Annotated in this window: 61 protein-coding genes (2 of these 61 only partly in view); 32 read left to right on the top strand and 29 right to left on the bottom strand. The window is 59.7% G+C overall.

The annotated features are described in order from the left end of the window. The 3 genes from V7Z56_RS00760 to V7Z56_RS00750 form a co-directional block, all read right to left on the bottom strand. Positions 1-517 carry the start of a propionyl-CoA synthetase gene (locus V7Z56_RS00760; RefSeq protein WP_334127427.1) on the bottom strand. It extends 1,388 nt beyond the left edge of the window, so only the first 517 of its 1,905 coding nucleotides appear in the window; the start codon lies at positions 515-517; its stop codon lies off the left edge, out of view. 126 nt (positions 518-643) lie between these two features. After that, on the bottom strand, positions 644-1,414 hold the full coding sequence (locus tag V7Z56_RS00755; protein ID WP_334127426.1) for a DUF1013 domain-containing protein: 771 nt from the start codon (positions 1,412-1,414) through the stop codon (positions 644-646). Positions 1,415-1,500: 86 nt separating this feature from the next. Beyond that, on the bottom strand, positions 1,501-2,505 hold the full coding sequence (locus V7Z56_RS00750; RefSeq protein ID WP_334127425.1) for an NAD(P)H-quinone oxidoreductase: 1,005 nt from the start codon (positions 2,503-2,505) through the stop codon (positions 1,501-1,503). A 109-nt stretch (positions 2,506-2,614) separates the two neighbouring features. On the opposite strand from V7Z56_RS00750, the gene V7Z56_RS00745 reads away from it, so the two are divergent. Continuing rightward, positions 2,615-2,800 (top strand): DUF1192 domain-containing protein, encoded by a 186-nt coding sequence (locus V7Z56_RS00745; protein WP_334127424.1) that lies wholly within the window; start codon positions 2,615-2,617, stop codon positions 2,798-2,800. Between the two features lie 377 nt (positions 2,801-3,177). On the opposite strand, the gene V7Z56_RS00740 is transcribed toward V7Z56_RS00745, so the two are convergent. Together V7Z56_RS00740 and V7Z56_RS00735 are read right to left on the bottom strand one after the other, a co-directional pair. Beyond that, positions 3,178-3,456 carry a hypothetical protein gene (locus tag V7Z56_RS00740; RefSeq protein ID WP_334127423.1) on the bottom strand — a complete coding sequence of 93 codons (279 nt, stop codon included), beginning with the start codon at positions 3,454-3,456 and terminating at the stop codon, positions 3,178-3,180. 80 nt (positions 3,457-3,536) lie between these two features. Then, positions 3,537-4,031, bottom strand: a complete 495-nt coding sequence (locus V7Z56_RS00735) for an Lrp/AsnC family transcriptional regulator (RefSeq protein WP_334127422.1) — start codon at positions 4,029-4,031, stop codon at positions 3,537-3,539. Between the two features lie 144 nt (positions 4,032-4,175). Here V7Z56_RS00735 and V7Z56_RS00730 point away from each other — a divergent pair, with 144 nt between their 5' ends. The 3 genes from V7Z56_RS00730 (at position 4,176) to V7Z56_RS00720 (ending at position 7,197) form a co-directional block, all read left to right on the top strand. Then, a complete protein-coding gene (locus V7Z56_RS00730) occupies positions 4,176-5,174 on the top strand; it encodes a mitochondrial fission ELM1 family protein (RefSeq protein ID WP_334127421.1) in 999 nt (332 codons plus the stop codon). Positions 5,175-5,284: 110 nt separating this feature from the next. Next, the gene (gene trxB / locus V7Z56_RS00725; RefSeq protein WP_334127420.1) at positions 5,285-6,253 is read left to right on the top strand and encodes a thioredoxin-disulfide reductase; all 969 of its coding nucleotides are present in this window, start codon (positions 5,285-5,287) and stop codon (positions 6,251-6,253) included. Between the two features lie 53 nt (positions 6,254-6,306). Continuing rightward, positions 6,307-7,197 (top strand): LysR family transcriptional regulator, encoded by an 891-nt coding sequence (locus tag V7Z56_RS00720; protein WP_334127419.1) that lies wholly within the window; start codon positions 6,307-6,309, stop codon positions 7,195-7,197. Between the two features lie 764 nt (positions 7,198-7,961). Here V7Z56_RS00720 and V7Z56_RS00715 read toward each other — a convergent pair. From V7Z56_RS00715 to V7Z56_RS00695, 5 genes are all read right to left on the bottom strand, one after another. Continuing rightward, on the bottom strand, positions 7,962-8,255 hold the full coding sequence (locus tag V7Z56_RS00715; RefSeq protein ID WP_334127418.1) for a ferritin-like domain-containing protein: 294 nt from the start codon (positions 8,253-8,255) through the stop codon (positions 7,962-7,964). Positions 8,256-8,373: 118 nt separating this feature from the next. Continuing rightward, positions 8,374-9,345: a protein-methionine-sulfoxide reductase catalytic subunit MsrP gene (gene msrP, locus V7Z56_RS00710; protein ID WP_334127417.1), complete on the bottom strand. Its 972-nt coding sequence runs from the start codon at positions 9,343-9,345 to the stop codon at positions 8,374-8,376. 95 nt (positions 9,346-9,440) lie between these two features. Next, the gene (locus V7Z56_RS00705) at positions 9,441-11,456 is read right to left on the bottom strand and encodes an elongation factor G (protein WP_334127416.1); all 2,016 of its coding nucleotides are present in this window, start codon (positions 11,454-11,456) and stop codon (positions 9,441-9,443) included. Positions 11,457-11,643: 187 nt separating this feature from the next. Next, on the bottom strand, positions 11,644-12,846 hold the full coding sequence (locus V7Z56_RS00700; protein ID WP_334127415.1) for a pyridoxal phosphate-dependent aminotransferase: 1,203 nt from the start codon (positions 12,844-12,846) through the stop codon (positions 11,644-11,646). Positions 12,847-13,034: 188 nt separating this feature from the next. Next, positions 13,035-13,964, bottom strand: coding sequence for a transcriptional regulator GcvA (locus V7Z56_RS00695; protein ID WP_334127414.1), 930 nt, complete (start codon positions 13,962-13,964; stop codon positions 13,035-13,037). 141 nt (positions 13,965-14,105) lie between these two features. Here V7Z56_RS00695 and V7Z56_RS00690 point away from each other — a divergent pair, with 141 nt between their 5' ends. After that, the gene (locus tag V7Z56_RS00690; RefSeq protein ID WP_334127413.1) at positions 14,106-14,336 is read left to right on the top strand and encodes a DUF1127 domain-containing protein; all 231 of its coding nucleotides are present in this window, start codon (positions 14,106-14,108) and stop codon (positions 14,334-14,336) included. Positions 14,337-14,492: 156 nt separating this feature from the next. After that, on the top strand, positions 14,493-16,661 hold the full coding sequence (gene uvrB / locus V7Z56_RS00685; protein WP_334127412.1) for an excinuclease ABC subunit UvrB: 2,169 nt from the start codon (positions 14,493-14,495) through the stop codon (positions 16,659-16,661). A gap of 14 nt (positions 16,662-16,675) precedes the next feature. On the opposite strand, the gene modA is transcribed toward uvrB, so the two are convergent. Next, positions 16,676-17,467 carry a molybdate ABC transporter substrate-binding protein gene (gene modA, locus V7Z56_RS00680; protein WP_334127411.1) on the bottom strand — a complete coding sequence of 264 codons (792 nt, stop codon included), beginning with the start codon at positions 17,465-17,467 and terminating at the stop codon, positions 16,676-16,678. Between the two features lie 87 nt (positions 17,468-17,554). Here modA and V7Z56_RS00675 point away from each other — a divergent pair, with 87 nt between their 5' ends. The 8 genes from V7Z56_RS00675 to V7Z56_RS00640 all read left to right on the top strand — a co-directional run bounded on the left by V7Z56_RS00675 (position 17,555) and on the right by V7Z56_RS00640 (position 25,223). Beyond that, a complete protein-coding gene (locus V7Z56_RS00675) occupies positions 17,555-18,481 on the top strand; it encodes a TraB/GumN family protein (protein WP_334127410.1) in 927 nt (308 codons plus the stop codon). Positions 18,482-18,589: 108 nt separating this feature from the next. Further along, on the top strand, positions 18,590-19,360 hold the full coding sequence (locus V7Z56_RS00670; protein ID WP_334127409.1) for an SDR family oxidoreductase: 771 nt from the start codon (positions 18,590-18,592) through the stop codon (positions 19,358-19,360). Continuing rightward, on the top strand, positions 19,353-19,769 hold the full coding sequence (locus tag V7Z56_RS00665) for a dihydroneopterin aldolase (protein ID WP_334127408.1): 417 nt from the start codon (positions 19,353-19,355) through the stop codon (positions 19,767-19,769). The genes V7Z56_RS00670 and V7Z56_RS00665 overlap by 8 nt, the downstream gene beginning before the upstream one ends. A 429-nt stretch (positions 19,770-20,198) precedes the next feature. After that, positions 20,199-22,106 (top strand): excinuclease ABC subunit UvrC, encoded by a 1,908-nt coding sequence (uvrC, locus tag V7Z56_RS00660; protein ID WP_334127407.1) that lies wholly within the window; start codon positions 20,199-20,201, stop codon positions 22,104-22,106. Between the two features lie 72 nt (positions 22,107-22,178). After that, positions 22,179-22,754 carry a CDP-diacylglycerol--glycerol-3-phosphate 3-phosphatidyltransferase gene (pgsA, locus tag V7Z56_RS00655; RefSeq protein WP_334127406.1) on the top strand — a complete coding sequence of 192 codons (576 nt, stop codon included), beginning with the start codon at positions 22,179-22,181 and terminating at the stop codon, positions 22,752-22,754. Positions 22,755-22,766: 12 nt separating this feature from the next. Next, positions 22,767-24,524: a bifunctional molybdopterin-guanine dinucleotide biosynthesis adaptor protein MobB/molybdopterin molybdotransferase MoeA gene (locus tag V7Z56_RS00650; RefSeq protein ID WP_334127405.1), complete on the top strand. Its 1,758-nt coding sequence runs from the start codon at positions 22,767-22,769 to the stop codon at positions 24,522-24,524. Next, complete coding sequence (gene moaD, locus V7Z56_RS00645) at positions 24,521-24,772, top strand: molybdopterin converting factor subunit 1 (RefSeq protein WP_334127404.1); 252 nt, start codon at positions 24,521-24,523, stop codon at positions 24,770-24,772. Before V7Z56_RS00650 ends, moaD begins: the two co-directional genes overlap by 4 nt. Position 24,773: 1 nt before the next feature. After that, the gene (locus V7Z56_RS00640) at positions 24,774-25,223 is read left to right on the top strand and encodes a molybdenum cofactor biosynthesis protein MoaE (protein WP_334127403.1); all 450 of its coding nucleotides are present in this window, start codon (positions 24,774-24,776) and stop codon (positions 25,221-25,223) included. Between the two features lie 28 nt (positions 25,224-25,251). Here V7Z56_RS00640 and V7Z56_RS00635 read toward each other — a convergent pair whose 3' ends face one another. Continuing rightward, positions 25,252-26,604, bottom strand: coding sequence for a hypothetical protein (locus V7Z56_RS00635; RefSeq protein WP_334127402.1), 1,353 nt, complete (start codon positions 26,602-26,604; stop codon positions 25,252-25,254). Between the two features lie 139 nt (positions 26,605-26,743). Continuing rightward, the gene (locus V7Z56_RS00630) at positions 26,744-27,628 is read right to left on the bottom strand and encodes a branched-chain amino acid aminotransferase (protein ID WP_334127401.1); all 885 of its coding nucleotides are present in this window, start codon (positions 27,626-27,628) and stop codon (positions 26,744-26,746) included. A gap of 104 nt (positions 27,629-27,732) precedes the next feature. On the opposite strand from V7Z56_RS00630, the gene V7Z56_RS00625 reads away from it, so the two are divergent. The 3 genes from V7Z56_RS00625 to V7Z56_RS00615 are packed head-to-tail and all read left to right on the top strand — an operon-like array spanning position 27,733 to position 30,290. After that, positions 27,733-28,227 carry a MarR family winged helix-turn-helix transcriptional regulator gene (locus V7Z56_RS00625; RefSeq protein WP_334127400.1) on the top strand — a complete coding sequence of 165 codons (495 nt, stop codon included), beginning with the start codon at positions 27,733-27,735 and terminating at the stop codon, positions 28,225-28,227. 24 nt (positions 28,228-28,251) lie between these two features. Further along, positions 28,252-28,935, top strand: a complete 684-nt coding sequence (locus V7Z56_RS00620) for a response regulator (protein ID WP_334127399.1) — start codon at positions 28,252-28,254, stop codon at positions 28,933-28,935. Then, a complete protein-coding gene (locus V7Z56_RS00615) occupies positions 28,923-30,290 on the top strand; it encodes an ATP-binding protein (protein ID WP_334127398.1) in 1,368 nt (455 codons plus the stop codon). The genes V7Z56_RS00620 and V7Z56_RS00615 overlap by 13 nt, the downstream gene beginning before the upstream one ends. 18 nt (positions 30,291-30,308) lie before the next feature. Here V7Z56_RS00615 and V7Z56_RS00610 read toward each other — a convergent pair whose 3' ends face one another. The 6 genes from V7Z56_RS00610 to V7Z56_RS00585 form a co-directional block, all read right to left on the bottom strand. Then, positions 30,309-30,671 carry a hypothetical protein gene (locus tag V7Z56_RS00610; RefSeq protein ID WP_334127397.1) on the bottom strand — a complete coding sequence of 121 codons (363 nt, stop codon included), beginning with the start codon at positions 30,669-30,671 and terminating at the stop codon, positions 30,309-30,311. Positions 30,672-30,687: 16 nt separating this feature from the next. Further along, positions 30,688-31,029, bottom strand: coding sequence for a tRNA-binding protein (locus V7Z56_RS00605; protein WP_334127396.1), 342 nt, complete (start codon positions 31,027-31,029; stop codon positions 30,688-30,690). A gap of 53 nt (positions 31,030-31,082) precedes the next feature. Then, positions 31,083-31,532, bottom strand: a complete 450-nt coding sequence (locus V7Z56_RS00600) for a hypothetical protein (protein ID WP_334127395.1) — start codon at positions 31,530-31,532, stop codon at positions 31,083-31,085. 78 nt (positions 31,533-31,610) lie between these two features. Then, on the bottom strand, positions 31,611-32,423 hold the full coding sequence (gene proC, locus V7Z56_RS00595) for a pyrroline-5-carboxylate reductase (protein WP_334127394.1): 813 nt from the start codon (positions 32,421-32,423) through the stop codon (positions 31,611-31,613). A gap of 3 nt (positions 32,424-32,426) precedes the next feature. Beyond that, positions 32,427-32,933, bottom strand: a complete 507-nt coding sequence (locus V7Z56_RS00590; RefSeq protein ID WP_334127393.1) for a YbjN domain-containing protein — start codon at positions 32,931-32,933, stop codon at positions 32,427-32,429. A 230-nt stretch (positions 32,934-33,163) separates the two neighbouring features. Next, on the bottom strand, positions 33,164-33,505 hold the full coding sequence (locus V7Z56_RS00585; protein WP_334127392.1) for an accessory factor UbiK family protein: 342 nt from the start codon (positions 33,503-33,505) through the stop codon (positions 33,164-33,166). Between the two features lie 114 nt (positions 33,506-33,619). Here V7Z56_RS00585 and lgt point away from each other — a divergent pair, with 114 nt between their 5' ends. The 13 genes from lgt (at position 33,620) to V7Z56_RS00520 (ending at position 43,922) form a co-directional block, all read left to right on the top strand. Further along, entirely contained in the window at positions 33,620-34,429 is an 810-nt protein-coding gene (gene lgt, locus V7Z56_RS00580; RefSeq protein WP_334127391.1) for a prolipoprotein diacylglyceryl transferase, read from the top strand. Then, positions 34,426-35,490, top strand: coding sequence for a class I SAM-dependent methyltransferase (locus tag V7Z56_RS00575; protein ID WP_334127390.1), 1,065 nt, complete (start codon positions 34,426-34,428; stop codon positions 35,488-35,490). Before lgt ends, V7Z56_RS00575 begins: the two co-directional genes overlap by 4 nt. Before the next feature lies 1 nt (position 35,491). Beyond that, positions 35,492-36,268 carry a peptidoglycan editing factor PgeF gene (gene pgeF / locus V7Z56_RS00570; protein ID WP_334127389.1) on the top strand — a complete coding sequence of 259 codons (777 nt, stop codon included), beginning with the start codon at positions 35,492-35,494 and terminating at the stop codon, positions 36,266-36,268. Positions 36,269-36,348: 80 nt separating this feature from the next. Continuing rightward, complete coding sequence (locus V7Z56_RS00565) at positions 36,349-37,200, top strand: hypothetical protein (protein WP_334127388.1); 852 nt, start codon at positions 36,349-36,351, stop codon at positions 37,198-37,200. 160 nt (positions 37,201-37,360) lie between these two features. Then, a complete protein-coding gene (locus V7Z56_RS00560; RefSeq protein ID WP_334127387.1) occupies positions 37,361-38,296 on the top strand; it encodes a ribose-phosphate pyrophosphokinase in 936 nt (311 codons plus the stop codon). 94 nt (positions 38,297-38,390) lie between these two features. Continuing rightward, positions 38,391-39,029, top strand: coding sequence for a 50S ribosomal protein L25/general stress protein Ctc (locus V7Z56_RS00555; protein WP_334127386.1), 639 nt, complete (start codon positions 38,391-38,393; stop codon positions 39,027-39,029). Between the two features lie 11 nt (positions 39,030-39,040). Next, positions 39,041-39,646, top strand: coding sequence for an aminoacyl-tRNA hydrolase (pth, locus tag V7Z56_RS00550; protein ID WP_334127385.1), 606 nt, complete (start codon positions 39,041-39,043; stop codon positions 39,644-39,646). A 2-nt stretch (positions 39,647-39,648) separates the two neighbouring features. Beyond that, complete coding sequence (gene ychF / locus V7Z56_RS00545; RefSeq protein ID WP_334127384.1) at positions 39,649-40,746, top strand: redox-regulated ATPase YchF; 1,098 nt, start codon at positions 39,649-39,651, stop codon at positions 40,744-40,746. A gap of 54 nt (positions 40,747-40,800) precedes the next feature. Next, complete coding sequence (locus V7Z56_RS00540; RefSeq protein ID WP_334127383.1) at positions 40,801-41,268, top strand: MaoC family dehydratase; 468 nt, start codon at positions 40,801-40,803, stop codon at positions 41,266-41,268. Further along, positions 41,265-41,714 (top strand): MaoC family dehydratase, encoded by a 450-nt coding sequence (locus tag V7Z56_RS00535; protein ID WP_334127382.1) that lies wholly within the window; start codon positions 41,265-41,267, stop codon positions 41,712-41,714. The genes V7Z56_RS00540 and V7Z56_RS00535 overlap by 4 nt, the downstream gene beginning before the upstream one ends. Before the next feature lie 106 nt (positions 41,715-41,820). Then, complete coding sequence (locus V7Z56_RS00530) at positions 41,821-42,786, top strand: SPFH domain-containing protein (protein ID WP_443023728.1); 966 nt, start codon at positions 41,821-41,823, stop codon at positions 42,784-42,786. Between the two features lie 6 nt (positions 42,787-42,792). Beyond that, positions 42,793-43,251 (top strand): NfeD family protein, encoded by a 459-nt coding sequence (locus V7Z56_RS00525; RefSeq protein WP_334127380.1) that lies wholly within the window; start codon positions 42,793-42,795, stop codon positions 43,249-43,251. Between the two features lie 14 nt (positions 43,252-43,265). Further along, the gene (locus tag V7Z56_RS00520) at positions 43,266-43,922 is read left to right on the top strand and encodes a dienelactone hydrolase family protein (RefSeq protein ID WP_334127379.1); all 657 of its coding nucleotides are present in this window, start codon (positions 43,266-43,268) and stop codon (positions 43,920-43,922) included. A 4-nt stretch (positions 43,923-43,926) separates the two neighbouring features. Here the strand turns inward: V7Z56_RS00520 and V7Z56_RS00515 are convergent, their stop codons facing one another. The 7 genes from V7Z56_RS00515 to petA all read right to left on the bottom strand — a co-directional run bounded on the left by V7Z56_RS00515 (position 43,927) and on the right by petA (position 49,610). Next, positions 43,927-44,793, bottom strand: coding sequence for a VOC family protein (locus V7Z56_RS00515; RefSeq protein ID WP_334127378.1), 867 nt, complete (start codon positions 44,791-44,793; stop codon positions 43,927-43,929). Between the two features lie 41 nt (positions 44,794-44,834). Continuing rightward, positions 44,835-45,458 (bottom strand): LysE family translocator, encoded by a 624-nt coding sequence (locus V7Z56_RS00510; RefSeq protein ID WP_334127377.1) that lies wholly within the window; start codon positions 45,456-45,458, stop codon positions 44,835-44,837. A 78-nt stretch (positions 45,459-45,536) separates the two neighbouring features. Continuing rightward, positions 45,537-46,064: an adenine phosphoribosyltransferase gene (locus V7Z56_RS00505; RefSeq protein WP_334127376.1), complete on the bottom strand. Its 528-nt coding sequence runs from the start codon at positions 46,062-46,064 to the stop codon at positions 45,537-45,539. Positions 46,065-46,077: 13 nt separating this feature from the next. Continuing rightward, a complete protein-coding gene (locus V7Z56_RS00500) occupies positions 46,078-46,962 on the bottom strand; it encodes an S-methyl-5'-thioadenosine phosphorylase (protein ID WP_443023675.1) in 885 nt (294 codons plus the stop codon). A 107-nt stretch (positions 46,963-47,069) separates the two neighbouring features. After that, a complete protein-coding gene (locus V7Z56_RS00495) occupies positions 47,070-47,837 on the bottom strand; it encodes a cytochrome c1 (protein ID WP_334127374.1) in 768 nt (255 codons plus the stop codon). Continuing rightward, positions 47,830-49,071: a cytochrome b gene (locus tag V7Z56_RS00490; RefSeq protein ID WP_334127373.1), complete on the bottom strand. Its 1,242-nt coding sequence runs from the start codon at positions 49,069-49,071 to the stop codon at positions 47,830-47,832. The genes V7Z56_RS00495 and V7Z56_RS00490 overlap by 8 nt, the downstream gene beginning before the upstream one ends. A gap of 11 nt (positions 49,072-49,082) precedes the next feature. Then, on the bottom strand, positions 49,083-49,610 hold the full coding sequence (petA, locus tag V7Z56_RS00485) for a ubiquinol-cytochrome c reductase iron-sulfur subunit (protein ID WP_334127372.1): 528 nt from the start codon (positions 49,608-49,610) through the stop codon (positions 49,083-49,085). Between the two features lie 148 nt (positions 49,611-49,758). Here petA and V7Z56_RS00480 point away from each other — a divergent pair, with 148 nt between their 5' ends. Both V7Z56_RS00480 and hemF read left to right on the top strand, forming a co-directional pair. After that, on the top strand, positions 49,759-50,229 hold the full coding sequence (locus V7Z56_RS00480; protein ID WP_334127371.1) for a tRNA (cytidine(34)-2'-O)-methyltransferase: 471 nt from the start codon (positions 49,759-49,761) through the stop codon (positions 50,227-50,229). A gap of 10 nt (positions 50,230-50,239) precedes the next feature. Then, positions 50,240-51,091, top strand: coding sequence for an oxygen-dependent coproporphyrinogen oxidase (gene hemF / locus V7Z56_RS00475; RefSeq protein ID WP_334127370.1), 852 nt, complete (start codon positions 50,240-50,242; stop codon positions 51,089-51,091). 116 nt (positions 51,092-51,207) lie between these two features. Here hemF and ftsZ read toward each other — a convergent pair whose 3' ends face one another. The 3 genes from ftsZ to V7Z56_RS00460 all read right to left on the bottom strand — a co-directional run. Continuing rightward, positions 51,208-52,899, bottom strand: a complete 1,692-nt coding sequence (gene ftsZ, locus V7Z56_RS00470) for a cell division protein FtsZ (protein ID WP_334127369.1) — start codon at positions 52,897-52,899, stop codon at positions 51,208-51,210. A gap of 106 nt (positions 52,900-53,005) precedes the next feature. Next, the gene (ftsA, locus tag V7Z56_RS00465; RefSeq protein WP_334127368.1) at positions 53,006-54,223 is read right to left on the bottom strand and encodes a cell division protein FtsA; all 1,218 of its coding nucleotides are present in this window, start codon (positions 54,221-54,223) and stop codon (positions 53,006-53,008) included. A gap of 76 nt (positions 54,224-54,299) precedes the next feature. After that, a protein-coding gene (locus V7Z56_RS00460) for a cell division protein FtsQ/DivIB (RefSeq protein ID WP_334127367.1) crosses the window boundary here: on the bottom strand, positions 54,300-54,901 show its 3' portion. The gene runs 448 nt beyond the window's last position; only the last 602 of its 1,050 coding nucleotides appear in the window; the start codon falls outside the window, past its right edge — the gene reads right to left on this strand; the stop codon is at positions 54,300-54,302.

Genomic DNA, 54,901 nt, shown 5'->3' with positions numbered 1-54,901 from the left:
TCCTTGAGGGCTCGATACCGCACGATGCGGCAAGAATGGCGACGGGCTTCGCATCGTTGATCCGCGTCGCCAGCTCTTTGGGCGCGAAGCCGCCAAAAACGACGCTATGGATGGCGCCGATCCGCGCGCAGGCCAGCATCGCCACGGCCGCTTCCGGCACCATCGGCATATATATAAGTACGCGGTCGCCCTTCTTGACGCCTTTCGCCGCAAGTGCGCCGGCAAAACGGGCGACAATATCGGTAAATTCACGGTAGGTGAATTTCCGGACCTGGCCGGTGACGGGGCTGTCATAAATCAGCGCCGCCTGCTCCCCCCGCCCCTCCTCGACATGACGGTCGAGGCAGTTGTAGCAGGTGTTCAGCTCCGCCCCTTCAAACCAGCGGTAAAAGGGTGGCTTGTCATCGTTGAGTACACGATCCCAGGGCTTAGACCAGCTGATACTTTCGGCAGCCCCGGCCCAGAAGACATCGGGCTTCTCCAGCGATAACCGATAATCCGTTTCATAGCTTGTCATGGGTCGTCTCCGGTTGAAATTTTTCTACCTACTAAATGAACTGGTCGGACCTGCCGATGTCAATAGAGAGTGCCGTAAAAAAAGCCCGCGACAAGTCGTCGCGGGCTTTTTACTTGGTCGAATGTGTCAGTCTTTTGAGGAAGACTTGAAAAGATCTTCAAGACGCTTCGCCGCGGCTTCTTTTTCCAGCTCTTCCTCTGATTTGCGGCTGGTCGATTTTCCGAACACCGCCTCCGCTTCCGCGCGGGGATCAAAGGCGTCTTCCTTCTGCGCCTGCTGCTTTTTAAGCTCGTAAGGCGTGAGGGGAACCGCTGCCGCTTCGGCCGCGACGGCGGCCGCAACCTCTTCCATCAGCTTCTCGTGATCCTCTTCCTTGCGGCGATGTGCGGATTTCTGAACCGCCTCATCAAGTTCGAGCTGCGTGCAGATGCCAAGGCTTACCGGATCGCGCGGGCGAATGTTCTGCGCGTTCCAATGGGTGCGGTCACGGACCGCATTGATCGTCGCCTTCGTCGTTCCGATCAGCTTCGAGATTTGCGCGTCGGTCAGCTCGGGGTGGAATTTCACCAGCCATGCAATCGCATCCGGCCGGTCGCCGCGGCGCGACACCGGCGTGTAACGCCCGCCCCGACGGCGCGGCTGCGGCACATCGGCGGTCGGCTTGCTGATCTTGAGGCGGGCCGACGGATCGCCCTGACAGCGATCAAGCTCTTCCTGCGTCAACTGGCCATTGGCAATCGGATCCTGACCGACAATCCCGACGGCAACTTCACCATCCGCGATGCCCTGCACCTCAAGAGGGTGCAAACCGCAAAAATCGGCGATCTGCTGAAAGGACAAAGATGTATTGTCGATTAGCCAAACGGCCGTCGCCTTTGGTAATAATGGCGTAACCATAAAATCTCCTTTGACGGTCTGATCTTCGCTGATCACGACCTGGAACTGTTTCCTGTACTGTATATGGAGAAAAACAGTCTCGAAGTCTACATCAAAACCTGCAAAACAATTTTCCCGATATGGCCGGAATCATCAATCCGGCGGTGTGCTTCGGCCGCCTCATCCAGCGAAAATACGCTGTCGATAACAGGCTTCACCGTTCCCGCGGAAAGAAGCGGCCAGACCTTCTCTTTCAACCGCTCGCCGATCTCGGCTTTCGCCTGCACCGACTGCGGGCGCAAGGTAGAGCCGGTGATGGTAAGGCGTTTCAGCATCACAGGCGCGAAATTGACCGTTGCCTTGGGGCCGCCGAGGAAGGCGATATAGACCAGCCGCCCTTCAACGGCGAGCGCGCTGAGATTGCGCTGGATGTAGTCGCCGCCGACCATATCAAGGATCAGATCGACGCCCTTGCCGTCCGTCAGCTCCTTGACGACCTTGACGAAATCCTCCTCCCTGTAGTTGATCCCCCGCTCCGCGCCGAGTTCCTCGATCGCCCGGCATTTGTCATCGGTCGATGCCGTCGCAAAGACCCGCGCGCCGAACGCCCGGGCAAGCTGGATGGCCGTCGTTCCGATGCCGCTTGCGCCGCCATGGACGAGGAAGCTCTCCCCGCCATCGAGGCGGCCGCGATCGAACACATTCGTCCAGACCGTGAAGAAGGTTTCCGGAAGCGCCGCGGCCTCGACGAGATCGAACCCTTTCGGAATGTCGAGGCACTGGGCTTCCGGCGCGACGCAATATTCCGCGTAGCCGCCGCCCGCCACCAGCGCGCACAGCTGGTCGCCTTCCTTGTAACGGGTGACGCCGGCGCCCCGCGCGACAACCGTGCCCGAGATTTCGAGCCCCGGAATGTCCGATGCGCCGGGCGGCGGCGCATAGCCGCCCATGCGCTGCAGGACGTCCGGGCGGTTGATCCCGGCCGCGGCAACCTTGATCAGCACTTCATCATGGCCCGGCTCCGGCACCGGACGCGTCGTCGGCACCAGCATTTCCGGTCCGCCGAACTCCTTGATTTCAATCGCGGTCATCGTTTTTGGCACGCTTGTCATGCTATTCTCCAGGCTTGCGGACTGTCACACGTCAGCTCATATAACGCGACATTCCGGACGTCTTTGCGTATTCTGTCTCGGGATGCATAGCATATTGAGGAATGCGACAATGACAAGCGATGATGATGAGGACAGAAGCGCACAATCACTGCGCGGAATGAATTTTGACAGCATGTCCATTGCCGAGCTCGAAGACTATATCGCCGACCTCGACACCGAGATTGCGCGGGCGAAGTCGATGATCGAGCGAAAGCGTCTGGCACAGAACGCCGCGGCCGGTTTTTTCAAAAGCTGACGGCGTCGGCAGATCGCTCGTTCGTAGGGGCGTCCCGAATCAGGAGACAAGCTTGTGGACAATACCTTGAGAATCAGTATATTTGTTAACCATAATTTAATCTTTTCTTATTAATCTGATAGTGCGGCCCCTGACCGGGCTGCGTTGATTGGAAGCACTTTTCCAGTCTTTATGACGCCTCCCTGTTGACTTGAGCCGCCCTTCTCCGGGCGGCTCTTTTTTTGTATGGGGCATTTAACAAAAAATTGTATGTATTCCCCTTGACTCGGTTTTCAATTCAGAGTTCTAATTTGCCCATCAGCAGCAAGTCTGACAGGTAGAGGCAAAAAAGAGGGGGCGCCGTAATGGCAGCCCCCTCAATAATTTCAGTTACTTGTCTATTTTTCCGGAACCCCGATACGCGGCAGGCCGCCTTTCGCGCTCTGGCTCGGACCAAACGCCTTGTCGAGGATGCTCGTGCTGTCCTCGGCGAGCAGAATGGCGTCCGTCAGAAGGTTCAGAATACGCATGTTGTTGGTGAGAACGGCCCGCGCCTCGGGCCTCGGATCATCAGTTATCAGCGCGCAGCGGTCCAGGATGTCCTTGCGCACCATCGCCAGAATCTCTTCCAGCTTTTTTCCTGACGGATTTTCTTCGGTTACCAGAAAATGGGTCACTGCGATGCCCTCAGTTTGCGAATACGGCAAACAGTATGACCCGTTTTTGGTTAATTTTCCGCTAACCCTCGCCCGCTTTCTCAGCTTCCGGCTTTCGTCTCATCGAGCGCAACCGGCACGCCCGGCAGGAATTTGGAGACGCGGATGCCGAGCGAGGTTTTGACATGCGCGACATTCGGCGCGGCGGTCAGCTTGTTGGTGAGGAAAGTCTGATAGGTATCCCAATCTTTCGCCACCACCTTCAGGATAAAGTCATTCTCCCCCGCCAGCATGTAGCATTCCCGCACCAGCGGCCAGCTGTTGACGAGATTTTCAAACGCGGTGAGATCCGCCTCCGCCTGGCTTTGCAGGCCGACGAGCGCAAAAATAGTCACGCCAAACCCAAGCTGCTCCGGGTTAAGGCGGGCATGATAGCCTTCAATATACCCCGCTTCTTCGAGCGCCCGGACCCGGCGCAAACAGGGAGGCGCTGAAATGCCGGCGTTTTTCGCCAGCTCAACATTGGTGATGCGTCCGTCTTCCTGCAGGTCATGCAGAATCCGGCGATCTATTTCATCAAGCTTAACGCGTTGCATTATGTCCTCCGACTGTCATTAGCGCGCAATATTATTACAAAGATTACCCCGCGCCAAGGAGATAGACGTACAAAGCATCCCGAAGCCGCAGTAAAATTACCGCCGCCCCGTCAAATCGCTTGACCGGCGAAGGAACGGCATTCTATGCCAGCAGGTATGCATGACGAAAATGGACAACACAGGCCGTCCTGCTGGGTCGTCACCGACGGCAGCGCCGGGATGGAAAACCAGTGTATCGGCCTTGCGGAGGCGCTCGGCCTTGATTTTACCGTCAAACGAATAGCGACCACGCGCCCGTGGCGCTGGCTGCCGCCGCAGCTGTGGCTGGATCCGCTGAAACGTCTCAGCCCGCAAGGCGACCTGCTGACCCCGCCCTGGCCGGATGTTCTGATTACCTGCGGCCGGCAGGCCATACCGATGAGCCTTGCAATAAAAAAGGCAAACGGCCCGGACACATTCACGATCCACATTCAGACGCCGAACTGTGATGCCGCGCGCTTCGATCTTGTGATTATCCCCGAACACGACCGCCTGCGCGGACCGAACGTCCTTGTCAGTATCGGATCGCTCGGCCGCATCACGCCGAAAATATTGCAGGAGGCCGCGTCCCGCTTCGCGCCCGAGGTTGCTGATCTCCCGCGCCCGCTCGTCACTGTCCTCGTCGGCGGGAGCAACCGCTGCTATGACATGAACGAGAACGTCATGCGCGATCTCGCCGCAAAACTCACATCCTTGCAGAAGGAAACCGGCGCCAGCTTTCTTGTCACCACCTCGCGCCGGACGGGCGCGGAAAATGAGGCGATCCTCCGCGGCGCCCTCGCGTCGCTGCCGCACCGGCTCTGGACAGGCGAGGGGGAAAACCCCTATTTCGGATATCTTGCGCTCGCCGATGCGCTGATCGTGACGGGAGATTCGGTCAATATGGTCTGCGAGGCCTGTGCGGCAGGGAAACCGGTCTATATTTTCGAGCTGCCGGGCGGCAACCGGAAGTTCAATTATTTTCACAGCAGCCTGCAGCAAAAGGGCTACACGCGCCCCTTTCACGGCCATCTTGAGGAGTGGCACACGCCGCCGCTTCAGGAAACGCGCCGGATTGCCGCTAAAGTTGCGCGCATTCTGGCGGATCGGCAACAGGGCCGCTGACCTTTTCGTTTGCGCAGCGCGGCAAAGCGTCACCCTCCCCTTGCATGGCTGCGCCACAATATATACATAATCTGGTATCAAAAAGAATCAGCTAACCCCCGGAGTTCCCCATGTCGGACGTGCACCACACAGAAGTTCTCATCATCGGATCGGGCCCGGCGGGGGCAACAGCAGCGATCTATGCCGCGCGTGCGTCGCTCAATCCCATCCTCGTGCATGGCCTTCAGCCCGGCGGGCAGCTGACGATTACCACCGATGTCGAGAATTACCCCGGCTTTGCCGAGACGATCCAGGGCCCGTGGCTGATGGAGCAGATGGAGGCGCAGGCTCGCAATGTCGGCACGCGCATCATCAGCGACTATATCGTCGACCTTGACGTCACTCGCCGCCCGTTCGTCGCTACGGGTGATTCCGGCGCCAAATACATTGCCGAAACCGTCATCATCGCGACGGGCGCCACGGCCAAATGGCTTGGCCTGCCGTCAGAGCAGAAATTCATGGGCTTTGGCGTTTCGGCCTGCGCAACCTGCGACGGATTTTTCTATCGCGGCAAGAATGTGATGGTGATCGGCGGCGGCAACACCGCGGTCGAAGAGGCCATTTACCTCACCAATCATGCGGACAGGGTCACGCTGGTCCATCGCCGCGATGAACTCCGGGCGGAAAAAATACTCATCGACCGGCTGAAGAAGAACCCGAAGATCGAGGTTATCTGGGACAGCGTGCTTGAGGAGGTTATCGGTACGGAGGATCCACTCGGCGTCACCGCGGCGCGGCTTCGCAATGTGAAGACCGGCGAGGTCACCGACATTCCGGTGCATGGCGTCTTTGTCGCGATCGGCCACAAGCCGAACACGGAGCTCTTCAAAGGTAAGCTGGATATGGACGCGGAAGGCTATCTTATCACTGTGCCGGGCACGACGCGCACCAACATTCCCGGCATTTTCGCGGCGGGCGATGTGCAGGATAAAATCTACCGCCAGGCCGTGACCGCGGCCGGAACGGGCTGCATGGCGGCCCTCGAAGCCGAAAAGTTCATCGCAGAAAATGAGAGTGAATCGGCAGAGGCGGCCGAATAGGGAGGCAGGACGGAGAGCCAGAAAAGACCCGGGCGAGCCGTCTCAGAGAGAATATGGACTGGGACAAGTTACGTATATTTCATGCGGTCGCGCAGGCTGGCAGCTTCACACGGGCGGGCGAGATCCTGCACCTCAGCCAGTCAGCCGTCAGCCGGCAGATCAGCGCGCTTGAAGAAAGCCTGAACGTTTCCCTGTTTCATCGCCACGCGCGCGGCCTGTTGCTGACCGAGCAGGGCGAGCTTCTGTTTGATACCGCCCGCGACGTCTCGGCCAAACTTGCGATGACGGAGGCACGGCTTATGGATGCGCATGAAAAGCCGTCGGGGGAGTTGCGCGTAACGGCGACCGTCGGGCTCGGCGCGAACTGGCTGACGCCGCGCATTCGCGAGTTTATCGAGCTTTATCCCGGAATTACCGTCAACCTGATCCTGGCCGACCGGGAACTCGACCTTGGGATGCGCGAAGCGGATATCGCGATCCGGATGCGCGCACCGCAGCAGCCCGACCTCATTCAGCGCAAGCTGATGGCAATCAACCACCATGTCTATGCGTCCCCCGAATATCTCAAGAAGCACGGCACCCCGACGCGGATCGAGGATCTGCTGGACAGCAGCCTGATTACCTATGGCGACGAGGCTCCGGCCAATCTCTCCAACGTAAACTGGCTGGCGCGGGAACTCTCCAAGATCGGGCGGATAAAGGAGCCAATTTTCAAGGTCAACAACGTCAACGGCCTTCTCCTCGCGGTGCAGAGCGGCCTCGGGATTGCGGGGCTACCCGACTATATCGTGCATGGCCATACGAATGTCGTCCGTATCCTGCCCGAAGTCGGCGGCCCGACATTCGATTCCTACTATGTCTATCCCGAAGAGCTGCGCAAATCCAAACGCGTCAATATCTTCCGTGATTTTCTCATCCGCAAGGTCGCCGAATACGCCTTCTGAGGCCAGCCATGCGGGCGATGCATACGAGAGTTGCCAAGATTGCGCTTTCCTGAGGTCTCGCGATTTCATATAAAGAGGGCGAGCGATGTTGCGACGCAGCATACCGCTCCTTCAAGACCTCCCATCTTGAAGAAATTGCAAAATCTCCTCCCTGATTTATGCAATTTTATGTCTATTGACATATTACCTCCCTGTTAGACTTGCCGGCCTCTTAATTGAGGCCGGCCTTTTTTTCGCAGTTTCATAAAGGTTATTCTTAATTACCCTTTGATAAAGCGAAAAGCGCTCGCTCCGGCAGCCATGCATGGATTGCATATGTGCACTGCAATAATGTAACTGGAAGATTGCCCTGGGATTAGCTATTTATTGTCCATGGATGTTGCGACGCAGCATCTCCCCTATACCAGCCCTCCCTGCTGGTATTGATTACATGTATTCCTCCCAATCGCATGTAATCTGTGTTGCCGCAAGGCAATGCCTCCCTGTTAGACTAGCCGGCCTCTTAATTGAGGCCGGTCTTTTTTTGGGAGATCGCCCTCGACCTCATGACGAAAAGACATGGCAGCCATGTCTTTTTGACGGTACAAAAAAAACGCCGCTGCCCAATATCTACTATGGATGATCTATTGAGCATCATCTCATGACCGGAACCTTCCGGTCGGGACAAGCGGCACCCTCCCTATCCTGCTTGTCCCATGCATCTTCTGAGATGCACCTCCCTGTCAGACTGGCCGGCCACTCACGTGGTCGGCTTTTTTTTTGGGTTAGTCGTGGTGGTCGCTAATGTCGCCATCCTTGAATAGATAGTCCCGCAGTTCCTTATCCAGCTTCGGATCGCGGCGGCGCACCCATTCGAGCACCATAGCCGCATGCTCCTTCTCTTCATCGCGATTATGTTCAAGAATTTTCTTGAGTTCCGGATCCTTGCACGCGTCTACCCGCTGATTGTACCAGTCAACGGCTTCAAGCTCCTCCATCAGCGAGACGATCGCCCGGTGCATGTCGCGGGTCTCATCGGAAAGCTCTTCGATCGGTTCGTGATATCCTTCGCTGGCCATGCCCCCTCCTCCTTTATGTTGCTATCATTCGCTCAAGAATACCGCCGCGCAGGGCGGAGCGGCAACCGAAAATCCGCGGCGGCAAGGCGGAGATTATCGCGGGAGATGCGCTGCTCCGTCACGTAAAGAGCTTCTCGCCCGGCATATCCTGATACAGATCGGCAACGAACTCGCCATAGCCGTTATAAATCTGCGTCGGGATCCGCTCCCCGCTGCCGACGTCGCGCTCGGTCGCCTGCGACCAGCGCGGATGCGGGACCTCGGGATTGACGTTGGCCCAGAAGCCATACTCGGATGCGGCCAGCGCTTCCCAGAAGGTGACCGGCCGCTTGTCGGTAAAGGTGAAACGGACCAGTGACTTGGCGGATTTAAACCCGTATTTCCAGGGCGTCACCAGTCGCAGCGGCGCGCCATTTTGTTTCGGCATCGGCCTGCCGTAAAGGCCCGTCGCGAGAAAGGCGAGGTCATTGGTCGCCTCAGCGATTGTCAGCCCTTCCGTATAGGGCCAGGGGTACCAGAACTGCTTCTGACCGGGCGCGACCGCTTTATCCTCGAATGTCTGCATGACAACATATTGCGCCGAGGAGAGCGGGGCCGCGAGCTTCACGAGCTCTTTCATCGGGAAACCCGTCCAGGGGATAACCATCGACCACGCCTCGACACAGCGGAGGCGATAAAGTCGTTCTTCCAGCGGCACTCGGGCCAGCAGCTCCTCGATATCAAACTCGAGCGGCTTTTCGACCATGCCGTCGATGGTGACGCGCCAGGGGCTGGTTTTCAGCTTCTGCGCCGCCTTGTGGATTTCCTTATGCGATCCGAATTCGTAGAAATTGTTATATGTCGTTACCAGACGCTCATCGGTAAGAGGCCGTGTCACCTGATAGCGATCATTGCGCGCGGCCGGATAGAGGGCATCTCCCGGCGCGGCGTCCTCGGCAGATAACCGGCGCGGCAGGCCCAGCAGGGATGTCGAACCAATGAGTCCGGCCCCCGCCATCGCCTTCAAAATGCGGCGGCGCTCATGATAGACATTTTCCGACGTTGCGCTGGCTTCGGGAAGTTCCCAGCCTTTGGGCCGCTTGATCAGCATCGGCATATCCTTTCCGCAAGACTTCACGGCGGAAATGTTCTGCCTCTCATCGGCCAATCACAAGTCAACAGTCTGTGAGCCGCCGCCCCCCCGCATCAGTTCCTCGCCTGCTGCAGAACCTTGTCGGCGCCCTGTCCCGTCAGTTCCTGCAAATGATCGAACTCCCCGCGATAGGTGCCGAGCCCGAGGGTCGCCGAGCGGAGATCGATGATCAGGTCATGGATTTCCGATTCCGGGATCATCGCCGAGAGAACGTCCCATCCGTCCCATCCGGCCCGGGCGTCGAAACCGAGAATTTGTCCGCGCCGTCCGCTCACGATGCTGTTGACCCGCGAAGTGTGTTCCGACGGCATCGAAATCTCGATCTTGTAGATCGGCTCAAGCAGGACGGGATCACATTTCGGCATGCCTTCGCTCATGGCAAGGCGGGCGGCGGAGCGGAAGGAGTTTTCGGAACTGTCGACAGAATGGAACTGGCCATCGACAAGCGTGACGGCGACATCGACAACCGGAAAGCCAAGCGGCCCTTCGGCGAGATATTCGCGAACGCCATGCTCGACGGCGGGAATATACTGGCGCGGCACGGCGCCGCCGACGATCCGCTCCTCGAAATTGAAGCCCGAGCCACGCGGCAGCGGCCGGATTTCGATATGGACATCGCCGAACTGCCCATGCCCGCCGCTTTGTTTCTTGTAGCGGGCGTGCTGCGTCGCCATCTTTCGGATGGCCTCTTTGTAGGCAATTTTCGGGCGCCGGGCTTTGACATTGAGGCCATATTTGTTACGCATCCGGTCGATGGCAATGTTGAGGTGAATTTCGCCCTGTCCCCACAGCAGCAGTTCCTGCGTCTCCTGGCGATGCTCGACCTTGAGTGAGTTGTCCTCCTCCTGCACCTTCGCAAGGGTGAGCGAGAGTTTGACCTCGTCCTCCCGCTTTTCCGGCGCCAGTGCAAAGCTGAAGACGGGCGTCAGGATCGCCGTCTCGGGAAGCCGTTCCGTGCCATCGGTCCGGAGGATATCGCCTGTCATGGCCTGATCAAGCCGCCCGAAGGCCACAATCTCACCGGCAACTGCCTTGTCGCATTTTTCAGCTTTCGCTCCCTGCAGGCGGAAAATACCACCAATGCGGCCGGCCGCGAAGCTGTCGCCATCCGCGACCGGTCCCGCCCAGATCCGGGCGAGTGACAGCTTTCCGCCTTGCGCGGACATGTAGGTTTTCAGAACCTGCACAACGGGTTTGCCGGTGCTGTCAATGCCAACGCGCGCCGCGGCAACGGATGCGGCCGGAACTTCATGGCGGAGCGCTTTCAGCAGCCTGCGCACGCCACTGTCATTTTCCGCCGATCCGAGAAACACCGGCGTCACCAGCCCCTCGCGCAGATCATGCTGCAGCAGCGCGTAAATCTCTTCCCGCTCGGGCTTGATGTCTTCGAGCAGCTCTTCCATCAGGTGATCATCAAAATCGGCGAGCTTTTCCAGCATGGCGAAGCGGGAAGTGCCCTCCTCCTCCGCCATTTCCGGCGGCAGGTCGATGATGCGCGAGGCTTCGCCCTCCTTGTAGACATAGGCCCGCTCGGAGGCGAGATCGACATAGCCGCTGATGATGCCATCCTTGAAGATCGGCACCTGCCGCAGCACCAGCGCGCGCTCCGTCACGGCCTGCAGGGAATTGAAGAGCGTATGAACGGAGCCCCGCGCCTTGTCCATTTTGTTGACGAAAATAAAGGTCGGAATTTTTTTCTCTTCCAGACTTTTGAGAAGCGGCGTCAGGGTCACCGCCCGCGCTTCGTCCGGATCACAAACGATGACGGCGGCATCGACGCCGCGAAGAACATTTTCCGTCTCCTGAAAGAGTTCGATAAAGCCGGGGCAGTCGAGAATATAAAAGTCGTCGCCGAGATAATTGACATGCGCGGCATTCACCTCGACACTCATCTGGCGCTCGCGCGCTTCGCGCGCGCTGTCGCCAACGGACGTTCCCGCCGTAACGCTGCCCTTGCGATCCGTTTCGCCGCAAATATGAAGGATTGACTCAAGAAGTGTCGTTTTGCCACTCGAATAGGGGCCTACCAGCGCAATGCTGCGAGGCCCCTCCGGTTTGTCTTTGACCATGACGCGCCTCCTTTAGTTAGGTTTTTCTAATGTTCCACGTCCTTTCAGGCAGGCGCAAGGAAAATCTGTTTTCAGTCGGGGAAGCGCGGGGAAAACCCCGTTGCAAGCAGGTGTATCGCCTGCCCGCTGCCGGGAACAAAAAAAGCGGCCGAATCATCGGCCGCTTTTTCAAGATCAGACGAGCGCCTTAGCGAAGGCTGGCGCAGAAGCGCTGAATGCGCTCACATGCCTCGGTCAGCTCCTCCGTCGAGGTCGCGTAGGAAATCCGGAAATGCGGCGACAGGCCGAATGCCTCGCCGTGAACGACCGCAACGCCTTCATTTTCAAGCAGCGCCGAGACGAAATCGAGATCATTCGCAATCAGCTTGCCTTCGGGCGTCTTTTTGCCGATGCAGCCTTCGCAGGACGGGTAAACATAGAACGCCCCTTCCGGCAGCGGGCACTCGAGCCCGGCGGCCTGGTTGAGCATGCTGACGACGAGGTTGCGCCGCTCTTCGAAAACCTTGGCGCGCTCGGCGATAAAGTCCTGCGGCCCGTTCAACGCCTCGACCGCCGCATACTGGCTTATCGAGGAGGGGTTCGACGTGCTCTGCGACTGGATCGTCGCCATCGCCTTGATCAGCGGCACCGGGCCGGCGCCATAGCCGATCCGCCAGCCGGTCATGGCGTAGGATTTGGAGACACCGTTCATGGTCAGCGTCCGGTCATAAAGCGACGGCTCAACCTCGGCCGGGGTGACGAATTTGAAATCGTCAAAAACCAGATGTTCATACATGTCGTCGGTCATGATCCAGACATGCGGATGCCGCACCAGCACATCGGTGAGGGCCTTGAGCTCCTCGCGGTTATAGCCTGCGCCGGACGGGTTGGACGGCGAGTTGAAAATCAGCCATTTGGTTTTCGGCGTGATCGCAGCCTCTAGATCCTCGGGCCGCATCTTGAACTTGCTTTCCTTGGTCGTCGGCACGGCGACGGGCGTACCGCCGCCCAGCAGCACCATGTCCGGATAGGATACCCAGTAGGGCGCGGGGATAATCACCTCGTCGCCCGGGTTGAGCGTCGCCATCAGCGCGTTGTAAATGATCTGCTTGCCGCCTGTCCCGACGGTCACCTGGTTCGGTTCGTAATCGAGATTATTGTCGCGCTTGAACTTTGCGCAGATCGCCTTTTTAAGCTCGAGAATCCCGTCAACGGCGGTGTATTTCGTCTTGCCTTCGCGAATGGCGCGGATGGCGGCTTCCTTGATATTATCGGGGGTATCGAAATCAGGCTCGCCTGCTCCCAGACCGATAACATCGCGTCCGGCCGCTTTCAGCTCAGCCGCTTTGGCCGTTACGGCAATCGTCGCAGATGGCTTGATACGTCCCAGACTATCCGAAATAATAGACATGACTTTGATTCTCTCTCGGTTAAAAAATCTTCTCCGGGCGGAGCCCCGGAAATAACAGGTCTATAGCGCTAATTAGGGCGTGAGACCACCGGTTTTTGACGCTCTTTCGCAACAGGACCGATATTGCCGTGACATCCGCACCTGCGGCGCAAAAGGCAGGCGGCGTGGCGGATCAGGCCTGCTTTTCCTTATCCTGCAGGGGGTCGCTCCGTGAGCGCCCGATAACGGCCCGAACTCTCGGACGCTTCCATCATGATCCAGTCGCGAAAGGCTTTTATACGCGGTCTTTCGGCCGTCGTTTCCGGGCATACGAGATAATAGGACTGATCTGCCTGGATCGGCCGGACATCGAACGGCTGCACCAGTCGTCCGGCGAGCAGGTCATCGGCCGCGAGCGTGCTCCGCCCAAGCGCAACGCCCTGCCCTTCGATCGCGGCGGTGAGGAGCATGGAGCTGTCGTTAAAGCTCGGCCCCTTCTTCGGGTCCACGTCCGTCACGCCGGCCAGCGTCAGCCAGGTCTGCCAGTCGATGCGCATATCGTCATGCAGCAGCGTGTGGTATTTGAGGTCCGCGGGCACGCGGAGCGGATACCGGCCGGTTAGCAAAGCGGGGCTGCAGACGGGAAACATCACCTCCTCCGTCAGCAGCTTTTCGACCCGCAGGCCCGGATAATTCCCGTGGCCGTAGCGGATCACCACATCAACATCGTCCCGATTGAAGTCCGCCAGCTTTTCAGAGGCGGAAAGACGGACATCGATATCGGGATGGGCTTCGCGAAACCGGCTGAGGCGGGGCAGCAGCCAGCGCGCCGCAAAAGACGGGAGCGTATCGACATGCAGCGTCCCGGCGGTGTCATGGCGCATCAGGTTTTCCGTCGCCGCGCCGATCGTTTCAAGACCTTTTCGCACCCCAAGCAGGTAGCTCTGCCCGGCGGCGGTGAGAATCACGGCACGGTTCAACCGCCGGAACAGCGGCACGCCGAGCCAATCCTCCAGCGCCTTGACCTGATGACTTACCGCCGCCGGCGTAACGAACAGTTCCTCCGCCGCTTTGGAGAAGCTTAAATGGCGCGCCGCAGCCTCGAAACTGCGAATGGCGTTGAGCGGTGGCAGACGCATCGGCGGCTCCCGTTTCAGATTAGATTTTCTAATTCATACTATTAGAATTAGTCGTTTGTAATCAAGCCATGAAATGACAAATATGGGACATCGAAACTGCGGCGGGCATAAGATCCGCTCGACCAATCCGAGGATAGTAGGATGTCTGCAAGAACCTTTACAAACGGCCAGAATATGCCGATCCGGCCGACCATCGCCCCGCTCGGCAGCAACAGCATCGCAACGGTGATTTTGCGTCAGCTTGTCGCGTGGCAGGATCGCGCCTTCATGCGCAGCCACCTTGCGGAATTGGATGAATATTACTTAACTGACAGCGGACTGTCCCCGGCCGATGTCAGGGATGAAACCCGCAAGGCATTCTGGCAGGCCTGACGCCAATCTTTGACCCGGAGCTCCGACGCGCCCTCCCTGTCCGCGCTGCTCCGGGTCTTCTTTTCGCCCCGCTTCTCCTTCTGTCCGGTTGGAAAAACGCCTGGCATATTCCATATAGAGATAGAAATCCCACCATGGACGCTCTATAACCAGACCATGCACAGCGAGAACAAACACGAAACATCCGGTCTTGAAGAAGCCCCGGCGATCTTTATCCCGCATCGGCCCGTCCGCCCGGAAAAATCGGAAGGCGGCATTCCGTTCGAGGTTGTCTCCGAGTATGAGCCGGCGGGCGACCAGCCGGAAGCGATCGCCGAACTTGTCGACGGGCTCAGACAGCGCGAGCGCGACCAGGTGCTGCTCGGCGTCACCGGGTCGGGAAAGACCTTCACCATGGCCAAGGTGATCGAGAAGATGCAGCGCCCGACGCTCATTCTCGCCCATAACAAGACCCTTGCCGCCCAGCTCTATGGGGAGATGAAAGCCTTCTTCCCCAATAACGCGGTGGAATATTTCGTCTCCTACTATGACTACTACCAGCCCGAAGCCTATGTCGCGCGTACCGATACCTATATCGAAAAGGACGCGTCGATAAACGAGCAGATCGACCGCCTTCGCCATAGCGCGACGCGGGCCCTGCTCGAGCGCGACGACGTGATCATCGTCGCCTCCGTCTCCTGCATCTACGGTATCGGCTCGGTCGAGACCTATAGTGAAATGACCATGGATCTGAAGGTCGGGGAAAGCTACGACCGCCAGCATCTGTTACGCCAGCTTGTCGAAATCCAGTATCGACGCAATGACGCGAGCTTCACCCGCGGCACCTTCCGGGTCCGCGGCGATACCATCGAGATTTTCCCCGCCCATCTGGAGGACCGCGCCTGGCGATTTTCGCTGTTCGGCGATGAGCTTGAGACAATCACCGAGTTCGACCCGCTGACCGGGCAAAAAACCGGCAGCCTGCGGGAAGTCCGCGTTTATGCAAACAGCCATTATGTGACGCCGAAGCCGACCTTGCGACAGGCGCAGGAGCTGATCAAACAGGAACTGCGGGCGCGCCTTGCCGAGCTGACGGCGCAGAACAAACTTCTGGAGGCGCAGCGGCTGGAGCAGCGCACCACCTTCGATCTGGAAATGATGGAAGCGACAGGCTCCTGCGCCGGAATTGAGAACTACTCCCGCTATCTGTCGGGGCGCGGACCCGGCGAGCCGCCGCCGACGCTGTTCGAATATCTGCCCGATAACGCGATCCTGATGGTCGATGAAAGCCATGTCACCGTCAGCCAGATTGGCGCCATGTACCGCGGCGACTTCCGGCGCAAATCAACGCTCGCCGAATATGGCTTTCGCCTTCCCTCCTGCATGGATAACCGCCCGCTCAAATTTGAGGAGTGGGACGCCATGCGGCCGCAGACGATCTTTGTCTCCGCAACGCCCGGGCCGTGGGAACTCGAGCGGACCGGCGGCGCGTTTGTCGAGCAGGTGATCCGACCGACGGGCCTCACCGATCCCGAATGCATCATCCGCCCCGTCTCGCAGCAGGTGGATGACCTGATGCGCGAGTGCAAGCTTTGCGCGGCGAAGGGGGAGCGTGTACTGGTCACCACCCTCACCAAGAAAATGGCCGAGGATCTGACCGAATATTTTCACGAGAACGGCATCAAGGTCCGCTACCTGCACTCCGATATCGACACGCTGGAGCGGATCGAGATTATCCGTGATCTGCGCCTTGGCACCTTTGACGTACTTGTCGGGATCAACCTGCTGCGCGAGGGGCTGGATATTCCCGAATGCGCGCTCGTCGCCATTCTCGATGCGGACAAGGAAGGGTTTCTGCGCTCCTCCACCTCGCTGATTCAGACCATTGGCCGCGCGGCACGACATGTTGACGGACGTGTCATTCTCTACGCGGACAAGATCACCAACAGCATGCAGTTCGCGCTCGATGAGACGAAACGGCGAAAAGACAAGCAGGAAGCCTATAATGCCGCAAACGGCATCACGCCCATGTCGGTGCGTCGAAACATCGGCGACATCATGGAAAGCGTCTATGAGCAGGATCATTACAATGTCGGGCTCGGCCTGGAAGACGCCAGCCACATGATCGGCCATAACCTCGCCGCACATATCGAGGATCTGGAGAAGAAAATGCGCCGCGCGGCCGAAGATCTTGAATTCGAGGAAGCGGCGCGCCTGCGCGATGAAATCAAGAAGCTGCAGGATCGGGAACTCGGTATCGGTGGCCCCAACAGCGGCCGGCCGCAAGGGCGCTCCCGCAAAGGCCGGGCGGGGATGGGCAATATTCTTGGCGGGCGCGGACGCTGAGGCCCGCGCGCGGCTCAGTTCTCCGTAGCCGTAAAGCCGAAGCGGCGGATGATGTCCCTTCCCTCATCAGAGCGGATAAATTCATAGAAAAGCTTGGCGGAATGGGTGTCGCCATCCCGTATCATCGCCATCGCATAGACGATCGGCGGATGCGTCTCGGCCGGGAACGCCTTCACAAGCTTGACGTTTTTGACAAGCCGGTAGTCCGTCTCGTAGATGATGGCAAAGGGCACTTCCCCCCGCTCGATCAATGCCGTTACAGCGCGGACATTGGCAAGCCGCACGGTCTGCTTTTCAAGGCGCTGCCACAGACCGAGATTCTCGAGCGCCGCCTTGCTGTAGCTGCCGACCGGGACGTGCGCCGGATCCCCAATGGCAAGCCGCTCCTGCCCCAGCACGTCCGGAAGCGTTGCGAGATCGAAATCTTCGGCAACCTCGACATCGTCCCGCGCAACCAGAACGAGGCTGTTCGAGGCGATGGTAACCACGCTGCCGGGGATCAGGCGCTTCGCATCATCGAGATAGTCCATCCATCGCGTATCCGCCGAAATGAAGAGATTGGCGGGCGCGCCTTCATTGATCTGGCGGGCGAGAACGCCGCTTCCTGCGAACGATGCAATGACCGGGAAGCCCGTTTTCTTCTCAAACGCTTTTCCGAGAGCGGCGACGCTCTCGCCAAGGCTGGCAGCAGCGAAAGTGACCACCTCCTCCGCACTCGCCCGCGCCGGCATGGAAAGGAGCAGCGCCGCCACCGCGGCAAGGACGGCTTTGTAAAAGCCTCTCAACCTGGACTGGTCGATTTTCATAAGTGTCCATCCAATGCAATTCGTGAAAACGGGCTGGTTGTGCTAGTTTATTGACAAATGCTCCCCCCGGCAACAGGCAAGCCTTTTATGTCCCTACTATCAAATATCTTTTTCTCTCTCTCGCTGGTCATTTCCGCATTGGCGTGGCCCGCCGTAGGGCTCGCGAAACCCCTTGCGCCCGCGACCTGCGCCGAGCGCCCCTATGATGAAGGCCGCCTCTTTAAAGTCTCGCGGGAGGGTGTCGCCCCGAGTTATATTTTTGGCACGATGCATTCCAACGATGCCCGCATCCTGCATCTTCCGGGGCCCGTTATGCAGGCCTTTCTCGGGGCCGGCACCGCCATTTTCGAAACATCGCTCACCGAGGCAGAGACCGACCGCTCCCGCGCGCAAGTGCTGCTCGGCCCGGGCGAAAGTCTGAAAGCGCGCATCGGCGAGGAGCGTTTCGCGAAGCTTCTTTTCATTGCCGCGAAACATGGCATCGATGCCGCGTCGCTTGACCGCCTGAAGATATGGGCCGCCGCCGCCATCATTAGCCAGCCGCCTGCCGACACTCGGCCCGGCCGGAGTCTCACCCTGCTCGACAAGGAGCTCGAAAAATCGGCGCGGCTTTCGGGGAAGCGCGTTCTGGGGCTGGAGACGAATGAAGAGCAGTTTGCCGTCTTCGATGCGATGCCCGTGCCGGTTCAGATCGAATATCTCGATCAAGCGCTGAACGAATTTCCCCGCCTCGACGAGGAGATTGAGACCCTGACCAGCTATTATCTCTCAGGCAACACCGGCTGGATCATCTGCGATCTCGAGCAGACCTTAGAGGGGGCCAGCCCCGAGCTCGGCCGGATAATGACCGATGAGCTGATAGTCATGCGCAATCACCGGATGGTCGAGCGGATGCTCTTTGAACTTGAAAACGGCAACGCCTTTGTTGGAATTGGCGCGTTGCATCTGCCGGGAACGGAAGGCGTCCTGTTCCTGCTGGAGAGACACGGATATTCGATCGAGCGGCGGTACTGACCCGCCTTTCCGCTGGGACGGCCGCGCGCACAAGCGGTCTATGTCGTTACATCCTTTTGTGGTATGTCCGGGCCCATCGCGACATAATGCGAAAATGAAACAACCAAGGTGGCGTCATCCATGTCCAGAAATGCGCTGATCACCGGTGCCGGACGGCGTATCGGCCGGGCCATCGCCCGGACCCTGTCGGAAGAAGGCTGGGGGGTCGTGCTCCATTATCGCCACTCGGCCGAGGAAGTGCGCGCGCTTGCCGATGAGATTACCGCATCGGGCGGGCGCGCCGCGCTCGTTGAGGCCGACCTCGCGAAGACGGAGGATGTCCGCGATATCCTCCGCCAGGCGGGCGATGCCCTCGGACCGCTCCACTGCCTCGTCAACAATGCATCGCTTTTCGAAAACGACACGATCCGGAGCGTTTCGCCGGAAAGCTTCCATAGCCATATCAATACGAACCTCCTCGCGCCGCTCCTGCTGACGCAGGATTTCGCAAGGCAGTTGCCGGACGGGGAACAGGGGAATGTGATCAATATCGCCGATCAGCGGGTGTTCAATCTGCGGCCCGATTTCCTCTCTTATACACTCAGCAAGACCGGGCTATGGACCCTGACGCAAACGACGGCGATGGCGCTCGCGCCGCGGATCCGCGTCAATGCCATCGGCCCCGGCCCGACACTCGCCAATATTCACCAGAGCGCCGCCGACTTTCACGCCGAGCAGCAATCGGTGCCGCTCGGCTACGGCCCGACGCCAGAGGAAATTGCGCTCGCCGTCCAGTTCATTCTTAAAGCGAAATCCATGACCGGAGAATTTATTGCTCTTGACGGAGGCCAACATCTGCCTACATCCGGTCACATGAAAGGGGAAAGTCCCGATGAATAAACCCACCCCGATGGACACGCTCTACCCCCTCGGGCGGATGCTCAACCCGGGCAAGACCCACAAGGTCTTTATCCGCGACCTTGTCGTCGAGATGCTGATCGGCGTCTATACGCATGAACGGACGACACCGCAGCCGGTCCGTTTCAACATCGACATGACGGTCAGCGACGCCGCAGGGCCCGTCGGCGACAACTACCGAAATGTCGTCTGTTACGAGACGATTACGAATCAGGTGATTCGGATGGCGACCGACAAACATGTCAATCTTGTCGAGACACTCGCCGAGAATACTGCGGCGATCTGTCTTGCCAATGATCGGGTCAGCATGGTGACCGTGAAGATCGAGAAGCTGAGCGCGATCAAGAACACCTCGAGCGTCGGGGTCGAAATTACCCGCGTCAAAGGATGAGCGACGCTTCCGCGGCGGAAAATGGTAAAATTTTCAGAAATCTCGGGGATAGTTGTGCACATTGACCGAAGTTCCGGCACAAATGGCGATTAACTCCCGATAAAATCTTGAAATACCCGCGACGGTCGGCTTGACTTTTAAATAACCAATAAATTTCAATCAGTTAACTACGTGCCTAAAAATTAGGCAACTTCGTAAAAAGCTTGGTTTATGTGGCATTGCGAGGACATCTCGACAGCTTACTCACAAAGTTTTCCACAGGTTACGTGGATAGTGTCAAAAAACCGTAATATCGCCGCAGCGCAGTATTTTTTTCGGACTTCGAATGTATGTTGCAGATAAGGGGCTTAGGCTATTTTACTAAGGGTGTGTTTAACTATATTCATAGAGAGGAAGCCCGGCCCCAAGGCCCGCTGAAGACGATACGCGATGGATCAAACAGCCGAATCGACCGATAAAAGCATTTCGCCCTTCCGGCGCGGCGCGGAAGTGATCGAGCGGTTTCTGAAAACCCTGCCGGGCACACCAGGCGTCTACCGGATGATCGACGATGCCGGGCAGGTGCTTTATGTCGGCAAAGCCAAGAACCTGAAGAAGCGCGTTGCCGCCTATGTCAAGACTACCGGGCAATCGACGCGCATCATGCGGATGGTATCGCTGACCCGGTCGATGGAGTTTGTTTCCACCCATACCGAGGTGGAAGCGCTGCTGCTTGAAGCCAACCTGATCAAGAATTTGAAACCGCGCTACAACATCATCCTGCGCGATGACAAATCCTTTCCCTACATCCTGATCACCGGTGATCACGACTGGCCGCAGATCACCAAGCATCGCGGCGCCCGCAGCCGCAAGGGGGAATATTACGGCCCGTTTGCCTCCGCCGGCGCGGTAAATGAGACGCTGGCGACCTTTCAGCGGCTGTTCCCGCTCCGCTCCTGTTCGGATTCGGAATTTCAGAACCGCACGCGGCCCTGCCTGCAATATCAGATCAAGCGCTGCTCCGCGCCCTGCGTCGGGCTGATCAGCCGAGAGGATTATCTCGATGTCGTCGATGAGGCGCGCGGCTTCCTGTCGGGCAAGAGCTTCGAGTTGCAGGAAAAGCTCGCCAGAAAGATGCAGGCCGCGTCCGATGCGCTCGATTTCGAACAGGCCGCCATCTATCGCGACCGGCTGAAGGCCATGGCGCATATCCAGTCCCGCCAGACGATCAATCTTCCGACCAATGACGAGGTTGATGTCATTGCGGCCTATCAGGAAGGCGGCCAGACATGCGTTCAGGTCTTTTTCCTCCGCTCCGGCCAGAATTTCGGGAACCGCGCGCATTATCCGACCCACACCAAAGACGACAGCCCCGCCGATGTTCTCGCCGCCTTTATCGGGCAGTTCTATGACGGGCGCGTCGCGCCACGCGGTATCTGGACCAGCCATGAACTTGAAGATGCCGACCTGATTGGCGAAGCGCTTTCGGTTACGGCGGAGCGGACGGTCCGTATCGAGACGCCGAAACGCGGGGCAAAAAGGGAGATGGTCGAGCATGCGCTGATGAATGCGAAAGGCGCGCTGCTCCGGCGCATGGCGGAGAACGCCAGCCAGCGCCGGCATCTTGAAGGGGTGGCCGAGGCCTTCGGTCTTGCCGAGCCGCCGGAGCGCATCGAGGTTTATGACAACAGCCATATCTCCGGCACCCATTCCGTCGGCGCGATGGTGGTCGCCGGGCCGGAGGGCTTCGAGAAGAAGGCCTATCGCAAGTTCAATATCAAGAACACCGCGCTCAGCCCTGGCGATGACTACGGCATGATGCGCGAAGTGCTGACGCGCCGCTTCACGCGGCTGCAGAAGGAGGATCCGGACCGCGTCGGACCCGGTGCATCCGGCTCACGCGAGCAATGGCCGGATCTCGTCCTGATCGATGGCGGTCAGGGCCAGCTCAGCGTTGCCTGCGAGGTTTTCGACGAACTCGGCATCACCGACGTGACGCTCGTCGCCATCGCCAAGGGGCCGGACCGAAACGCGGGACGCGAGCGGTTTTTCATGCCGGGACGCGCGTCTTTCTCGCTCCCTGAAAAGGATCCGACGCTCTACTTCCTGCAGCGGCTCCGCGATGAGGTGCATCACTATGCGATCACCAGTCACCGCGCCAGGCGGTCACGCGCAATCGGCCGTTCGCCGCTCGACGAAATTCCGGGGATCGGCGCCAAACGCAAGAAGGCGCTGCTCAATCGCTTCGGCTCGGCGAAGGGGGTTGAACAGGCAGCGCTCAGCGATCTGCAATCCGTCGAAGGCATCTCCCGCGCGACGGCGGAAGTGATATATAATTTTTTTCATGATGAAAGCTGACTTATGACCTTTTATTAACCCGATCCCCTGCCTATACTGACTTTTTCAGCAGCCCGTCAGCGCCCGGAAATCATGCTCTTAAGCCTGCCAAATATACTCACCCTGTCGCGGATCGTGATTATCCCGCTGCTGCTGGCATCGCTCTATCTGCCGGGCAAGCTCGCGAGCTGGGTGCCGCTCGGGTTGTTCGTCGCCGCCGGCATCACCGATTTTCTGGACGGCTATCTTGCCCGGCTCTATGGCCAGACATCGAAACTCGGCCGGTTTCTCGATCCGGTCGCCGACAAGCTGCTGGTCGCCTCGGCGCTTCTCGTGCTTGTTGGCGTCAACCGGATCAGCGGCTGGGATCTGATCCCCGCGACCATCATTCTCTGCCGCGAGATCATGGTCTCGGGCCTTCGCGAATATCTTGCGGAACTGCGCGTCGGCATGCCGGTCAGCAAGCTTGCCAAATGGAAGACCGCGACGCAGATTTTTGCGCTCTGCTTCCTGCTCGGCGGCCCGGCCGTCGCGCAGTATATTGACGCCATCCAGATCGGCGAAGTCCTGCTCTGGATTGCCGGCCTGCTGACCGTCTGGACGGGATATGACTATCTCCGCCTCGGCCTCAGGCATATGATGGAAGACGGACCGCCGTCGCACGGCTAGGATCGACATCGCATGCATATCATCGGCATCTCGGGTTGGAGTGGAAATGGCAAGACCACGCTGTTGACGCGCCTTATTCCGGCTCTTAAAGCGCGCGGCTATCGCATCTCCACGGTCAAGCATGCGCATCATCGCTTCGATATCGATATTCCGGGAAAGGACTCCCACCGCCATCGCGAGGCGGGCGCGAGCGAGGTGCTGATTTCCTCCGCCCATCGCTGGGCGCTGATGCATGAGAACCGGGGCGAGGGCGAAGCCACGCTTCAGGACATAATCGGGAAGATGACGCCGGTTGATTTTCTGCTGATCGAGGGGTTCAAGTCGGAAAATTTCCCGAAGATTGAAGTCTGGCGCCCCGAAAGCGATAATCCGCCCCGCGTCACCGAGGATGACAGCATCATTGCGCTTGCGACCACGGCGGCGGATTACCCGGCCCGCGTTCCCGTCCTTGATCTCGACAACGAAAATGAAATCGCGGACTTTATCATCCATCATTTCATGCCGGCAGATGACACGCCGGGCGGCCTCAGCAGCGACTGCTTCGCCCTGGATGCGGATATGCTGCGCGCCGAAGATGCGCTCTCCCGGATATCTGCTGCGGTCGAAAGAGTAGTGCAATCCGAACCCTGCCCGCTCGATGAAGCCGTTGGGCGCGTTCTCGCCGCCGACATTCATTCATCGCTCGATCTGCCGCCGCATGATAACTCCGCGGTCGATGGCTATGCCTGTCGCTATGAGGGTTATGCGGCCGACCCCGCCGCGCCCCGCCGCGTTTCGGGATACAGCAGGGCCGGCCACCCCTTCACCGGCGATGCCGGGAACGGCGTCGTCAAGATCCTGACCGGGGCGGTCATGCCGCAGGGTTTTGATACCGTCGCAATGATCGAACATGTGCGTTTCGAGGGCGACCGGATTATTCTGCCCGAAGGTCTCACACCCTGTGAGAACCGCCGCCGGGCCGGCGAAGATATCCAGAAGGGGCAGCTTCTTCTCGCTCGCGGTCATCGGCTTCGCCCGCAGGATATCGGCCATCTCGCGTCCGTCGGGATTGCGGAGATTCCCCTGTATAAACGCCTGCGCGTTGCGCTTTTTTCCACCGGTGACGAGCTGCTTGAACCGGCAGCGGCGCCCGCGCCCGGGCGCATACATGACAGCAATCGCTACATGCTGCTGGCACTCTTGCAGTCTATGGGATGCGAGGTCAGCAATCTCGGCATTCTTCCCGATCGCGACGCCACAATCGAGGCCGCGCTCAAAACGGCGTGCGCGAGACATGATCTCGTCATTACCTCGGGCGGCGTTTCCATGGGAGATGAGGATCATGTCCGAAATGTGCTCGCCCGCATCGGGAAAATCCATTTCTGGCGCATCGCCATCAAGCCGGGTCGCCCGCTCGCCCTCGGCCAGATTGGGGATGCCGCCTTTGTCGGCCTGCCCGGCAACCCGGTCTCGGCGCTTGTCTGCTCGCTGATCTTTCTCCGCCCGCTGCTGCAGAAGCTCTCGGGCGCTGCAATTAGTAAACCGCTCCACTATCCCGCTATCGCGGACTTTACTTTCGAGAAGAAACCCGGACGGCGCGAATGGCTACGCGGGCGCTACACCGTTTCCGAAAATGGCGCCGGCAGCGTTTCGATCTTTCCAAAGCAGGGCTCGGGCGTTCTCTCCTCAATGGTGTGGGCGAACGGGCTTGTCGAAATTGCCGAGGATTGCCGCTATATTAACAAGGGAGACAGCATAAAGTTCATTCCCTTTACGGAGTTTACGAGATGAAAATTCTCTATTTCGCGTGGTTGAAGACAAAGCTTCAGATGGCAGGGGAAACGCTCCCCTGGTCGGAAGAGCGCTCTGATACCGACCGCCTCCTCAAATGGATGAAAGGGCGCGGCCCCGCCTTCGCCGAGGTGTTCGCCAATCTTGACGTGGTGCGTATCGCCGTCAATCAGGAATATGTCACCGCCAACACGCCGCTCGCGGAGGGAGATGAGGTTGCCTTTTTCCCGCCGGTGACGGGAGGCTGAGATGATCCGCGTACAGCGCGAGGCGTTTGACACCGGCGCGGAAATCGCCGCAATCAGCGAAGGCCGAACCGATATCGGCGCGATTGTCAGCTTCACAGGGCTGGTCCGCGATTTCAACGACGGCCGCCCGGTGACCGGTCTCAGCCTTGAGCATTATCCCGGCATGACGGAGCGGGAACTCGAAAAGATCGAAGCGGAGGCGCAGCGCCGCTGGGAGCTGCAGGCGAGCCTGATCGTCCATCGCTATGGGGATCTGGCGCTTGGCGATCCGATTGTACTGGTTATCACCGCTTCTCCGCACCGCGAGGATGCGTTTGATGCCGCGCGTTTCCTGATGGACTGGCTGAAAACGAAAGCGCCCTTCTGGAAAAGCGAGATCACGCCGGAGGGCGAGACCGTCTGGGTCAGCGAACGCAAGAGCGACGTTGACGCCGCCAGCCGCTGGGAATAGTTGAGATTAACCGGTTAATCTACAGATATTAGAGATTATATTGCTTGATCAGATATTCGCGGGCGAGCCGGCTCGCCTCGGCGATCTGCACCGGGGTCATACTTGACATAAGCACCTTGTTCATCTTCGGAGCGGCCTTGTCCCCTTTCGCTCCGGAGACCAGCGACCATTTCAACGCCTCGATCCGCGAGAGGGAATTTTCGATCTCCTGCCTTGCGGCCGGCGTGCCGAGATCGGCGATCTTGGCCTGCTCGAAAATCTGCTCGACGATGTCCCGGTTCAGCCCGTCATGCTCTTTGAGCGCGGCGAGCGATGCCGCCTTTTCGTCCGTGACCGTGGCAACAGAGCTGCCGGCGGCGTTCATTTTTGCGGAATTCATCGCCGGGGCCGCGGCAACAACGGTTTCCTTCGGCGTCACGGGGCGGACGGTGGCTTCAGGCGCATTCCGGGATGCGCTTTCGGGCGCCGCATCGGTGCGCAAGGGCGCAGGTGTGGGTGTTTCCGAAGGCGTATCAGCGGCCTCAGCCGGCCGGGCGGGCGCTTCAATCGCATTCTGCTGAACCGTCCCGATCGCGGCGGGCGCGGCGGGAACAGCCGGTGCGGTTTCCGCCGTCGCCGCAGCGGCCGTTCCGGACGCGGCATCCTGCTTCGCCATCAAAGCAGCAAGCCGTGCCCGGGCTGCGGCGAGTTCATCACCGGCCGGCGCGGCATCCCGCGCGGCAATGGCCTGACGTTGGGCTGCAATCTGCTGCTCGCGCAGGCTCTGCTGACGTTTCGCTTCTTCGGCCTCTATCTGGGCGGCGCGAATGGCCGCCTCCCGGCTCTCTTCAAGGGCGCGTGCGTTCGCCTCTTCCTCGGCCTTGCGCTGCGCCAGAAGTTCGCGCTGCGCCGCCGCCCGCTGTTCGGCGAGCGTATCGGATGTGCCGATCTCGACCCGCGGGGTAGATTGACGTTCCGCCGCAGCGACCGCGCGCATCTGCTGATAGGCGGCCTCATCCTGCCCGGTGTAATTACGGAACCAGACACCGACGGTGGCAAGCGTTCGGAGTTGAGCCTCCTCGACTGCCGCCGCGCCGAGCTCGCCGCTCAGCCGCTCCACCGCCGGTTCGGCTTCCGCAAGACCCTGCGCCGCGGCAAGGCGATACCAGGAAAGAGCATCGACCGGATCGGCGACGACCCCGTCCCCGCCCGCTTCGAGAAGCTGGCCGAGCGCAAACTGCGCCCGCGCATCGCCGCGCTTGGCGACCGTGATCCATTCATCGACCGCGGTGATTGCATCGTTCCGTTTGAGCGCCGCCTGCCCCGCTTCAAAACTTGCCACGGCGGGAGAGACGCTGACAACGGCCAGTCCGATGGCCAGGGTAATTTCGGTCAATTTCATGAGTGCTTACGGTTCCGACTATTTTGCGGTTCAGCCAATTCGTCAAATTCGCAACATTTTAAACGATATTGCGCAAAAATCAAAATGCCCGTCCCAATATGGTTAAGACGGGCATCGGAAATGTAAGGCTGTAGCGAGCTTATGCGGCTTTTTTACGGCGAACGCAGTTCTCATAGTCCTTGATCAATGCGGCGCAGACCTCGCCCGGCGTGAATTTATAGTCGCCGATGCTGCTGACCGGGGTAACTTCCGCAGCCGTTCCGGTGAGGAAGCATTCCTGGAAGCCAGCCATCTCTTCGGGCATGATCGCCCGCTGGACAACTTCGATCCCGCGAGCTTTCGCGAGGTCGATCACCGTCCGGCGCGTGATGCCATCAAGGAAGCAATCCGGCGTCGGCGTATGGAGGACGCCGTTGCTGACAAAGAAGATGTTGGCGCCGGTCGCCTCAGCGACTTGTCCGCGATAGTCCAGCATGAGCGCATCGTCATAGCCTTCCGACTCGGCCTGATGCTTGCTGAGGGTGCAGATCATATAGAGGCCGGCGGCCTTCGACTGTGTCGGAATGGTGTCCGGCGCCGGACGCCGCCACGGCGAGATTTTGAGGCGGATACCTTTCATGCGGGCTTCCGGCGAGAAATAGCTCGGCCACACCCAGGCGGCGACGGCAAGGTTGATCCGACTGCTCTGCGCGGAGACACCCATCATCTCCGAGCCGCGCCAGGCGATCGGGCGGACGTAGCCGTCAACGATGTTGTTCGCGCGAACGGTCTGGTAACAGGCCTCGTTGATCTCGTCGGCGCTCTGCTCAATCTTAAAGCCAAGGATGCGCGCCGATTCAATCAGCCGATCCGTATGCTCCTGCAGCTTGAAAATTTCGCCGTCATACACTCTTTCCCCTTCGAACACACTGCTGGCATAATGCAGCCCATGGGTTAGCACATGGATGTTTGCATCCCGCCATGGTACGAGTTTACCATTGAGCCAGATGAAACCGTCGCGATCGGCAAAAGAGGAGGTATCCATTTTGAAGCACCTTACGTTATTATTGGTATAATATAATCCCACCAACGTTCGAATATGTCGAATCGAATGTAAATTTTGTAACATTGTAAGAAATATATGTCAACATGACTGACTTAAAATCGGCGAACAATCCTCTTTTTCTCCGTGAGGAAGAGCTCCGGCAGGCCATAGAACTGCTGTTTTTCGCCTATCGCGAATTTACAGCCGGTCCCGACCAGATCCTCAAGGACTATAAATTCGGACGCGCCCATCATCGGGTGATTCATTTTGTCGGGCGGAACGAGGGGATCATCGTCTCGGAACTGCTCGATATCCTCCGGATCACCAAGCAGAGCCTCAACCGCGTCCTTGGCAACCTCATCGAACGGGGCTTCATCGAGCAGCGCCCGGGCGAGGAGGACCGACGCCAGCGCTGTCTTTATCTCACCGAGGAGGGCCAGAAGCTGGAGCAGAAGCTGAGCCGCGTCCAGCGCGATCTCGTCGCCCACGCCTTTCGCGAGGCGGGCGCCGACGCCGTCGCGGGATATCGCAAGGTACTGATCGGCCTAATCGGGGAAGACATTCGCGAGACGGTGCTGGGGCGGGTTTTCAAACCATGATGGCTCGGGATGCAGGGAGCCGGCATGCTGGATAACGCGCCACATATTCTCGTTGTCGACGATGACATGAGGCTGCTGACACTCCTCAAGAAATATCTTCTGGACAACGGCTATCGGGTCTCGACGGCGGGAACGGTGCAGGCTGCGAAAGACCGGATGTCCGGCTTCTTTTTCGATCTCATCGTGCTTGACCGGATGATGCCGGGGGGCGATGGCATCGAGCTCGCCCGCTATCTGCGCGCCGCACCCGGCGCCGGACGGGAAACGCCGATCCTGATGCTGACCGCCATGGGCGATCCGGATGCGCGGATCGCCGGGTTGGAGGCCGGGGTCGATGACTATCTCAGCAAGCCGTTCGAGCCGCGCGAGCTGCTGCTCCGCATCGCCGCCATCCTGCGCCGCGCGAAAACCGAAAAGCCGGGATCGCTGACATTTGGCGACTTCACCTTCAACCTGGAACGCGGCGAGCTGCTGAAAGGCGACGAGGTCATCGCCCTCACCTCCGGTGAATCCGTGCTTTTGAAATCGCTGGCCTCGACGCCGGGCGTCCCCATCAGCCGCGAAGATCTCTCGGCGACCAGCGGCAGCCAGGGGCGCGCCGTCGATGTCCAGATCACGCGACTGCGACGCAAGATTGAGAAGGATCCGAAAGCGCCGCGTCACCTGCAGACAGTACGCGGTGAGGGATATGTTTTATGGGCGGATTGAGCCGACTGCGCGGGATATATAAAGGCCTCGCCGGCGGGTTCCTGAAAAACCTGATGCCGCGGACGCTGTTCGGCCGCTCGATCCTGATCGTCGTCCTGCCCATTCTGCTGCTGCAGATTCTGGTGACCTATATCTTCTACGAACGCCACTGGGACGATGTCGCAAGGCGCCTCGCGCAGGGCGTCGCCGGTGATATCGCGACGGTCATCTCACTGCGCGACCGTTTTCCGGGCGCCGTCGCCGAGGCGGATATTCTCGGGATCGCGCGCAGCCAGATGCGCCTTGCGGTCAGCATCCGTCCGGGCGAAAAGCTCCCCGAAGGCAGCGACAACCAGGAGAATTTCGGCTTTCTTGAAAGCCATCTCGTAAATGCGCTTCGCGAAAGCCTGCCCGCCCGCCCCTTTCATATCAGCACCAACAAAAAACTCGAGTCGGTCATCATCCTGATCCAGCTGCCCGACGCCATCCTGCAGGTGATCGTCCGCGACAAGCGGCTCTTCTCCAGCACGACCTATATTTTCGTCATGTGGATGGTGGCGATCTCTCTCGTGCTGCTCGGCGTCGCGCTGTTGTTCCTGCGCAATCAGATGCGCCCGATCCGCCAGCTCGCCTCGGCGGCGGAGCAGTTCGGCCGCGGCCAGTTCGTCGAGGATTTCAAACCCTCTGGCGCGCTCGAGATACGCTCGGCCTCGCGCGCCTTCCATGTCATGAAGCACCGCATCCTGCGGCAGATCACCCAGCGGACAGAGATGCTGGCGGGCGTCAGCCATGACCTCAGGACACCGCTCACCCGCATGAAGCTGCAACTCGCCATGATGCCCGACAACGAGGACCGGGCGAGCCTTGAGAGCGATGTCACTGACATGGAAAAAATGGTGGAAGGCTACCTCGCCTTCGCGCGCGGGCAGGAAGCGGAAGCCGTTGAGCATACCGATATTCCCGAACTCGTGCAGGATGTGGTCGCCAATGCGCGCCGACAGGGTACCGCGATCTCCTTCACAACCAGCCCGGAGAGTTTCTCCTCCGAAATCAGGCCGAACAGCTTCAAGCGCTGCATCACCAATCTCGTCAGCAACGCCGCGCGCTACGCCAACGAAATCTGGGTGAGCGTCAGGGAGACAAACGCCGAGATCGTAATCCTGATTGATGATGACGGACCGGGGATCCCCGAAGCCCAGCGACGCGACGTGTTCCGCCCCTTCTTCCGCCTGGAGCCATCGCGCAATATGGATACCGGCGGCAGCGGACTTGGCCTCACCATTGCCCGCGATGTCGTGCATGGCCACGGCGGGCAAATCGCCCTCGGACAATCGCCGGAAGGCGGCTTGCGGGTTGAAATCCGCCTGCCCCGCTAGTGAGCAGCCCGGCGCGCTTTATCCGCTGAACGGGGCAAACGCGTCTTTCAGCGCAGCCTGCGTTTTCTGATCCGCCGCGGGGACAGCGGCAAAGGCCGTATTGGCAAGCGCGAGGACCGGCGGAATGCTGGCAAGCGCAAGTTGCGGGGATTTCGCCGCCGCCGCAATTGTAAAGACCTGCTCTATCTCCGCCCCCAGCTTTGTGACCAGCGTCCCGAGATCCTGATCGCGCGCGCCGATGGCGGAGAAGGCCGCGCCCGCTTTCTCGCAGGCCGCCTCGATGCCGGCGCTATGCGCCTTGAAAAGCGAGGAAAGATCGGGCGGCGGCGGCATCTCTACGCTTTTTGCGCCGGTCTCTCCCCCCTCTCTCGCATCGCTCATCGCGTCTACCTTCCGGTTAGTGAAGCCGACCGCCGATCGGCACGTCATGATCGGGCGCGGCCAGCGAAATATTCCCGGTACTGTCGCTGAAGCCGAGAACCAGCACCTCCGACATGACCGGGCCGATCTGCCGCGGCGGGAAGTTGACCACCGCCATGACCAACCGGCCGACCAGCTCCTCCGGCGTATAGAGTACAGTAATCTGGGCGGAGCTTTTGCGCGTCCCGATCTCCTCGCCGAAGTCGATCACGAGCTTGTAGGCGGGCTTGCGCGCTTCGGGGAAGACGGCCGCGTCGATAACGCGCCCAACGCGGATATCGACTTTCAGAAAATCGTCAAAGGTAATTTGTTCTGTCATTTCAGGTAATTCTCCTCACTTCGCGAGAAGACTAGAACAAAGCCCTCCGGAAATCATGCCCCTTGTCCGCCGGATGAGAATTTTTCGGCGACCTTCTCGATGGTTTGCAGGGATTGCTGCATCGACTGGCTGATCGCATCGAAGGATTTTCCGGTGGTCGCCGTCAGGGTCTCCGCCGTTTTCGTGAGGTTGTCGATGGCGACATCGAAATTATCCACCTGCGCTTTCAGATCTAGCGTCCCGGCAGGCCCGGCTTTCGCCGCCGCAACCGACGCATCGAGCGAGCCCTGTAAATTCTGCATGATCTGCTGCAGGGCGGTGCGCTGCTGCGAGACAATCGCCTGCAATCCGCCGGACGCCGACTGGACCGCCGCCGTCATCTTTTTGATATTGTCATTCTGCTGCGTGGTAATAGCGCTGAGGTCGGGAATAATCATCCCGCCCGCCATTGTCGGGGCGCCTCCGCCGCCGCCCGCGGATCCACTGTCCGATGTCTCGCCCATATCGCAATCCTCCTTAACCGAAGTGGATATGGGGAGCCAAATTCTACTTTAAAGGGTAATTATCCTGTTTTTTTCGCGCTATCCCAGCTCTTCCGAGCGGTGTGCCGCAGCGGCAACGGTCTTTTCCATCAGCGGTGCAAGTCCCGATGTCTCATCCATCAGAACCTGAAGGCCGGCAGCCGTTGTTCCGTTCGGGCTTGTCACATTGATGCGAAGCTGCGCCGCGCTCTCATCCGACTGGCGCGCCAGCGCACCCGCCCCGGCAACCGTCTGGCGCGCGAGCTGAATGGCAAGATCTTCGGGAAGGCCTGCTTTAACGCCGGCCGCCGCCATGGTTTCGATGAGATAGAAGACATAGGCCGGGCCGGATCCGGAAAGGCCGGTGACGGCGTTCATCAGCGCTTCATCCTCGATCCACGCGACCTCCCCTATCGCCCGCATGAGTTGATCACAAATCTCCCGCTGCCGGGCGGTGACGCTCGCATTCGCGCAGGAGACCAGCATCCCCTGATGCACGGCGGCAGGTGTGTTCGGCATGGTGCGAACGATCGCCGCCGCCTCCCCGAACGCCGCTTCGAACGCCTCGATGCGCGTGCCCGCTGCGATCGAGATGACGAGGCTTCCCGCCGCGGCAAATGCGCGATAGGTCGGCAGCACGTCAAGAATCACCTGCGGCTTGACTGCAAGGATCAGCACATCGGGGCTGAAGCCGGCCGGGATGTCGCCTGCCGAGACTACGCCCCGGCAGCCAAGGTCGCGCGCGAAGCGGAGGTTCTCCGATGCAGGATCGACCACGACAATTCCGGACGGATCGATCCCGTTCTGGATCCAGCCACCCAGCATCGCCTGCCCCATCTTGCCGCAGCCGACGAGAAGCAGCGAGAGGCTCATTGCTTATGCTTCTCCCATGGTTTCGAACATCGCGGCCTCTATCGCCTCCTCCGGGGTCTTCCCGCCCCAGAGGCAGAACTGGATCGCCGGATAGAATTTCTCAAGCTCGCCCATACCGATTTCGACCAGCGTCTGTATCTGATCGCCGGTGAGAACGGGTGCATTGCCAAGCAGCAGGGAATGGCGGAACAGAACCATCCCCTCCTCCCGCCAGCTGTCGAAGTGACCAACGGGCAAGCGCTCATTCACCCGTCCGAGCAGCTCATAAATCGCGGGATAGAGACGCTCGGGGATCTTGATATCATAGGCGCAGGAGAACTGGATGGAGCGCAGGTCCGGCCGCCAGGAGAACCAAAGATGATACTGGCACCAGCTTCCTTCCACACCGACGGTCAGCTCATTGTTCCCCTGCCGGTCGAAGGACCAGTCATTGTCAACGATGATGCTTTCGATGAGATCAAGGGGATTGGGGTCGTCTAGCTCTTCGTGAGAGAGATATAAGGACGTCATAGCCATTCCTTTCAGAACTGTTCCGCCAGCCAACGCCCCGTCACCTACCACAAAGCATGGGCCGGTAAGGAAATCTACTACAGACCACATATGGTGCAATCAGCAATCAACCACCATAAATATAGCGTAGTCTGCGGAAGGTCGCAGGGCAACAGGGAATGTTGGCAAAGCCGCTTTTTCTTGTGGATAATTATCGGGCCCGAGGTTGCCGCCGGGCCGCCGGGAGCGCCCTATTTCGGATCGATGTCCGCGGGGCCCGGGTCGCTCTCATTTTGTTTCGGCTTTGCACTCGCAGCTTTCCTTGGCGCAGGAGCGGGCTTTGTGGCGAGATTGAGCCGCGCTTCCAGCTCCGCAAGGCGCTCCTTCAAAAGCTCATTCTCCTCACGCGCAAGCACGACCATCGCTTTCACCGCGTCAAACTCCTCGCGCGGGACAAGGTCCATATTGGCGATGATTTTCTCCAGCCGCTGGCGAAACAGATTTTCCCATTCCGTCTTCACGCCCTGCGCCGTCCCGAGCGCCCCGGTTGCGAGGCGGGCAAGATCGTCAAAAAGGCGGGTATTCGTCTGCATGGCCATGTTCCTCAAGTAAAATTTGCCCCATAATGACAAGAGCGGCGGACGAAAGCAATTGTCTTGCCGCGACGCGCTTGCGAATATCGCACGTTACTATATATAGTGCCGCATATGACATTATCGACCCTTTTTTCGGCCATCGCCTTCCCGGAGATTGACCCCGTCCTCGTCCAGATCGGGCCGTTCGCGATCCGCTGGTACGCGCTTGCCTATGTCGCCGGACTGATCATCGGCTGGCAGTTGATGATGTATTTCGCCCGCGATAAAGCCTCGAGAATCACGCCCAAACAGGCGGATGATTTTCTCATCTGGGCAACCCTTGGCGTGCTTCTCGGCGGCCGCCTCGGTTACGTGCTCTTTTACAAGCCCGGCTATTACCTCGCCAACCCGTCCGAAATATTCATGATCTGGCAGGGCGGCATGTCCTTCCATGGCGGCTTTCTCGGCGTCGTGATCGCGACGATTCTCTATTCCCGGTTCCAGAAAATCACCATTCTCGATTTTGGCGATCTGCTCGCAACCGTCGTCCCGATCGGACTTTTCTTCGGACGTATTGCGAATTTTATCAATGCCGAGCTTTACGGCCGCGTCAGCGATGTGCCGTGGGCGATGGTGTTTCCGGGCGGCGGCAGCGATGCGCGCCACCCGAGCCAGCTTTATGAGGCCGCGCTCGAAGGCGCACTGCTGTTCGTCCTGTTGCTCATTTTCCGGAAAACCCGCTTTGCGGAGAAGCCGGGCTTTATCATGGGGCTCTTCTTCGCGGGCTATGCGATCGCGCGGAGCGTCGTTGAGCTGTTCCGTGAACCGGATGCGTTCCTCGGCTTCCTGATCGGCGGCCTCACGATGGGGCAGCTTCTCTCCCTGCCTATTTTGGTCGTCGGGCTTTATTTCATGTTCCGCCCGGCCCGCAAGACCGCATGACTGCGCTTGCCGAAATCCTCACCGCCCGGATCGATGCGGAAGGGCCGATCTCGCTTTACGACTATATGAAACTCGCCCTCACCCATCCCGACCATGGCTATTACACGCGGGCGGAACCGTTCGGAACGGCAGGAGACTTCATCACCGCGCCCGAAATCAGCCAGATGTTCGGCGAACTGATCGGCCTTTGGGCCATCGATGTCTGGATGAAGCTCGGCAGCCCGAAGACCTTCCTTTTTGCGGAGCTTGGCCCCGGGAACGGTACGCTGATGATGGATGCCCTGCGAAGCGCCCGCCTGATGCCCGGTTTTCTCGAGGCGGCGGATATCCGCCTTGTTGAGGCCAGTCCCCGTCTTCGCCAGAAGCAGGCGGCCCTGCTTGCCGGCTATCACTTGCGCTGGCATGACGCGATCTCGGAACTGCCGCATGCGCCGCTTATCCTGATCGCCAACGAATTTTTTGACGCCCTTCCCATCCGGCAGTATCAGCGGACAGCGGACGGCTGGCGCGAGCGGCTTGTCACGCATGATGCAACGGGGTTTAAATTTACACTCGCCCGCGAAGTATCTCGTCTTGATCTTGCTCCGGATGCCGCGGAGGGCGACATTTTTGAGACCTGCCCCGATGGCGACGCGCTGATTGCCGATATTGCAGCACGCCTCCGGTCGGCGGGGGGCGCAGCGCTTGTCATTGACTACGGGCCCGCGGAAACTCTTATCGGCGACAGTTTCCAGGCGATCCGGAAACACCGCTATGCCGATCCGCTGGCGCGCCCGGGTGAGGCTGATCTCACGGCACATGTAAAATTCGCCGCCCTTAAAAGCATCGCAAGGACGCAGGGCGCGCGCGTTTTCGGCCCGACGCCGCAGGGCCTTTTCCTCGAGCGGCTCGGCATCGAAGCCCGCTGCCACCTGCTCAGCCGCAACGCCGACGAGGCGCAGCGCAAAGCCCTCGCAAACCAGCTGCGCCGCCTGACCAGCGCCGAGGAGATGGGAACCCTTTTCAAAGTGCTGGCGCTCACGCATACTATGGACGCACCCCCCGAGGGATTTGGAAACTGACATGCTGACAAGCCCGAACCTCACCGATGACCGCCTTGCCCACGCCTTCTTCACGCGTGAAGGCGGCGTCTCCGACGGCGTCTACAGCGGCCTAAACTGCGGTCCGGGATCAGGCGACGATGCGGCAAGGGTAAACGACAATCGCCGCCGCGCGATGGCGATGATCGGTCTTGACGCGGGCGCGCTTCGGACCGTGCATCAGATCCACAGCGCCGATGTGATTGTCATCGATGACTATGCGCCGCCAGCCGCGCGCCCCAAAGCCGATGCGATGGTCACCCGCCTTCCCGGCATCGCGCTCGGGATTCTCACCGCCGATTGCGTCCCGCTCCTCTTCGCCGATGTCGAGTCCGGCGTGATCGGCGCGGCCCATTCCGGGTGGAAAGGCACACTCAACGGGATCGGCGCGAAGGTGGTGGAGGCGATGGTCGAACTTGGCGCGACGCGCGGACGGATCGAGGTGGCGATCGGCCCGGCAATCGCACAGCGCTCCTACGAGGTGGGCCCCGAGTTTCCGGCTCCCTTCCTCGCCGTCGATCCGGCGGCCGGTCGCTTCTTCATTCCGTCCGAGAGGGCCGGACATTTCATGTTTGACCTCAGCGGCTTCGTCCGCGCCTCGCTCGAGAACCTCAAGATCGGCGGCATTTCCCATCTCGCCTATGATACCTGCACCGAGGAGCGGCTTTTCTACAGCTACCGGCGCATGACGAAGCGCGGTGAGGCGGACTACGGCCGGCAACTGTCGGCAATTGCGCTCAAATCCGGTGAAACCCGTTAAGCGAGACTTGTGAATCGAGGCAAAAATGCCGTATATGGTGATCTTCCTACTCTTCTGTCTGCTTGGAGCTCTTGTGACCTGTGCCATGTAAAGCGGTCATAAAAATCCTGCTGGCGCTCGGCGTCGCGCTGCTCGCCGCCTGCCAGCCGCTGGAGCGCCCCTTTCAACCGGAATTCAAAAGTTCATGGATCGCGCCGCCCGGGCCGCGCGCCGCGCTTTATGTCGATGTCGTGCAGGATGGGCCGCCCGATCTCGAGCCGGCGGTGACGAAGGAGTTGCAGCAGCTCGGTATCGCCGCCTTTACCGGCGAGCCAATCCCCGATCGTTATTACGTACGCGGCAGCCTCATCGAGACGGGTGAGGGGAAATTTATCGACTGGACACTGTTCGATCCCGAGCATCGCGATACCGGCCTCAATACCCGCGAGCGAATACCGGCGGAAAGCGCAAGCGGCGAGTGGTCCGAGGCGAGCGTTGATCGGCTCGCGCGCGCGTCCGCGAGCAGCATCGACAAGCTTCTCGGCGGCGACGGCATCACCCTTGAGGAAGAGAATAAGCTCACCCTCTTTGTTCCCATCGTCAAAGGCGCGCCCGGGGACGGCTCGGAAAGCCTCGCCGCCGCCATCCAAAGTGAACTTGTCCGCCTCGGGCTGACGGTCATGCCGACCGAGAGCGGCGCGACCTTTATCGTCCGCGGCAATGCGGAGATCACGCCGCCCGTCGCGGAAACGCAGGTCATCGAACTGGTGTGGAGTCTTGAGCGGCGAAACGGCGAACAGGTCGGCCAGATCCGCCAGCGCAACAGAATCAGGGCCGGTTCACTCAACGGCGCATGGGGCGATACGGCGACGCTTGCTGCCCGCGGCGGCGCCGATGGCGTCTATAATCTTTTGCGAAAAAGCGAACCGGAATATTTCAAATCAAAATCATGATCTTATTTGCCGGAATCGGGCAGAAAACAGCGTTTAAGAGATTTACACAGGCCATACCCCTTGGTAAGTTCCGCCCGCGAAACAAACTCTTCAGGACTTCGCGGCTGTTACTTATCTGTTTTTGACTGGAATGTCCCTCACTGACTAAAGGACCGTTTCAATGAAAATTCTCGCCGGAAATGGCAATCGACCGCTGGCAGAAGCCATTGCAGGCTATCTCAAGTTACCGCTGACGGACGCCGATGTAAGACGCTTTTCCGATATGGAAATCTTCGTCGAGATCCATGAAAACGTCCGCGGGGAAGATGTCTTTGTCGTCCAGCCGACCTCCTATCCGGCCAATGACCATCTGATGGAACTGCTGGTCTGCATCGATGCGCTGAAACGGGCCTCCGCCGCACGCATTACGGCTGTCATTCCCTATTTCGGCTACGCCAGGCAGGATCGCAAGCCCGGCCCCCGCACGCCTATTTCCGCAAAGCTGGTCGCCAATCTCATTACAACGGCCGGGGCGGACCGCGTTCTTACGATGGATCTGCACGCCGGGCAGATCCAGGGCTTCTTCGATATTCCGACCGACAATCTTTTCTCCGCCCCCGTCATCGTGCCCGACATTGAAAAGCGCTATGGCCGCGGCGAGGATATCACCATCGTTTCCCCTGATGTTGGCGGCGTTGTTCGCGCCCGCGCCTATGCCAAAAGGCTTGACGCGGACCTTGCAATCGTAGATAAGCGCCGTGAACGTGCGGGTGTATCAGAAGTGATGAATATCATCGGCGATGTCAAAGGACAGCGCTGCATTCTCGTGGACGATATCGTGGACAGCGCGGGCACGCTTTGCAATGCGGCGGCGGCACTTATGGAAAAGGGTGCGAAGAGCGTTGCGGGGTATGTGACACATGGTGTTCTTTCGGGCGGCGCCGTTGCGCGTATCAATGACTCCGCCCTCGAGGAAATGGTGACAACCGACAGCATCCTGGAAACGGAAGCCTGCCGGGCGTCCCCCAAGATGCGGCAACTATCCGTCGCACCGCTGATCGGCGAGGCGATGTACAGAATTTCTAAGGAAACATCCGTTTCCAGCCTGTTCGACTAACGGACAGGCATTTGCGGCGCGCGCACCCCTGGAGGCACGCGTCATTCCGGCACCGGGTTCGCCCGGTGTTGCTCGTTACATAGGAGAGACTAAAATGAGCGAAAATCCAGTTCTGCTTGCAGAAACGCGTGACCGGGTCGGAAAGGGGACCTCTCGGGCGCTGCGTCGTGAGGGTCGTCTTCCGGCCGTCATTTACGGGGACAAAAAAGAACCCGTAGCTATTTCCCTTGCCGTCAAGGACGTCAACAAGGCCATCCGCCGCGAGTCCTTCCTTGCAACCGTTTACACGGTTCAGGTCGGCTCGACCAAATACAACGTCCTGCCGCGCGACCTGCAACTGCACCCTGTCAAGGACACGCCGATCCATGTGGATTTCCTGCGCGTCTCCGCGAAGTCGCAGATTGCCGTCATGGTCCCGGTCCGCTTCCTCAATGAAGAGGATTGCGTCGGCATCCGTCGCGGCGGCGTTCTGAACGTTGTCCGCCATGAAGTCGAGCTGATGGTGCCGGCAGGAAATATCCCGGAATTTATCGAGATCGACCTTCTCAAACTGGATATCGGCGACAGCGCGCATATCTCCAACGTCACGCTGCCCGACGACGTGCATCCGACCATCACGGATCGCGACTTCACCATTGCGACGATCTCGGCTCCGTCCGGCGGCGTCTCGGATGAAGGCGGCGAAGAGGAAGGTGCGGAAGCCGAAGCCGAAGACGAAGATAAAGAAGACTGATCGGAACTGAGATGCTTCTGCTGGTTGGCCTCGGTAATCCCGGCAAGGGATATGAAGGCAACCGGCATAACTTTGGATTTATGGCGGTGGATGAGATTATTCACCGCCATTCCTTTATGCCGGGACGGATCCGCTTTCAGGGCGTGGTCGCCGAGGGGACAATCGGCGGCGAGAAGGTTCTTGTGCTCAAACCCGCGACATATATGAACCTCTCCGGCCAGTCCGTCGGCGAAGCGATGCGCTTTTTCAAGATCCCGCTTGAAAATGTGATCGTCTTTCATGACGAGCTGGATCTGCCGCTTGGAAAAGTCCGCGTCAAAACGGGCGGCGGCCACGGCGGCAATAACGGACTTCGCTCTATCATCAGCCATGTCGGTGAAAACTTCCGCCGCGTCCGGCTCGGGATCGGGCATCCGGGAGAGAAGCATCTCGTCTCCGGCTATGTCCTGCGCGATTTCGCGAAGGCCGAACAGCCGACGGCGGAGAAAGTCATCGACAGCATCGCCCGTCATATCGAACTCCTGCTGGCCGGGGATGCGTCCGGCTTCATGAACAAACTGGCGCTCGATGTCGCCCCGCCCAAAGGCCGGCCGGCGACAACAACAAAGGATAACTGAAAATGGGTTTCAAATGCGGGATTGTCGGCCTACCGAACGTCGGCAAATCCACCCTGTTCAATGCGCTGACGCAGACCGCGCAGGCAGCGGCGGAAAACTATCCCTTCTGCACGATCGAGCCAAACCTCGGCCAGGTGCCGGTACCCGATCCGCGCATGGAAAAGCTCGCGGCACTCGCCGGATCGAAAGAGATCATCCCGACCCAGCTCGCCTTCGTTGATATCGCGGGGCTGGTGCGCGGCGCCGCTAAGGGAGAAGGCCTCGGCAACAAGTTTCTCGCTCATATCCGCGAGGTCGACGCCATCATCCATATGGTGCGCTGCTTTGAAGATGATGACATTACCCATGTGGACGGCCGCATCGATCCCATCTCCGATATCGAGACGATCGAAACCGAGCTGATGCTGGCGGATCTGGAAAGCCTTGAAAAACGCGCCGAGGCGCTGATCAAGAAAATTCGCGGCGGCGACAAGGAGGCGAAGAAGCAGAGCGAGCTGATCGACCGCGCGCTTGCGGCGCTTCGCGACGGCAAACCTGCCCGCACCGTCGAACTTGACGAGGAGGAGGTAAAGCCCTTCCGCAACCTTCAGCTTCTAACGCAGAAGCCCGTTCTTTATGTCTGCAACGTCGATGAGGGAAGCGCGGCGAGCGGCAATGAATATTCCGAACTTGTGGCGGCCCGCGCCGCCGGTGAGAATGCCGCAGCGGTGGTAATCTCGGCCGCGATCGAAGCCGAGGTTGCCCAGCTCGATGCGGCGGAGCGGGCTGAATTTCTCGCGGATCTCGGCCTCAATGAGACCGGCCTCGCGCGGATTATCCGCGCCGGCTACGATCTCCTTGATCTGATTACGTATTTCACGGTCGGTCCGAAAGAATGCCGGGCCTGGACCATCACCAAGGGCACAAAAGCGCCGCAGGCCGCAGGCGTCATTCACACCGACTTCGAAAAAGGCTTTATTCGGGCCGAGACAATCGCCTATTCTGACTATGTGGAAAAGGGCGGCGAGACCGGCGCGAAAGAGGCCGGGCTGATGCGGCTGGAAGGCAAGGAATATATTGTCGCCGATGGCGACGTGATGCATTTCCGTTTTGCCAACTGACGGCCGTTGAGACGCGGCGCGGCGACTGTCGGAACGAGGATAAAGGTGAGGAAGATGCGGTACTGGGAAGATTTCACCGTCGGATTGGTAATGGAGTTTGGTGGCTACGAGGCGACGGAAGAAGAGATCATCGAATTCGCCAAAGCCTATGATCCGCAACCCTTTCACATCGACAAGGAAGCGGCGAAGAACCATTTTTTCGGCGGCGTCATCGCGAGTGGCTGGCATACGGCGTCGATGTGCATGCGGATGCTCGTCGATAATTTCATGGGCGACTCCGCCTCCATGGGATCGCCGGGGATCGACCAGCTCCGCTGGAAGAAGCCGGTGCGGCCAGGCGACATCCTTCATGTGAAGGTTGAGGTGCTCGAGCGCTCCCTGCCCCGCAGCCGCCCCGAGCTCGGCTTCGTCAAATTTGACCACACCCTCACCAATCAGGCGGGAGAGGTCAAAATGACGATGATCTCGAACGTCATGTTCGCACGCGACCCGGCCCGCAAAGGCGAGGAGGTTAGCCTGTGAGACCCTCCTATTTCGACGATATCAAGGTCGGCACGAAAACCGTCTCCAAGCCGAAGCTCGTGACCAAAGAGGAAATTATCGACTTCGCGACGAAATATGATCCGCAACCTTTTCATATCGATGAAGAAGCGGCGAAGAACAGCATCTACGGCGGGCTAATCGCGTCGGGCTGGCATACCGCCTCGATGATGATGCGGATGCTGGTCGATAATATGGATAACGAAACGGCCGGCCTCGGCTCGCCCGGATTTGACGATCTCCGCTGGCTGGTCCCGGTTCGCCCCGGCGATACCCTGCATATGGAATCGGTCGTCAGCGAAACCCGCCGCTCCGCCTCGCGCCCCGATATGGGTATCGTCCGCGCCAAGGTGAAAGTCATCAATCAGAAGGACGAGGTCGTCCTCAGTTTCCACTCGATCGGGATGTATAAAACCCGGCCCGAGTGATCGCCGGGGCGGCGTGCATTTTTTATCTTAGGCCGGGCGGCAAAGCGCTATATAGTTTCCCCTTAAGCAGTTTCTGTTGTCTGGGGGACACGATATGGACTTCTTGCTGTCTGGCTTTGCGATCTTCGTCATCGTTCTGGTTATCCTCGCCATCGTCGTTGTTATCATGGGGGTCACCATTGTCCCCCAGGGATATCAATACACCGTCGAGCGGTTCGGAAAATACACCCGCACCCTGCATCCCGGTCTCGGTCTGATCATCCCGTTTATCGACCGGATTGGCGGCCGGATCAATATGATGGAGCAGGTCCTCGATATTCCGACGCAGGAAGTCATCACGCGTGATAACGCCATGGTGCAGGTCGACGGCGTTCTCTTCTACCAGGTGCTGGATGCGGCAAGCTCGGCCTATGAGGTCAGGGATCTCGAGCGCGCCGTCCAGAACCTTGCGCAGACCAACCTTCGCACCGTTCTCGGCTCCATGGACCTCGACGAAGCCCTGAGCCAGCGCGACGTCATCAACGTCCGCCTGCTCAACGTCATCGATCATGCCTCCTCGCCCTGGGGAATTAAAGTCACCCGCGTCGAGATCAAGGATATCACGCCGCCGATCGACCTCGTCGAGGCAATGGGACAGCAGATGAAGGCGGAGCGGCTGAAGCGCGCCGTCATTCTGGAGGCCGAAGGCATACGCCAGTCGGAAATCCTGAAAGCGGAGGGCGAGAAGCAATCGATGATCCTGGAGGCCGAAGGGCGCCGGGAGGCCGCCTACCGTGACGCCGAGGCGCGCGAACGGCTGGCCGAGGCCGAGGCCAAGGCGACGCGCGATGTCTCGGCCGCCATTGCGGCCGGCGATATCCAGTCGATCAACTATTTCGTCGCCCAGAAATATACCGAAGCGATGAAGGAGATCGGCTCCGCCCGCAACTCGAAGGTCGTTCTCATGCCGATGGAGGCAAGTTCGCTGATCGGAACGCTCGGCGGCATCGGCGCCATCGCGAAAGAGGTGTTCGGCAAGGAGCGCGACACTGATACTATGCCCCGGGGCGGCTCCGTCCCGCGCGTCGAGTAGCCGGCCATGGAAACGCTCATCAGCTGGTTCTCCAACCTCGAATTCTGGTCCTGGTGGATCCTCGGCCTGTTGCTGATTATTCTCGAGATCCTTGCGCCCGGGACTTTCTTCCTCTGGCTTGGCATTGCCGCGGGCGTCGTCGGGCTGGTGGCGATGTTGTTTCCCGCCCTCTCGTGGGAGTATGAATGGATCCTCTTCGCCGTGATCGCCGTCGTCAGTATTATTGTCTCAAAACGCTTTCTCAGCAGGAGCGCGGCGGACGACCGCGACACTGTGCTGAACGAGCGCGGCGCGCGCTACATCGGCCGCAAATTCACGCTCGCCGAAGCGATCCGGAACGGGCGCGGCAGCATTCGCGTCGACGACACGCAGTGGATCGTCGAAGGAGATGATCTTGACGCCGGCACGACCGTCATTGTCACGGGGGTTGCGGGCAACCGTTTAACTGTTAAACCTGAAGAATAAAAAGGAGAAGATCCATGGGAGAGATGATAAAGCTGACAGCCGCAGACGGGCATACTCTTGATGCCTATCGCGCGATGCCGGACGGGGCGCCGAAAGGCGGCATTGTTCTCCTGCAGGAGATTTTCGGCGTCAACAGCCATATCCGGGAGGTTGCCGATTCTTATGCCCGCGATGGCTATCTGGTGATTGCGCCCGCGCTTTTTGATCGCGCCGAACCGGGGATCGAACTCGGCTATTCGCAGGGCGACATCAAGGAAGGCCTCGACCACCGGGCCAAAATCGCTGAAGCGGACGCCCTCAGCGATGTGGCTGCCGCCGCAAAGGCCGCGCGCGAAGGCGGCAGCGTGTCGGTCATCGGCTATTGCTGGGGCGGATCCCTCGCCTATCTCGCGGCCTGCCGCCTCACCTCGATCGACAAGGCAGTGAGCTTTTACGGCGGGCAGGTGGCGCGCGATATCGAGGAGGAGCCGAAAGTGCCAATCATCCTGCATTTTGGCGATTCCGACAGTTCCATCCCCATGTCGGACGTCGAAAAAGTCCGCAAGCGGCGCCCCGATCTGCCGGTCTATATCTATGAAGCGGGACATGGCTTCAAGTGCAATCATCGCGAGAGTTTCGACGCTGAAGCGGCAAAACTCGCCCGCAAGCGGACGCTCGACTTTATCGCCTGACCCGTCAGTGGGGCTCGGCCATAAATTCCAGCAGGAGACCACAGGCATCCTCCGGCTGAACGCGGAGGGTGCCGTTCGCTATTCTCTGCGCCTTGACCTTGTTGGCGCGCAGATGCGCTTCCGTCCGGTCAAGGTCTTTGACGACGATCGACATCGCGAAGAGATGCGGGGTCGGCGGTAGTTCGTCATGTATGGTGAGCCCGGGGAATAGCAAATCGATATCCCGGTCATTGACGAAAATCAGGCTGCCGCCGTCAAACCTGACCGTCAGCGTATTGTCGGTAAGAGTGACGTTGATCGCGCCGCAGAGCCGGCGGTAATAGTCGGCAAGCGACTCCGGATCGTCCACGACAACAACGATCGAGTTGATCCGCAACGCGCCGTTTTTATGGCCGAGCCACTCCGGTCGGCGCAGCAGCCCCGGCGTCAGATGATGGCAGATGAAAAGATGCTTCGCATCCAGCCCCGCCGATGATGTCAGGCGGATCAGCTTGAATTCCGGCAGCACATCGCCCTCGGGCAGTTCGAGACGCCGTTTGAGGGAAATCAGCTCGGACGGTTCAAGTCCCGCATCCGTCAGGGACTTGTGCGTATCCTCCGGCGCTTCCGTTCCGAGCGCAAGGCCAAGCAGCCCCTCCCCGCGTTCGGATAGCGCCGCATCGAGGCCATTCGTTTCCTGCTCCGGATCGATAATGCCGAGGAGCTCGATATAGTCCTCCTCGAACATGATGCAGTAATTCGCCGTCCCCCAACCGATATGGGATCCGCGTGGCGTCAGTGTGAAGCCAAGCTTTTCATACGCGGCACGCGCCGCCTCAAGATCCTTCACGCCCACAAGGCTGTGATCTATTCTCTTGATATGGTGTAACATGAGCCTCTCCTATTCGATCCGGCTAGTCATTCCTTGCACGATCACGCGGTGCGGCGCACGAGAGCGGTCAGCAATCCTGCGCCAATGAGAAAGCAGGCGCCGGCACGGTTCATCAGCCTGACCGCGCCGGAGCTTGCGAAACGCTGTTTGACCGTTCCGGCAAGAAATGCCCATATGAGCACATTAACCGCCGCAAGTGTTACAAATGTTGCTTCAAGTATCGCAAACTGGACAAGCACGGGGTCATTGACATTCACAAACTGCGGCACGAAGGCGACAAAAAAGACAATCGACTTGGGGTTAAGGGCCGTCACGATATAGGCCGAGCGAAACATGGCGAAGGGACTGCCGGACGCCCGCGCGGCAATGTCCTCTACCCTGCCGTCCGCGCGCCAGAGCCGAAAACCCAGCCAGATGAGATAGAGGGCGCCGGCAATCTTCAACAGGGTGAACAGGGTCGCCGACGCCGCCAGCACCGCGCCTGCACCGAGCAGGGAGATGGTCATAGCCGTAAAATCGCCAAGGGCAACGCCCGGCATCGTCGCGAGCGCCGTGCGCCGACCGCCCGATAGCGCATAGCTGATGACAATCATCAACGTCGGGCCCGGGATTGCGAGCAGGACGCCACTTGCCACAACGAAAGATATCCAGATTTCCAATGACATGCGGTCGGTTCTCCTGTGGAAGTGAAAAGCAAGCCACAGCCGGATGCAATTGACAAGGGGGAATTTGGAGAAACGGCGTCAGTCGCCTTCAAACGCGCAGAGCGTGCGGACATTCACGCCCATATCGGTCAGCCGCTGTGACCCGCCGATATCGGGAAGGTCGATGACAAAGGCCGCGCCGATCACCGTTCCGCCCGCGCGGCGGATGAGACTGATGGCGGCGCAGGCCGTCCCGCCCGTCGCGATCAGATCATCGACCAGCAGGATATTCTCTCCCGATTTGATGGCGTCGGCATGAATTTCGACCGTATCGGTGCCATATTCGAGATCATATTCCTCGCTCAGCACGGTTGCGGGCAGTTTGCCCTTCTTGCGCACCGGGACAAAGCCGACGCTCAGCTGATGTGCGATGGCGCCGCCGAGCACGAAGCCGCGCGCCTCGACGCCGGCCACTTTGTCGATGCGCACCCCGGCATAGGGCCAGATCAGCTGGTCGACGACATGCCGAAAGCCCTGCGCATCCTGCCAGAGGGTGGTGATATCGCGAAACATGATCCCCGGCTTCGGATAATCGGGAATGGTGCGGATGACTGATTTGATATCCATCTTTTCTCCCCCTCTAGAGAACCCGGCCCGCGACCGCATCCAGCATGCGCGCAAGCGCCGGATCGCGCGCCGCCGGGGCGGTGATCAGCGCGTTATCAAGCGCGTGATGACAGCCGGCGGAACAGGCCTCCGTCCGCTCGCTTAATGCCGGGGCAACCGCCTTCACGAGGTTTCGGGCATTGCCGGCGTTGCGCACCAGCACCTCGATCACCGTCGAGACGTCGACGGCGTCATGCTCGGGGTGCCAGCAGTCGTAGTCGGTGACCATGGCGACGGTGGCATAGCAGAGTTCCGCCTCCCGCGCGAGCTTCGCCTCGGGCATATTCGTCATCCCGATCACCTGGCAGCCCCAGCTTCGGTAAAGCTCCGATTCCGCAAGGCTCGAAAACTGCGGCCCCTCCATCGCGAGATAGGTTCCGCCGCGGTGCACCGGAATATCGAGCCCGCGCGCCGCGGTCTCCAGCGCATCACCAAGCCGCCTGCAAACGGGCTGCGCCATGCTGACATGGGCGACGAGGCCGGTGCCAAAAAAGCTCTTCTTGCGGTTGATGGTCCGGTCGATGAACTGATCGACGATCACGAAGGTGCCGGGCGCGAGCGCCTCCTCGAACGAGCCGCAGGCGCTGATCGAAATGATCTCGGTCACCCCGGCGCGCTTCATGGCATCGATATTGGCGCAGTAGTTGATCTCCGAAGGCGGCAGACGATGGCCGCGGCCGTGACGGGGCAGAAAGACCATCTCGATCCCGTTCAGGCTGCCGAGCAGCAGATGGTCGGACGGTGGCCCGAACGGGCTCTCGACCGCCTGCCAGCGCGTATCCGTCAGCCCGTCAAGCTCATAGACCCCGCTGCCGCCAATAACACCGATAACCGGCTTCTGACCTGATGCCACCTTCATCCCCCTCTTACCGTAACAATGATCGCAACTTACCCGCCGGGAAGCGGATTTGCCATAAAAAAAGGGCGCTTAATTAAGCGCCCTTCCTCGAAATCATGCAATTTCTATCAGTGAAGATCCGACCAGATCTTCCGCTTCGCGGCGTAGAACACGACCGTCAGGATGAGCAGGAAAAGGATGACCTTGAGGCCCATTTCCTTGCGCTGTTCCATTTTCGGCTCGGCCGCCCAGGAGAGGAAGACCGCCACGTCATGCGCCATCTGGTCCACCGTTGCCGGCGTCCCGTCCGCATATTCGATCTGATCATCCATCAGCGGCGGCGGCATCGCGATCTGATGCCCTGCGAAATAGAGGTTGTAGTTCATCCCCGCGGGCAGCGTGACATCGGCCGGCGCATCCACATACCCGGTCAGGAGCGAGTATATGTAGTTGTCGCCGTTCGGACGGGACTTGCTGACCAGCGAAAGATCGACCGGAAAGGCCCCGCCGTTACCGGCCCGTGCCGCCTGCTCGTTCGGGAATGGCGAGGGGAACTTGTCGGACGCCTTGCCGGGGCGATCGAACATGTCACCGAAGTCATCCGGGCCGTCGGTAAACTCATACTCTGCCGCAATCGCTTTCACTTCGTCTTCAGAGAAGCCAAGATCGGCGAGCGTGCGGAAGGAGACCAGCGTCAACCCGTGGCAGGCCGCGCAGACTTCGCGGTAGACCTGCAGTCCCCGCTGTGCGGCCGCGCGGTCATAGGTGCCGAACAGGCCTTCATGTTCCCACGCGACCGATTTCAGCTCCACGGCGTCCCCGGCGGCCTTTGCGGGGCCGAGAGCGGCGAGCGATACGATCGCCGCCACCCCTACAGAAATCAGGAACTTACGCATTGACCGTCTCCTCTTTGGCAGGCTTCTTCTTGGACAAAACATCCTCCGAGATACTTGCGGGCAAAGGTTTCGGCTTTTCAAGCAGGCCAACCAGCGGCAACAGGATCAGAATATGGACGAAGTAATAGATCGTCGCGATCCGGCCCCAGACGAGATACGCGCCTTCTGCCGGCTTGCCTCCGACATAGGTCAGCAGGATGCAGTCAGCCACAAAAACCCAGAAGAGCTGCTTGTAGATCGGGCGGAACCGTGCCGAGCGAACGCGGCTCTTGTCCAGCCACGGCAGCGCGAACAGGATCAGGATCGCACCGAACATCAGCAGCACGCCGCCAAGCTTGTCCGGAACCGCGCGCAGGATCGCGTAGAACGGCAGGAAGTACCATTCCGGAACGATATGCGCCGGGGTAACCAGCGGATTGGCCGGGATGTAGTTGTCCGGATGGCCGAGATAGTTCGGCGCATAGAACAGGAAGGCCGAGAAGAAGATCAGGAAAACCGCAAGACCGTACAGGTCCTTCACCGTGTAGTAGGGGTGGAAGGGAATGCTGTCCTGCTTGTCCTTGATCTCGACGCCGGTCGGGTTGTTGGAGCCGGTGGTGTGCAGCGACCAGATGTGCAGGATAACCACGCCGACAATCACGAACGGCAGCAGGTAATGCAGGCTGAAGAAGCGGTTGAGCGTCGGGTTATCGACCGCAAAGCCGCCCCACAGCCACGTCACGATGCTGTCACCGACAACCGGGATCGCGCTGAAGAGGTTGGTGATAACCGTTGCGCCCCAGAAGCTCATCTGACCCCAGGGAAGAACGTAGCCCATAAAGGCCGTCGCCATCATCAGCAGGAAAATGACAAGGCCGAGCCACCACAGCAGTTCGCGCGGCGCCTTGTAGGACCCGTAATAGAGACCCCGGAAGATATGAAGATAAACGACGATGAAGAACATCGACGCGCCATTGGCATGCATATAGCGGATCAGCCAGCCATAGTTCACGTCGCGCATGATGTGCTCGACGCTGTTGAACGCGAGATCGACATGCGGCGTATAGTGCATGGCAAGGACAATACCGGACACGATCTGGACGACCAGCATGAAACCGGCGAGGGAGCCGAAGGTCCACCAGTAGCTCAGGTTTCTGGGTGTCGGATAATCATAGAGGGCATGATGGATCATACCCGGAAGCGGCAACCTGGCTTCCACCCACTTGAGAGCGGGATTTTTTGGTTCAAAAGACATCTTGGGACCCCCTACCCAATCAGGATTCTGTTATCGTCGAGGAATTCGTAGGGCGGAATCACCAGGTTGGCCGGAGCCGGCCCCTTACGAATGCGTCCGGACGTATCATAGTGCGACCCGTGGCAGGGACAGAACCACCCGCCATAATCCCCCTGCCCCTTGAGCGGCACGCAGCCAAGATGGGTGCAGATACCAATCATCACCAGCCATTCCGGCTTGATAACCCGCGCCGAGTCCGCTTCCGGATCCGGGAGCGTGCTGAGATCGACATTCTCCGCACTCGCGATGTCCTCTTCAGTGCGGTGGCGGACAAAAATCGGCTTGCCCTGCCAGACCACCGTCAGTTCCGAGCCGACGTCGATGCCGCCGAGATCGGCTTCCGTGGTGGACAGCGCCAGCACGTCTGCGGATGGATTCATTTGCGATACAAACGGCCAGATGGCCGCCGCCGTCCCCACGGCGCCAAGGCCGCCGGCTGCAATATAAAGAAAATCACGGCGCTTTACGCCATTCTCTTCCTCAGGGGTTGTTGTCGTCATTTGTGTCCCCAAAGCCTGATTAAAATAATTCTATTGCGACCGCTTTTTGTCATTTTACGAAGGCATTGTCCAGCCCGAAGGTGAAGGTTGCGACAATAAAGCGCGGAATTTGCTGTATTTGTTACATCACTCCCGTTACAACGGCAAGATGCGACTTGCACTTTACCAGCCGGACATCGCGCCAAACGTCGGCACGCTCCTCCGATTAGGGGCTTGTCTCGGCGTTCCCGTGGATATTATCGAGCCCTGCGGCTTTCCCTTCGGCGCCCGCGATCTCAAGCGGGCAATGATGGATTACGGCGCCGCCGCCGACGTGACGCGGCATATCTCGTGGTCGGAATTTCAGAAAACGACCGGCGACAGCCGCCTCATCCTTCTTACCACGCGGGCAAGGATGGCCTATACTGACTTCGCCTTCAGAGAATCGGATATTCTTCTGCTTGGACGGGAAAGTGCAGGCGTCCCCGGAACGGTCCATGAAACGGCCGATGCCCGCCTCATGATCCCGATGGTCGCCGGCATGCGCTCCATCAATGTGGCGGTTTCCGCAAGTATGGTGCTTGGCGAAGCGCTCCGGCAAACGAACAGTTTTCCGCGTTTTACACCACTTCAGGACTAACAACAGAGCAATGCAGAACGAACAGACAGAGCTTCAGAAATCCCGCGCCGAATCCTGGTTCAGGGAGCTTCGCGATCAGATTCGCGCCAGCTTTGAACAGCTGGAAGACGAGCTTGTCGGCCCACTCAGCGACCGCGCGCCCGGCCGTTTCGAGGTGACAAAATGGGACCGCCCGGGTGGCGGCGGCGGCGAGATGTCGGTCATGCGCGGGCGCGTCTTCGAGAAGGTCGGTGTCAATATCTCGACCGTGCATGGCGAGTTTTCAGAAGAATTCCGCAAATCCATTCCGGGAACCGAGACGGACGCGCGGTTCTGGGCGAGCGGTATCTCGCTCGTCGCGCATATGCAATCTCCGCTTGTGCCGGCCGTGCATATGAACACCCGCCATATCGTCACCGGCGCAAACTGGTTCGGCGGCGGGGCGGACCTCACGCCGATCTATCCGGTCGAGGAGGATACTCGCGATTTCCACGCCGCGTTGAAGGACGCCTGCGACCGGCACGACGCCGATTTTTATCCGCGCTACAAGAAATGGTGCGATGACTATTTCTTCCTGCCTCACCGCAACGAGCCGCGCGGCGTCGGCGGCATCTTCTATGACCGGCTGGAAGGCGACTGGGAAAAGAACTTCGCCTTCACCCAGGACGTCGGCCGGGCGTTTCGCGATATCTATCCCGAGATCGTCCGCCGCCACATGAACCATGACTGGACAGAGGAGCAGCGCGAGTACCAGCTCCGTCGCCGCGGCCGCTATGTGGAGTTCAACCTGCTCTATGATCGCGGCACCACCTTCGGCCTGCAAACCGGCGGCAATACGGAGGCCATCCTGATGTCCCTGCCGCCCGAGGTGAAGTGGCCGTAGGCCGACACCCTTAGGCGTTGCACGGCGCCTTCTGCGCCGCGGGCGACAAAAGAAAAAGGCGTGGAGCCTTGCGGTCCACGCCTTTTATATTGGCCGGTTGCGCCCCTCGTGCGGGATCAGTTTGCCTGACGGCGGAGGAACGCCGGGATATCCAGCAGATCCTCATCTTCCTGCTTCTGGTCGATATTGACCGAGGGGGTGACTTCCTTGCGAACCTGCGGGCTCTGCGGGGCGAGCGCCTGCTCGCTGACCTGCGGTGCAACGCGGCTGCTGACGGGCTCGCGGCGGACCGGTGCGGCGGCCTCTTCCTTGCCACTTTCCTTGCGGAAGGAACGGCTGACGCCGGTCATGCGTTCAAACAGGCTCGGGCCGCGCTTCTTGGGCTTGGCTGCCACTTCGCTTACCACCTGCTGAGCCTCCGGATTGATGAGCTTGTCGGCGCTCTTTTCGACCCGCATGGCCGGGCGAGCCTTGAACGGCGCATCCCGCCCCTCGGTTTCGGCCGGCGCCTGATCGCTCTCTTCCATTTCCACGTCGATGTCCGACAGCAGGTCGCGCTGCTGATCAAGGGCGAGGTTGCCGCTTGTCGCATCGAGCGAGCTTGCCCCCATCTCGAGCTGATCGGATCCGTCGCCCGGAACTGATGCCTGCGCGACCGGCTGGCCGGAGAAGTTACCGCCCGGCGCGCTCAGACCGAAGCCCGACGCCGAGATCGCCGCCGGTGCCGGGATCATCGTGCCTGCCCCGCCGGCGGAGCCGCCGGAGATGCTGGCGGCCGGCTTGCCGCCTTCCGCCTTCGGGCGGAGCGACATGACGTTCGGCGCCATGGACTTCTGTACTTCGACGGCATCGATCCCGGTTGCGACGACAGAAACACGCATCCGGCCCTCCATATCGGTATTGAAGGTGGAGCCGACGATGATGTTTGCTTCCGGATCCACTTCCTCGCGAATGCGGTTGGCGGCTTCATCCAGCTCATAGAGGGTCAGGTCCATGCCGCCGGTGATATTGATGAGAACGCCCCGCGCCCCCTTCATGGAGACATCGTCAAGAAGCGGGTTGGAGATTGCGGCCTCGGCGGCCTCGATCGCGCGGTTCTCGCCGCTCGCCTCGCCCGTGCCCATCATTGCCTTGCCCATTTCGCTCATGACGGTGTTGACGTCGGCGAAGTCGAGGTTGATCAGGCCCGGCATAACCATCAGGTCGGTGACGCCGCGGACGCCCGAATGCAGCACCTCGTCCGCCATGTTGAACGCATCGGCAAACGTCGTCTTTTCATTGGCGACGCGGAAAAGATTCTGATTCGGAATGATGATCAGAGTATCGACGTAGCGCTGCAGATCCTCAATCCCGGCTTCGGCAATGCGCATCCGGTGATTGCCTTCAAACTGGAAAGGTTTCGTCACAACGCCAACCGTCAGAATGCCGCGCTCCCGTGCCAGCCGCGCCACGACCGGCGCCGCCCCGGTACCCGTGCCGCCGCCCATACCGGCGGTGATAAAGCACATATGCACACCGTCGAAATGACTGCCGATTTCGTCGAGCGCCTCTTCAGCCGCAGCCGCGCCGATTTGTGGTTTGGAGCCAGCACCAAGGCCTTCCGTCAGCTCAGCCCCGAGTTGAATACGCCGTTCCGCCAGGCTCTGCCGCAGCGCCTGTGCGTCCGTATTGGCGACGACAAATTCGACGCCCTGCAACTCAGCGCTGATCATGTTATTGACAGCGTTACCGCCAGCGCCCCCCACGCCCATTACAAGGATTTTCGGCTTCAGTTCTGTTTGTTCCGGTACGGATAAATTGATACTCACGGTACGCTCCTCCTAATCACGCTGACGACACATAATTAATACCAAATATTGTGGTTAATGAAACCCCACTTCTTACATATTGACTAATTTTCGGCAAAATTTTTGCCTAAAAATTCTCCCTGAACCAGGTTCCAATTCGCAAAAGCCGATTTTTCGGCGGCTTTTCCACGACCGACATCTTGATCCCTTCATCAAATCTCTCCCGGATCGCGTAGGACAGCAGCCCCGCTGCCGTCGTGAAGGCCGGACCGTCGGTCGCATCGGCCAGCCCCTTGACACGGATAGGTTTACCCATCCGAACCTGTTTATCGAGAATCCGCGCGGTCAGCTCCTGCACGCCGGAAAGCTGCGCCCCGCCGCCGCAGAGCACCACGCGCCGTCCGGCCACCTTCTTGAAACCTGACGCGCTCAGGCGGTCACCGACAAGTTCGAGGATCTCTTCAAGGCGCGGCTTGATGATGCCGACCAGCATCGAGCGCGGCACGTGATTGGCGACGTCATGATGGCTTTCGCCGATCAGCGGCACATCGATGATTTCCTTCTCATCGGCCGGGCTCGCGAGCGCGCTGCCATAGAGGGTTTTCATCCGCTCCGCATTGGCGAGGGTGGTCGAAAGGCCGCGTGCGATATCATTGCTGACATGCCCGCCGCCGACCGGGATCACCTCGTTATAGACCATCTCCCCATCATAAAAGACGGCGAGCGAGGTTGAGCCGCCGCCCATGTCGATGACCGTGACGCCGAGATCCATCTCATCTTCCACCAGCGCCGCGAGGCCCGATGCATAGGGCGCGGAAACCATTCCCGCAACGCCCAGGTGGCAGCGCTCCACACAGTTGGCGAGGTTGCGCATATGGCCGTTCTGAAGCGAGACCATATGCATGCTGATGCCAAGATTTTCCCCATACATGCCGCGCGGATCACGGATGCCGCGCGTGCCGTCCACCGTGTAACCGACGGGAAGCGCATGGATAACCGTCCGACCTTCGGGCTGATAGCTCGCGCGCGCCTCTTTCAGCGTGCGCTGCAGGTCTTTTTCGGTAATTTCCTGACCACCGATCGACATTTCAACATCGACAGTCTGTGAGGCGGGGCGACCGGCCGACACACCGACGAACACTTCCCGGACCGTCTCCCCCGCCATGCGTTCTGCAGCGTCCACCGCCGAGCGGATCGCTTCTTCGGCCATCTCCATATTGGTAATGCCGCCCGCCCGGATCCCCCGCGAGACCTGGTGGCCGATCCCGGTCACACGAAGGCGGCCCGCTTCTTCGATTGCGACGAAGCAGCATATTTTCGTTGAACCGACATCCAATGCCGCCAAGGGTCCGTTTCGTCCCACCGCCATTTGCCTACTGATTACTCCGTTTCTCAAATCTCACTGTTGGCTGTTTAGCGCCTCAGCTTCCGTTCGCGACGACGCGCCGGATATTTGCCGATCCCTCACTCAGCCGGACGTAAAGCCGATCATCCGCGCGCATGTCAATAGCAACGACATCCTTATCCAAAATCTGCTGCTCGGCCTGAAGCCGGCTGAGCGCGAGCCATGCGTCGGTCGCCCCCTTCTCGGGCAGCTTGACCGTCAGCCTGTTGTCAAACTCCAGATCCCAGCGGCGGTCGCGGACCCGCACGGCGCTGTCGAGGCGCGCAAACAGCTCCGGCGCCTGCACAAGCATGTCGAAGAGTTCAGCTGCATGTTTGTTCGCGCCCGGCCCGACGACCTTCGGCAGATGCCGGTAGGCGCCTTCATCATCGCGCGAGACAACCGTGCCCGTGCGGTCGATGACGCCCGTCTTGCCGTCAAGCTGCCAGCGCGCATAAGGCCGGCGCTCGGTGATCTCGATGAAGATCTCATCGGGATAGCGGCGCATCACCGACGCTGCGGCGACCCATCCCAGCGTTTCCAGCCGCTCCCGCGCCGCTTCCGGATCCACGGCGAAAATGCTCTCCCCGCGCTGAATATCGAGGACGCGGAGGATATCGGCGGCCTCCGTTCGCTCGC

It is taken from the genome of Sneathiella sp. (genome assembly GCF_036844445.1).
In the GTDB taxonomy this organism is placed as follows: domain Bacteria; phylum Pseudomonadota; class Alphaproteobacteria; order Sneathiellales; family Sneathiellaceae; genus Sneathiella.
Note: the sequence above shows the minus strand (reverse complement) of the source record. Positions and strands in the feature narration are given on the sequence as shown.

Bases quoted from the DNA above. Each gene is read 5' to 3' on its own strand.
- moaD (WP_334127404.1), top strand. From the start codon at position 24,521: ATGAAAATTCTCTATTTCGCGTGGTTGAAGACAAAGCTTCAGATGGCA.
- msrP (WP_334127417.1), bottom strand. From the start codon at position 9,345: ATGCTGATCAAGCGGCCCAAAGGCTGGGAACTTCCCGAAGCCAGCGCA.
- pth (WP_334127385.1), top strand. From the start codon at position 39,041: ATGCTTCTGCTGGTTGGCCTCGGTAATCCCGGCAAGGGATATGAAGGC.
- V7Z56_RS00640 (WP_334127403.1), top strand. From the start codon at position 24,774: ATGATCCGCGTACAGCGCGAGGCGTTTGACACCGGCGCGGAAATCGCC.
- V7Z56_RS00585 (WP_334127392.1), bottom strand. From the start codon at position 33,505: ATGCAGACGAATACCCGCCTTTTTGACGATCTTGCCCGCCTCGCAACC.
- ychF (WP_334127384.1), top strand. From the start codon at position 39,649: ATGGGTTTCAAATGCGGGATTGTCGGCCTACCGAACGTCGGCAAATCC.
- lgt (WP_334127391.1), top strand. From the start codon at position 33,620: ATGACATTATCGACCCTTTTTTCGGCCATCGCCTTCCCGGAGATTGAC.
- V7Z56_RS00650 (WP_334127405.1), top strand. From the start codon at position 22,767: ATGCATATCATCGGCATCTCGGGTTGGAGTGGAAATGGCAAGACCACG.
- V7Z56_RS00490 (WP_334127373.1), bottom strand. From the start codon at position 49,071: ATGTCTTTTGAACCAAAAAATCCCGCTCTCAAGTGGGTGGAAGCCAGG.
- V7Z56_RS00620 (WP_334127399.1), top strand. From the start codon at position 28,252: ATGCTGGATAACGCGCCACATATTCTCGTTGTCGACGATGACATGAGG.
- V7Z56_RS00500 (WP_443023675.1), bottom strand. From the start codon at position 46,962: ATGAAGGTGGCATCAGGTCAGAAGCCGGTTATCGGTGTTATTGGCGGC.
- V7Z56_RS00700 (WP_334127415.1), bottom strand. From the start codon at position 12,846: ATGTCTATTATTTCGGATAGTCTGGGACGTATCAAGCCATCTGCGACG.
- V7Z56_RS00755 (WP_334127426.1), bottom strand. From the start codon at position 1,414: ATGGTTACGCCATTATTACCAAAGGCGACGGCCGTTTGGCTAATCGAC.
- pgeF (WP_334127389.1), top strand. From the start codon at position 35,492: ATGCTGACAAGCCCGAACCTCACCGATGACCGCCTTGCCCACGCCTTC.
- V7Z56_RS00510 (WP_334127377.1), bottom strand. From the start codon at position 45,458: ATGTCATTGGAAATCTGGATATCTTTCGTTGTGGCAAGTGGCGTCCTG.
- V7Z56_RS00520 (WP_334127379.1), top strand. From the start codon at position 43,266: ATGGGAGAGATGATAAAGCTGACAGCCGCAGACGGGCATACTCTTGAT.
- V7Z56_RS00515 (WP_334127378.1), bottom strand. From the start codon at position 44,793: ATGTTACACCATATCAAGAGAATAGATCACAGCCTTGTGGGCGTGAAG.
- V7Z56_RS00720 (WP_334127419.1), top strand. From the start codon at position 6,307: ATGGACTGGGACAAGTTACGTATATTTCATGCGGTCGCGCAGGCTGGC.
- hemF (WP_334127370.1), top strand. From the start codon at position 50,240: ATGCAGAACGAACAGACAGAGCTTCAGAAATCCCGCGCCGAATCCTGG.
- V7Z56_RS00590 (WP_334127393.1), bottom strand. From the start codon at position 32,933: ATGACGTCCTTATATCTCTCTCACGAAGAGCTAGACGACCCCAATCCC.
- V7Z56_RS00730 (WP_334127421.1), top strand. From the start codon at position 4,176: ATGCCAGCAGGTATGCATGACGAAAATGGACAACACAGGCCGTCCTGC.
- V7Z56_RS00555 (WP_334127386.1), top strand. From the start codon at position 38,391: ATGAGCGAAAATCCAGTTCTGCTTGCAGAAACGCGTGACCGGGTCGGA.
- V7Z56_RS00560 (WP_334127387.1), top strand. From the start codon at position 37,361: ATGAAAATTCTCGCCGGAAATGGCAATCGACCGCTGGCAGAAGCCATT.
- V7Z56_RS00635 (WP_334127402.1), bottom strand. From the start codon at position 26,604: ATGAAATTGACCGAAATTACCCTGGCCATCGGACTGGCCGTTGTCAGC.
- trxB (WP_334127420.1), top strand. From the start codon at position 5,285: ATGTCGGACGTGCACCACACAGAAGTTCTCATCATCGGATCGGGCCCG.
- V7Z56_RS00480 (WP_334127371.1), top strand. From the start codon at position 49,759: ATGCGACTTGCACTTTACCAGCCGGACATCGCGCCAAACGTCGGCACG.
- V7Z56_RS00625 (WP_334127400.1), top strand. From the start codon at position 27,733: ATGACTGACTTAAAATCGGCGAACAATCCTCTTTTTCTCCGTGAGGAA.
- V7Z56_RS00630 (WP_334127401.1), bottom strand. From the start codon at position 27,628: ATGGATACCTCCTCTTTTGCCGATCGCGACGGTTTCATCTGGCTCAAT.
- V7Z56_RS00665 (WP_334127408.1), top strand. From the start codon at position 19,353: ATGAATAAACCCACCCCGATGGACACGCTCTACCCCCTCGGGCGGATG.
- V7Z56_RS00540 (WP_334127383.1), top strand. From the start codon at position 40,801: ATGCGGTACTGGGAAGATTTCACCGTCGGATTGGTAATGGAGTTTGGT.
- uvrB (WP_334127412.1), top strand. From the start codon at position 14,493: ATGCACAGCGAGAACAAACACGAAACATCCGGTCTTGAAGAAGCCCCG.
- V7Z56_RS00750 (WP_334127425.1), bottom strand. From the start codon at position 2,505: ATGACAAGCGTGCCAAAAACGATGACCGCGATTGAAATCAAGGAGTTC.
- V7Z56_RS00575 (WP_334127390.1), top strand. From the start codon at position 34,426: ATGACTGCGCTTGCCGAAATCCTCACCGCCCGGATCGATGCGGAAGGG.
- pgsA (WP_334127406.1), top strand. From the start codon at position 22,179: ATGCTCTTAAGCCTGCCAAATATACTCACCCTGTCGCGGATCGTGATT.
- V7Z56_RS00715 (WP_334127418.1), bottom strand. From the start codon at position 8,255: ATGGCCAGCGAAGGATATCACGAACCGATCGAAGAGCTTTCCGATGAG.
- V7Z56_RS00505 (WP_334127376.1), bottom strand. From the start codon at position 46,064: ATGGATATCAAATCAGTCATCCGCACCATTCCCGATTATCCGAAGCCG.
- V7Z56_RS00525 (WP_334127380.1), top strand. From the start codon at position 42,793: ATGGAAACGCTCATCAGCTGGTTCTCCAACCTCGAATTCTGGTCCTGG.
- V7Z56_RS00735 (WP_334127422.1), bottom strand. From the start codon at position 4,031: ATGCAACGCGTTAAGCTTGATGAAATAGATCGCCGGATTCTGCATGAC.
- V7Z56_RS00605 (WP_334127396.1), bottom strand. From the start codon at position 31,029: ATGACAGAACAAATTACCTTTGACGATTTTCTGAAAGTCGATATCCGC.
- proC (WP_334127394.1), bottom strand. From the start codon at position 32,423: ATGAGCCTCTCGCTGCTTCTCGTCGGCTGCGGCAAGATGGGGCAGGCG.
- V7Z56_RS00495 (WP_334127374.1), bottom strand. From the start codon at position 47,837: ATGCGTAAGTTCCTGATTTCTGTAGGGGTGGCGGCGATCGTATCGCTC.
- V7Z56_RS00690 (WP_334127413.1), top strand. From the start codon at position 14,106: ATGTCTGCAAGAACCTTTACAAACGGCCAGAATATGCCGATCCGGCCG.
- V7Z56_RS00695 (WP_334127414.1), bottom strand. From the start codon at position 13,964: ATGCGTCTGCCACCGCTCAACGCCATTCGCAGTTTCGAGGCTGCGGCG.
- V7Z56_RS00610 (WP_334127397.1), bottom strand. From the start codon at position 30,671: ATGAGCGATGCGAGAGAGGGGGGAGAGACCGGCGCAAAAAGCGTAGAG.
- petA (WP_334127372.1), bottom strand. From the start codon at position 49,610: ATGACGACAACAACCCCTGAGGAAGAGAATGGCGTAAAGCGCCGTGAT.
- uvrC (WP_334127407.1), top strand. From the start codon at position 20,199: ATGGATCAAACAGCCGAATCGACCGATAAAAGCATTTCGCCCTTCCGG.
- V7Z56_RS00600 (WP_334127395.1), bottom strand. From the start codon at position 31,532: ATGGGCGAGACATCGGACAGTGGATCCGCGGGCGGCGGCGGAGGCGCC.
- V7Z56_RS00675 (WP_334127410.1), top strand. From the start codon at position 17,555: ATGTCCCTACTATCAAATATCTTTTTCTCTCTCTCGCTGGTCATTTCC.
- V7Z56_RS00705 (WP_334127416.1), bottom strand. From the start codon at position 11,456: ATGGTCAAAGACAAACCGGAGGGGCCTCGCAGCATTGCGCTGGTAGGC.
- V7Z56_RS00615 (WP_334127398.1), top strand. From the start codon at position 28,923: ATGGGCGGATTGAGCCGACTGCGCGGGATATATAAAGGCCTCGCCGGC.
- modA (WP_334127411.1), bottom strand. From the start codon at position 17,467: ATGAAAATCGACCAGTCCAGGTTGAGAGGCTTTTACAAAGCCGTCCTT.
- V7Z56_RS00745 (WP_334127424.1), top strand. From the start codon at position 2,615: ATGACAAGCGATGATGATGAGGACAGAAGCGCACAATCACTGCGCGGA.